The 57,289-nt window shown below is 71.6% G+C and carries 47 protein-coding genes, 3 pseudogenes and 1 riboswitch (2 of these 51 cut by a window edge); of the genes and pseudogenes, 33 read left to right on the forward strand and 17 right to left on the reverse strand.

From position 1 onward, the window contains the following. Window positions 1–121, forward strand: a riboswitch (cobalamin riboswitch); it begins 12 nt to the left of the window's first position. Between the two features lie 144 nt (window positions 122–265). The 13 genes from ACGF2V_RS05815 to cobC all read left to right on the forward strand — a co-directional run bounded on the left by ACGF2V_RS05815 (window position 266) and on the right by cobC (window position 18,380). Then, the gene (locus ACGF2V_RS05815; RefSeq protein WP_362703663.1) at window positions 266–1,345 is read left to right on the forward strand and encodes a cobalamin biosynthesis protein; all 1,080 of its coding nucleotides are present in this window, start codon (window positions 266–268) and stop codon (window positions 1,343–1,345) included. Then, window positions 1,342–2,883 carry a cobyric acid synthase gene (locus ACGF2V_RS05820; RefSeq protein ID WP_362703666.1) on the forward strand — a complete coding sequence of 514 codons (1,542 nt, stop codon included), beginning with the start codon at window positions 1,342–1,344 and terminating at the stop codon, window positions 2,881–2,883. Before ACGF2V_RS05815 ends, ACGF2V_RS05820 begins: the two co-directional genes overlap by 4 nt. Beyond that, the gene (gene cobN / locus ACGF2V_RS05825) at window positions 2,880–6,542 is read left to right on the forward strand and encodes a cobaltochelatase subunit CobN (protein ID WP_362703669.1); all 3,663 of its coding nucleotides are present in this window, start codon (window positions 2,880–2,882) and stop codon (window positions 6,540–6,542) included. Before ACGF2V_RS05820 ends, cobN begins: the two co-directional genes overlap by 4 nt. A gap of 133 nt (window positions 6,543–6,675) precedes the next feature. After that, window positions 6,676–8,691: a putative cobaltochelatase gene (locus tag ACGF2V_RS05830; RefSeq protein WP_362621350.1), complete on the forward strand. Its 2,016-nt coding sequence runs from the start codon at window positions 6,676–6,678 to the stop codon at window positions 8,689–8,691. Continuing rightward, on the forward strand, window positions 8,691–9,290 hold the full coding sequence (gene cobO / locus ACGF2V_RS05835) for a cob(I)yrinic acid a,c-diamide adenosyltransferase (RefSeq protein ID WP_362621352.1): 600 nt from the start codon (window positions 8,691–8,693) through the stop codon (window positions 9,288–9,290). The genes ACGF2V_RS05830 and cobO overlap by 1 nt, the downstream gene beginning before the upstream one ends. A 94-nt stretch (window positions 9,291–9,384) precedes the next feature. Beyond that, on the forward strand, window positions 9,385–10,737 hold the full coding sequence (locus tag ACGF2V_RS05840; RefSeq protein WP_362704121.1) for a cobyrinate a,c-diamide synthase: 1,353 nt from the start codon (window positions 9,385–9,387) through the stop codon (window positions 10,735–10,737). Continuing rightward, a complete protein-coding gene (cobI, locus tag ACGF2V_RS05845; RefSeq protein ID WP_362621354.1) occupies window positions 10,734–11,480 on the forward strand; it encodes a precorrin-2 C(20)-methyltransferase in 747 nt (248 codons plus the stop codon). The genes ACGF2V_RS05840 and cobI overlap by 4 nt, the downstream gene beginning before the upstream one ends. A gap of 231 nt (window positions 11,481–11,711) precedes the next feature. After that, window positions 11,712–12,587 carry a precorrin-4 C(11)-methyltransferase gene (gene cobM, locus ACGF2V_RS05850; RefSeq protein WP_362621356.1) on the forward strand — a complete coding sequence of 292 codons (876 nt, stop codon included), beginning with the start codon at window positions 11,712–11,714 and terminating at the stop codon, window positions 12,585–12,587. A gap of 65 nt (window positions 12,588–12,652) precedes the next feature. Continuing rightward, entirely contained in the window at window positions 12,653–13,960 is a 1,308-nt protein-coding gene (cbiE, locus tag ACGF2V_RS05855) for a precorrin-6y C5,15-methyltransferase (decarboxylating) subunit CbiE (protein WP_362704123.1), read from the forward strand. Next, complete coding sequence (gene cobJ, locus ACGF2V_RS05860) at window positions 13,957–15,738, forward strand: precorrin-3B C(17)-methyltransferase (RefSeq protein WP_362703716.1); 1,782 nt, start codon at window positions 13,957–13,959, stop codon at window positions 15,736–15,738. The genes cbiE and cobJ overlap by 4 nt, the downstream gene beginning before the upstream one ends. After that, window positions 15,735–16,388 carry a precorrin-8X methylmutase gene (locus tag ACGF2V_RS05865; protein WP_362621359.1) on the forward strand — a complete coding sequence of 218 codons (654 nt, stop codon included), beginning with the start codon at window positions 15,735–15,737 and terminating at the stop codon, window positions 16,386–16,388. Before cobJ ends, ACGF2V_RS05865 begins: the two co-directional genes overlap by 4 nt. Beyond that, window positions 16,385–17,305 (forward strand): sirohydrochlorin chelatase, encoded by a 921-nt coding sequence (locus ACGF2V_RS05870; protein ID WP_362621362.1) that lies wholly within the window; start codon window positions 16,385–16,387, stop codon window positions 17,303–17,305. Before ACGF2V_RS05865 ends, ACGF2V_RS05870 begins: the two co-directional genes overlap by 4 nt. After that, window positions 17,250–18,380, forward strand: coding sequence for an Rv2231c family pyridoxal phosphate-dependent protein CobC (cobC, locus tag ACGF2V_RS05875; protein ID WP_362703718.1), 1,131 nt, complete (start codon window positions 17,250–17,252; stop codon window positions 18,378–18,380). The genes ACGF2V_RS05870 and cobC overlap by 56 nt, the downstream gene beginning before the upstream one ends. A gap of 167 nt (window positions 18,381–18,547) precedes the next feature. Here the strand turns inward: cobC and ACGF2V_RS05880 are convergent, their stop codons facing one another. Next, window positions 18,548–19,669, reverse strand: coding sequence for an SCO1860 family LAETG-anchored protein (locus tag ACGF2V_RS05880; RefSeq protein ID WP_362621367.1), 1,122 nt, complete (start codon window positions 19,667–19,669; stop codon window positions 18,548–18,550). A gap of 327 nt (window positions 19,670–19,996) precedes the next feature. Next, a complete protein-coding gene (locus ACGF2V_RS05885; RefSeq protein ID WP_362621439.1) occupies window positions 19,997–21,073 on the reverse strand; it encodes an amidohydrolase family protein in 1,077 nt (358 codons plus the stop codon). 133 nt (window positions 21,074–21,206) lie between these two features. Here ACGF2V_RS05885 and ACGF2V_RS05890 point away from each other — a divergent pair, with 133 nt between their 5' ends. The 6 genes and pseudogenes from ACGF2V_RS05890 to ACGF2V_RS05915 all read left to right on the forward strand — a co-directional run. Continuing rightward, entirely contained in the window at window positions 21,207–22,313 is a 1,107-nt protein-coding gene (locus tag ACGF2V_RS05890; RefSeq protein ID WP_362621369.1) for an aminotransferase class V-fold PLP-dependent enzyme, read from the forward strand. Window positions 22,314–22,652: 339 nt separating this feature from the next. Continuing rightward, entirely contained in the window at window positions 22,653–23,183 is a 531-nt protein-coding gene (gene ectA, locus ACGF2V_RS05895) for a diaminobutyrate acetyltransferase (protein ID WP_362621371.1), read from the forward strand. A 193-nt stretch (window positions 23,184–23,376) separates the two neighbouring features. After that, window positions 23,377–24,645, forward strand: coding sequence for a diaminobutyrate--2-oxoglutarate transaminase (gene ectB, locus ACGF2V_RS05900; RefSeq protein WP_362621373.1), 1,269 nt, complete (start codon window positions 23,377–23,379; stop codon window positions 24,643–24,645). Window positions 24,646–24,744: 99 nt separating this feature from the next. Beyond that, window positions 24,745–25,143, forward strand: coding sequence for an ectoine synthase (locus ACGF2V_RS05905; RefSeq protein ID WP_362703722.1), 399 nt, complete (start codon window positions 24,745–24,747; stop codon window positions 25,141–25,143). Between the two features lie 5 nt (window positions 25,144–25,148). Continuing rightward, a complete protein-coding gene (thpD, locus tag ACGF2V_RS05910) occupies window positions 25,149–26,066 on the forward strand; it encodes an ectoine hydroxylase (RefSeq protein WP_362703725.1) in 918 nt (305 codons plus the stop codon). 90 nt (window positions 26,067–26,156) lie between these two features. Continuing rightward, a pseudogene (locus ACGF2V_RS05915) lies at window positions 26,157–26,327 on the forward strand (VOC family protein); the annotation flags it as partial. Window positions 26,328–26,386: 59 nt separating this feature from the next. Here ACGF2V_RS05915 and ACGF2V_RS05920 read toward each other — a convergent pair. Further along, on the reverse strand, window positions 26,387–29,200 hold the full coding sequence (locus ACGF2V_RS05920; protein ID WP_392910916.1) for a SpoIIE family protein phosphatase: 2,814 nt from the start codon (window positions 29,198–29,200) through the stop codon (window positions 26,387–26,389). A 105-nt stretch (window positions 29,201–29,305) separates the two neighbouring features. Next, window positions 29,306–29,716: pseudogene (locus ACGF2V_RS05925) on the reverse strand (DsbA family protein); the annotation flags it as partial. Window positions 29,717–29,863: 147 nt separating this feature from the next. On the opposite strand from ACGF2V_RS05925, the gene ACGF2V_RS05930 reads away from it, so the two are divergent. Together ACGF2V_RS05930 and ACGF2V_RS05935 are read left to right on the forward strand one after the other, a co-directional pair. Beyond that, window positions 29,864–30,055 (forward strand): hypothetical protein, encoded by a 192-nt coding sequence (locus tag ACGF2V_RS05930; RefSeq protein WP_362621381.1) that lies wholly within the window; start codon window positions 29,864–29,866, stop codon window positions 30,053–30,055. After that, the gene (locus tag ACGF2V_RS05935) at window positions 30,055–30,294 is read left to right on the forward strand and encodes a hypothetical protein (RefSeq protein WP_362703732.1); all 240 of its coding nucleotides are present in this window, start codon (window positions 30,055–30,057) and stop codon (window positions 30,292–30,294) included. The genes ACGF2V_RS05930 and ACGF2V_RS05935 overlap by 1 nt, the downstream gene beginning before the upstream one ends. A 93-nt stretch (window positions 30,295–30,387) precedes the next feature. Here ACGF2V_RS05935 and ACGF2V_RS05940 read toward each other — a convergent pair whose 3' ends face one another. Both ACGF2V_RS05940 and ACGF2V_RS05945 read right to left on the reverse strand, forming a co-directional pair. Further along, entirely contained in the window at window positions 30,388–30,636 is a 249-nt protein-coding gene (locus ACGF2V_RS05940; protein WP_362621383.1) for a hypothetical protein, read from the reverse strand. Between the two features lie 1,411 nt (window positions 30,637–32,047). Next, window positions 32,048–33,388: a tetratricopeptide repeat protein gene (locus tag ACGF2V_RS05945; protein ID WP_362703735.1), complete on the reverse strand. Its 1,341-nt coding sequence runs from the start codon at window positions 33,386–33,388 to the stop codon at window positions 32,048–32,050. Between the two features lie 131 nt (window positions 33,389–33,519). Here ACGF2V_RS05945 and ACGF2V_RS05950 point away from each other — a divergent pair, with 131 nt between their 5' ends. From ACGF2V_RS05950 to ACGF2V_RS05965, 4 genes are all read left to right on the forward strand, one after another. Continuing rightward, on the forward strand, window positions 33,520–33,771 hold the full coding sequence (locus tag ACGF2V_RS05950; RefSeq protein WP_362621387.1) for a hypothetical protein: 252 nt from the start codon (window positions 33,520–33,522) through the stop codon (window positions 33,769–33,771). 436 nt (window positions 33,772–34,207) lie between these two features. After that, window positions 34,208–35,107, forward strand: a complete 900-nt coding sequence (locus tag ACGF2V_RS05955; RefSeq protein ID WP_362621390.1) for a radical SAM protein — start codon at window positions 34,208–34,210, stop codon at window positions 35,105–35,107. 25 nt (window positions 35,108–35,132) lie between these two features. Beyond that, the gene (locus ACGF2V_RS05960; protein WP_362621392.1) at window positions 35,133–35,471 is read left to right on the forward strand and encodes a hypothetical protein; all 339 of its coding nucleotides are present in this window, start codon (window positions 35,133–35,135) and stop codon (window positions 35,469–35,471) included. 432 nt (window positions 35,472–35,903) lie between these two features. Next, entirely contained in the window at window positions 35,904–36,650 is a 747-nt protein-coding gene (locus ACGF2V_RS05965; protein ID WP_362621393.1) for a hypothetical protein, read from the forward strand. An 87-nt stretch (window positions 36,651–36,737) separates the two neighbouring features. Here ACGF2V_RS05965 and ACGF2V_RS05970 read toward each other — a convergent pair whose 3' ends face one another. Further along, complete coding sequence (locus ACGF2V_RS05970; protein ID WP_362621395.1) at window positions 36,738–37,199, reverse strand: ATP-binding protein; 462 nt, start codon at window positions 37,197–37,199, stop codon at window positions 36,738–36,740. A 163-nt stretch (window positions 37,200–37,362) separates the two neighbouring features. Between ACGF2V_RS05970 and ACGF2V_RS05975 the strand changes: the two genes are divergently transcribed. Both ACGF2V_RS05975 and ACGF2V_RS05980 read left to right on the forward strand, forming a co-directional pair. Then, window positions 37,363–38,220 (forward strand): helix-turn-helix transcriptional regulator, encoded by an 858-nt coding sequence (locus ACGF2V_RS05975; RefSeq protein ID WP_362621441.1) that lies wholly within the window; start codon window positions 37,363–37,365, stop codon window positions 38,218–38,220. Next, the gene (locus tag ACGF2V_RS05980; protein ID WP_362621396.1) at window positions 38,217–38,417 is read left to right on the forward strand and encodes a DUF397 domain-containing protein; all 201 of its coding nucleotides are present in this window, start codon (window positions 38,217–38,219) and stop codon (window positions 38,415–38,417) included. Before ACGF2V_RS05975 ends, ACGF2V_RS05980 begins: the two co-directional genes overlap by 4 nt. 346 nt (window positions 38,418–38,763) lie before the next feature. On the opposite strand, the gene ACGF2V_RS05985 is transcribed toward ACGF2V_RS05980, so the two are convergent. Further along, window positions 38,764–40,266, reverse strand: a complete 1,503-nt coding sequence (locus ACGF2V_RS05985; RefSeq protein WP_362621443.1) for an aldehyde dehydrogenase (NADP(+)) — start codon at window positions 40,264–40,266, stop codon at window positions 38,764–38,766. Between the two features lie 283 nt (window positions 40,267–40,549). Between ACGF2V_RS05985 and ACGF2V_RS05990 the strand changes: the two genes are divergently transcribed. Further along, entirely contained in the window at window positions 40,550–40,927 is a 378-nt protein-coding gene (locus ACGF2V_RS05990; protein WP_362621397.1) for a nuclear transport factor 2 family protein, read from the forward strand. Window positions 40,928–41,041: 114 nt separating this feature from the next. Here the strand turns inward: ACGF2V_RS05990 and ACGF2V_RS05995 are convergent. Both ACGF2V_RS05995 and ACGF2V_RS06000 read right to left on the reverse strand, forming a co-directional pair. Beyond that, window positions 41,042–41,449 (reverse strand): annotated as a pseudogene (locus ACGF2V_RS05995) (IS630 family transposase); the annotation flags it as partial. 60 nt (window positions 41,450–41,509) lie between these two features. After that, window positions 41,510–41,632, reverse strand: coding sequence for a hypothetical protein (locus ACGF2V_RS06000; protein WP_362703738.1), 123 nt, complete (start codon window positions 41,630–41,632; stop codon window positions 41,510–41,512). Between the two features lie 18 nt (window positions 41,633–41,650). Between ACGF2V_RS06000 and ACGF2V_RS06005 the strand changes: the two genes are divergently transcribed. Next, complete coding sequence (locus ACGF2V_RS06005; RefSeq protein WP_362703740.1) at window positions 41,651–43,102, forward strand: penicillin-binding transpeptidase domain-containing protein; 1,452 nt, start codon at window positions 41,651–41,653, stop codon at window positions 43,100–43,102. A 299-nt stretch (window positions 43,103–43,401) separates the two neighbouring features. Then, window positions 43,402–44,664 carry a TerD family protein gene (locus tag ACGF2V_RS06010; protein ID WP_362703743.1) on the forward strand — a complete coding sequence of 421 codons (1,263 nt, stop codon included), beginning with the start codon at window positions 43,402–43,404 and terminating at the stop codon, window positions 44,662–44,664. Window positions 44,665–44,754: 90 nt separating this feature from the next. Here the strand turns inward: ACGF2V_RS06010 and ACGF2V_RS06015 are convergent, their stop codons facing one another. The 3 genes from ACGF2V_RS06015 to ACGF2V_RS06025 all read right to left on the reverse strand — a co-directional run bounded on the left by ACGF2V_RS06015 (window position 44,755) and on the right by ACGF2V_RS06025 (window position 50,286). After that, on the reverse strand, window positions 44,755–46,383 hold the full coding sequence (locus tag ACGF2V_RS06015) for a TROVE domain-containing protein (protein WP_362703746.1): 1,629 nt from the start codon (window positions 46,381–46,383) through the stop codon (window positions 44,755–44,757). A gap of 575 nt (window positions 46,384–46,958) precedes the next feature. After that, window positions 46,959–48,422 (reverse strand): alkaline phosphatase PhoX, encoded by a 1,464-nt coding sequence (locus tag ACGF2V_RS06020; RefSeq protein WP_362703749.1) that lies wholly within the window; start codon window positions 48,420–48,422, stop codon window positions 46,959–46,961. Between the two features lie 397 nt (window positions 48,423–48,819). Continuing rightward, on the reverse strand, window positions 48,820–50,286 hold the full coding sequence (locus ACGF2V_RS06025; RefSeq protein WP_362703752.1) for a hypothetical protein: 1,467 nt from the start codon (window positions 50,284–50,286) through the stop codon (window positions 48,820–48,822). A 762-nt stretch (window positions 50,287–51,048) separates the two neighbouring features. Here ACGF2V_RS06025 and ACGF2V_RS06030 point away from each other — a divergent pair. Further along, a complete protein-coding gene (locus ACGF2V_RS06030) occupies window positions 51,049–52,944 on the forward strand; it encodes an endonuclease/exonuclease/phosphatase family protein (protein WP_362703755.1) in 1,896 nt (631 codons plus the stop codon). 264 nt (window positions 52,945–53,208) lie between these two features. Here ACGF2V_RS06030 and dapD read toward each other — a convergent pair whose 3' ends face one another. From dapD to ACGF2V_RS06045, 3 genes are all read right to left on the reverse strand, one after another. After that, the gene (gene dapD, locus ACGF2V_RS06035) at window positions 53,209–54,198 is read right to left on the reverse strand and encodes a 2,3,4,5-tetrahydropyridine-2,6-dicarboxylate N-succinyltransferase (RefSeq protein WP_362703757.1); all 990 of its coding nucleotides are present in this window, start codon (window positions 54,196–54,198) and stop codon (window positions 53,209–53,211) included. Between the two features lie 206 nt (window positions 54,199–54,404). Beyond that, window positions 54,405–54,941 (reverse strand): TetR family transcriptional regulator, encoded by a 537-nt coding sequence (locus ACGF2V_RS06040; protein WP_362621407.1) that lies wholly within the window; start codon window positions 54,939–54,941, stop codon window positions 54,405–54,407. Beyond that, the gene (locus tag ACGF2V_RS06045; protein ID WP_362621445.1) at window positions 54,941–55,261 is read right to left on the reverse strand and encodes a multidrug efflux SMR transporter; all 321 of its coding nucleotides are present in this window, start codon (window positions 55,259–55,261) and stop codon (window positions 54,941–54,943) included. Before ACGF2V_RS06045 ends, ACGF2V_RS06040 begins: the two co-directional genes overlap by 1 nt. A 249-nt stretch (window positions 55,262–55,510) precedes the next feature. Between ACGF2V_RS06045 and ACGF2V_RS06050 the strand changes: the two genes are divergently transcribed. Then, window positions 55,511–56,512 carry a hypothetical protein gene (locus ACGF2V_RS06050; RefSeq protein WP_362703760.1) on the forward strand — a complete coding sequence of 334 codons (1,002 nt, stop codon included), beginning with the start codon at window positions 55,511–55,513 and terminating at the stop codon, window positions 56,510–56,512. A gap of 93 nt (window positions 56,513–56,605) precedes the next feature. On the opposite strand, the gene ACGF2V_RS06055 is transcribed toward ACGF2V_RS06050, so the two are convergent. Further along, window positions 56,606–56,812 (reverse strand): hypothetical protein, encoded by a 207-nt coding sequence (locus ACGF2V_RS06055; RefSeq protein WP_362621409.1) that lies wholly within the window; start codon window positions 56,810–56,812, stop codon window positions 56,606–56,608. Window positions 56,813–57,043: 231 nt separating this feature from the next. On the opposite strand from ACGF2V_RS06055, the gene ACGF2V_RS06060 reads away from it, so the two are divergent. Then, a protein-coding gene (locus ACGF2V_RS06060; RefSeq protein WP_362621410.1) for a cation diffusion facilitator family transporter crosses the window boundary here: on the forward strand, window positions 57,044–57,289 show its 5' end (the start). Its footprint extends 927 nt past the window's final position; the window shows 246 of its 1,173 coding nt (coding positions 1–246); the start codon lies at window positions 57,044–57,046; the stop codon falls past the right edge of the window.

A 57,289-nucleotide genomic window follows, 5' to 3' on the forward strand; every position in this document is an offset into this window, starting at 1 on the left:
TGCGAATCCGGCGCGGTCCCGCCACTGTCACCGGGGAGCGGTCCCCCACACCGGGAAGTCACGGCACGCGCGAGCGGGCTGGAAGGCCGGGGGAATCGCGGATCCGGGAGCCAGGAGACTCTCGTCGCCGGTCACGTCGAACCAGGGCGCGGACCCTGAGTGAGGACATATCTCCATGCCTGGCAGCCGTGCGTCCATTCCTGTGCCGCTCTCGCCGAGAGCCGCCCGTACGAAGGTCCTCCGAGGCGCGACGGCCGGCTGAGCCATGCGTGCCGATCGCGTATTCGCGTACGGCGCCACAGTCGGCCTGATCGGCGATCTGCTGCTCGGTGACCCCCGCAGGAGGCACCCGGTCGCCGCCTTCGGGCGGGCCGCGGCGGGCGTCGAGCGCCGTCTGTGGCGCGACCACCGCGGGTGGGGCGCGCTGCACACCCTCGTCTGCGCCGGCGGCGCCGTGGGCGGTGCGGCGCTGCTCGCCCGTGCTGTACGCCGTCACCCCGCCGCCTCCGTCGCGCTGACCGCGGCCGCCACCTGGTCCGTGGTCGGCGGCACCTCGCTGGGGCGGGAGGCGCGGGCCATCGGCGGTGCCCTGGCCGCCGGGGACGTCGAGGTGGCCCGGGAACGCCTGCCGCATCTGTGCGGGCGCGACCCTCACTCCCTCGACGGGCCGCAGATCGCCCGCGCCGTGGTGGAGTCCGTCGCCGAGAACACCTCGGACGCCGTGGTCGGCGCCCTCGTGTGGGGGGCGCTGGCCGGTGTTCCCGGCCTCGTCGGCTTCCGCGCGGTCAACACCCTGGACGCGATGGTCGGCCACACGTCGCCCCGTCACCGGCGCTACGGCTGGGCCTCGGCCCGACTCGACGACCTCGCCGGCTGGCCCGGCGCCCGGCTGACCGCCCTGCTCGCCGTGGTCGCGGGCGGACGGCCGCGCGAGGCGGTACGGGCCTGGCGGGCCGACGCGGCGAAGCACCCGAGCCCCAACGCGGGCCCGGTGGAGGCGTCGTTCGCGGGCGCGCTGGGTGTGCGGCTGGGCGGGACGCTGGCGTACGGAGGCCGGGTCGAGCACCGCCCCGTGCTGAACGGGGCCACCGGGCGGGCGGTGGAGACCGCGGACATCGAGCGCGCGGTGCGGCTGTCGCGCCGGGTGGGCGTGCTGGCCCTCGGCGCGTGCGTGGCCGCACGGCTGGGCGCGGGCCTCGCCGCGCGACGGCTCGCGGACGTACGGGGCACGGGACGGCGAGGGATCGCGGGGGCGCGGCTCGCGGGCATGAGCGGCGCACGGACCGCACGAACCGCGCCCCTCACGGTCGCGGAACGCCTGATCGCAGGACGGAGACGGACATGAGCGGCGGACTCCTGGTCGCCGGGACCACCTCGGACGCGGGCAAGAGCGTCGTCACGGCGGGCATCTGCCGCTGGCTCGCGCGCCGGGGCGTGAAAGTGGCGCCCTTCAAGGCGCAGAACATGTCGCTGAACTCCTACGTCACCCGGGAGGGCGCCGAGATCGGTCGCGCCCAGGCCATGCAGGCCGCGGCCGCCCGGGTGGAGCCGTCCGCGCTGATGAACCCGGTGCTGCTCAAGCCCGGCGGGGACCGCTCCAGCCAGGTCGTCCTGATGGGCAGGCCGGTGGGCGAGATGAGCGCCCGCGGCTACCACGGCGGCAGGCAGGAGGCCCTGCTCGGCACGGTCGTGGACTGCCTGGAGCGGCTGCGGAGCACGTACGACGCGGTGATCTGCGAGGGCGCGGGCAGCCCGGCCGAGATCAATCTGCGGCACACGGACATCGTGAACATGGGCATCGCCCGGGCGGCACGCTTCCCGGTGGTGGTGGTCGGGGACATCGATCGCGGCGGCGTCTTCGCGTCGTTCTTCGGCACGACGGCGCTGCTCTGCGCCGAGGACCAGGCGCTGGTCGCGGGCTATCTCGTGAACAAGTTCCGCGGCGACGTGTCGCTGCTGGAGCCCGGCCTGGACATGCTGCGCGAGGTCACGGGCCGCCCGACGTACGGGGTGCTGCCCTTCGCGCACGGGCTCGGCATCGACGAGGAGGACGGACTGCGGGTCTCGTTGCGCGGTGCCGTGCGCGAGTCCGTGATCGCGCCGCCGCACGGCGAGGACGTGCTGCGCGTCGCGGTGTGCGCCGTGCCCCTGATGTCCAACTTCACCGACGTGGACGCGCTGGCCGCCGAACCGGGCGTCGTCGTCCGTTTCGTGGACCGCGCCGAGGAACTGGCCGACGCCGACCTGGTCGTCGTGCCGGGCACCCGGGGCACCGTCAAGGCGCTGGCCTGGCTGCGCGAGCGCCGGCTCGCCGACGCCCTGGCCCGGCGCGCCGCCGAGGGCCGGCCCGTCCTCGGGATCTGCGGCGGCTACCAGGTCCTCGGCGAGCACATCGAGGACGAGGTCGAGTCGCGGGCCGGTCACGTCGACGGGCTCGGTCTGCTGCCGCTGCGCGTCCGCTTCGACCGCGAGAAGACGCTGGCCCGGCCCGTCGGGGAGGCGCTCGGCGCACCGGTCGAGGGCTACGAGATCCACCACGGCGTCGCCGACGTGCGCGGCGGCGAGCCGTTCTTCACCGACGGCCGGGGGCGCGCCCTGGACGGCTGCCGGGCCGGAGCCGTGTGGGGCACCCACTGGCACGGCTCGCTGGAGAGCGACGCGTTCCGCCGCCGTTTCCTGGCCGAGGTGGCACGCGCCGCCGGCCGGCGTTTCGTCCCCGCCCCCGACACCCGTTTCGCCGAGCTGCGCGAGGAACAGCTCGACCGTCTCGGCGACCTGGTCGAAGAACACGCGGACACCGACGCGCTGCTCCGGCTCATCGAGTCGGGCGCACCGTCCGGACTTCCCTTCATCGCCCCCGGAGCACCTGGAGCACGCGTATGAACGCCCCCACGAGCACCGTGCTGTTGCTGTCGACCGCCGACACGGACCTGCTCGCCGCCCGCGCCTCCGGCGCGCCGTACCGGATCGGCAACCCCACCCGGATCGATGTCCACGAGGATCTGCCCACGCTGATCGAGGGCTCCTCGGTCGCCGTCGTCCGTCTCCTCGGCGGCAGGCGCGCCTGGGAGGACGGACTGGCCGTGCTGCGCGCGTCCGGCATCCCGACCGTGCTGCTGGGTGGCGAGACCGTGCCGGACGCGGAGCTGATGGCCGAGTCGTCCGTACCCGCCGGGGTCGTCTCGGAAGCGCTGCGCTACCTCGTGGAGGGCGGGCCCGGCAACCTGGTGGAGCTGGCCCGCTTCCTCTCCGACACGGTGCTGCTGACCGGTCACGGCTTCGCCGGGCCGCAGCGGATGCCGGAGTGGGGCGTGCGCGGCGACCGGGAGTTCGTCGAGGGCCGCCCGACGGTCGGGGTGCTGTTCTACCGGGCGCACGAGCTGTCCGGGAACACCTCGTTCGTGGACGTGCTGTGCGACGCGGTCGAGGCGCGCGGTGCCAACGCCCTGCCCGTGTACTGCGGTTCGCTGCGCGGCGCGGACGCCGGTCTGTACGAGCTGCTGGGCCGGGCGGACGCCCTGGTCGCCACGGTCCTGGCGGCGGGCGGCACGCGCGCCTCGGACGCCTCGGCCGGGGGCGAGGAGGAGGCGTGGGACATCGGCGCGCTCGCGGAGCTGGACGTCCCGGTGCTCCAGGGCCTGTGCCTGACCTCCACCCGCGCCGCGTGGGAGGCGTCGGACGCCGCGCTGTCCCCGATGGACGCGGCGATGCAGGTGGCGATCCCCGAGTTCGACGGCCGGCTGATCACCGTGCCGTTCTCCTTCAAGGAGCAGGGCCCCGACGACGTGCCGGTGTACCGGGCCGACCCGGAACGGGCCGCGCGGGTCGCCGGGATCGCGGTGCGGCACGCCGCGCTGCGGCACAAGCCGAATGCCGAGAAGCGGATCGCCCTGGTCTTCACCGCCTACCCGACCAAGCACTCCCGGGTCGGCAACGCGGTCGGCCTGGACACGCCCGCGTCGGCGGTGCGGGTCCTGGACGCCCTGCGCGGCGCCGGTTACGGGGTCGACGGGTATCCGGACAACGGCGACGAGCTGATCCACCGGCTCATCGAGGCCGGTGGCCACGACGTGGAGTGGCTGACCGAGGAACAGCTCGCCGCCGCGCCCGCCCGGGTACCGCTGGCCGACTACCGGTCCTGGTTCGAGACGCTGGACCCGCGGCTGCGGGACTCGATGCTGGAGCACTGGGGCGAGCCGCCGGGCTCGCTGTACGTGGACGGCGACGAGATCGTCCTGGCCTCGCTCCGGTTCAGGAACGTGGTGGTGCTGATCCAGCCGCCGCGCGGTTTCGGGGAGAACCCGATCGCGATCTACCACGACCCGGACATGCCGCCGTCGCACCACTACATGGCGACGTACCGCTGGCTGGAGAACGCGTTCGGCGCGGACGCCGTCGTGCACATGGGCAAGCACGGCACGATGGAGTGGCTGCCGGGCAAGGGCCTGGGCCTGTCCGCGGGCTGCGGCCCGGACGCGGTGCTGGGCGAACTGCCGCTGGTCTACCCGTTCATCGTCAACGACCCGGGCGAGGGCACCCAGGCCAAGCGGCGCGGGCACGCCACGGTCGTGGACCACCTGGTGCCGCCGATGGCGCGTGCCGACACCTACGGCGACCTGGCCAAGCTGGAGCAACTGCTCGACGAGTACGCGCTGGTCAGCGATCTGGACCCGGCGAAGGCCCCGGCGGTGCGGGCGCAGATCTGGACGCTGGTGAAGGCCGCCGAGCTGCACCACGACCTGCATGTCGACGAGCAGCCGGACGAGGACGAGTTCGACTCGTTCGTCATGCACATCGACGGCTACCTGTGTGAGATCAAGGACGTCCAGATCCGCGACGGCCTGCACGTCCTGGGCGGCGGTCCGGTCGGCGAGGCACGGGTCAACCTGGTGCTGGCGGTGCTGCGCGCGTCCCAGGTATGGGGCGGCACGGTGAACGCGCTGCCGGGTCTGCGGGCCTCGATCGCCGCTCATTTCGGGCTGAGCGAACGGGAGTTGCTGGCCGAGCCGGGCGCCCGGGTGAAGGTGCCGGCGGAGCTGACCGGGCTGGTCGACGGCCCGGCGCGCACCGGCGCGGACGCGATCGATCTGCTGGAGCAGCTGTGCCGGCGGCTCGCGGAGGGCATGGAGGAGCGCGGCTGGGACGTGGCGGGTGCGGCGAGGCTGGTGCGGGAGGTACTGGGCTCCGAACTCCCGGACGCGGTCGCGGTGCTGGGCTTCGCGTGCGAGGAGGTCGTGCCGCGGCTGGCGCGGACGACGGACGAGATCGGTCACATCCTGCGGGCGCTGCGCGGCGGTTTCGTCCCGGCGGGTCCGTCCGGCTCGCCGACGCGCGGGCTGGTCAACGTGCTGCCGACGGGCCGGAACTTCTACTCGGTGGACCCGAAGGCGATCCCGTCCCGGCTGAGCTGGGAGGTCGGGCAGTCGTTGGCGGACTCGCTGATCGCCCGCTATCTCGCGGACACGGGCGGGTACCCGAAGTCGGTGGGCCTGACCGTGTGGGGCACGTCCGCGATGCGTACGCAGGGCGACGACATCGCCGAGATCCTGGCGCTGCTGGGCTGCCGTCCGGTGTGGGACGACGCCTCGCGCCGGGTGACCGGGTTCGAGGTGGTGCCCCTGAGCGAGCTGGGGCGTCCGCGCATCGATGTGACGGTGCGGATCTCCGGGTTCTTCCGGGACGCGTTCCCGCACGTGGTGGGCCTGATCGACGACGCGGTACGCGCGGTGGCGGAGCTGGACGAGCCGGCCGGGTCCAACTACGTGCGAGCGCATGCCGACGAGGACACGGCGGTCCATGGCGACCGGCGCCGGGCCACGGCCCGGGTCTTCGGTTCGAAGCCGGGGGCGTACGGGGCGGGGCTGCTGCCGCTGATCGACGCCCGGAACTGGCGGTCGGACGCGGACCTGGCCGAGGTGTACGCGGTGTGGGGCGGTTACGCGTACGGGCGCGGGCTCGACGGGCGGGCGGCGCGCGGGGACATGGAGACGGCGTTCCGGCGGATCGCGGTGGCGGCGAAGAACGTCGACACGCGCGAGCACGACCTGGTCGACGCGGACGACTACTTCCAGTACCACGGCGGCATGGTCGCCATGGTGCGGCATCTGACCGGCGGGTCTCCCGAGGCGTACGTCGGTGACAGCGCCGTGCCGGACCAGGTCAGGACCCGGACGCTGGGCGAGGAGACGCACCGGGTGTTCCGGGCGCGGGTGGTGAACCCGCGGTGGATGGCGGCGATGCGGCGCCACGGGTACAAGGGCGCCTTCGAGATGGCCGCGACCGTGGACTACCTCTTCGGGTACGACGCCACGGCCGGGGTCGTCGACGACTGGATGTACGAGAAGCTGTCGGCCGAGTACGTCTTCGACGACACCAATCGCGACTTCATGAAGAAGTCCAACCCCTGGGCGCTGCGCGGGATCTCGGAGCGGCTGCTGGAAGCGGCCGAGCGCGGGCTGTGGGCGGAGCCGGACGCACAGACCCTGGAGCGGCTGCGGGCCACGTACCTGGAGCTCGAAGGCGATCTGGAGGGCGACGAGTGAGCGCGCGGACACACCCCGGAGGGCGATGGGCGGGCGCCCGCAGGCGGCCCGACGGGCGACGGGCGGGCGCCGGGGGGCTCCCCTCCCCCGCGCCGGGGGCAGCGACATCACGCCGTTCATCCAAGGAGGCATCGTGAGCACGCCGTACCCCTTCACCGCCCTCGTCGGGCAGCACGATCTACGGCTCGGGCTGCTGCTGAACGCGGTCTCGCCCGCGGTCGGCGGCGTGCTGGTGCGGGGCGAGAAGGGCACCGCCAAGTCCACCGCCGTACGGGCGCTCGCCGCGCTCATGCCGCGGGTCGCCGTCGTCCCGGGGTGCCGGTTCTCGTGCGACCCCGCGTCGCCCGATCCGGCGTGCCCGGACGGCCCGCACGCGGCCGGGTCCGGTACGGAGCGGGATGCCCGGACGGTGGAGCTGCCCGTCGGCGCGTCCGAGGACCGGCTGGTCGGCGCGCTCGACATCGAGCGGGCGCTGTCCGAGGGCGTGAAGGCGTTCGAGCCGGGGCTGCTGGCCGACGCCCATCGCGGGATCCTGTACGTCGACGAGGTCAACCTGCTCCACGACCATCTCGTTGACCTGCTGCTGGACGCGGCGGCCATGGGCGCCTCGTACGTGGAGCGCGAGGGCGTCTCCGTACGGCATGCCGCGCGGTTCCTGCTCGTCGGCACGATGAACCCCGAAGAGGGCGAACTGCGGCCGCAGTTGCTGGACCGGTTCGGGCTGACCGTCGAGGTCGCCGCGTCCCGGGACACCGACCAGCGCGTCGAGGTCGTGCGCCGGCGCCTCGCGTACGACGCCGATCCCGCCGCCTTCGCCGCCGAGTGGGCCGAGGAGGAGGCGGCGTTGCGGGCGCGGATCGCCGCCGCGCGGGCGCTGCTTCCCGGTGTGCGGCTCGGGGACGGGGCGTTGCGGCAGATCGCGGCGACCTGCGCGGCGTTCGAGGTGGACGGGATGCGCGCGGACATCGTGATGGCGCGGACCGCCACCGCGCTGGCCGCCTGGGCGGGGCGTACGGACGTGCTGGCCGAGGACGTGCGGCAGGCCGCCCTGCTCGCACTCCCCCACCGCCGCAGGCGCAACCCGTTCGACGCTCCGGGCCTGGACGAGGACAGGCTCGACGAGGCGCTGGAACAGCACGGCGGCGAGGACGACGAACCGGACCCGGACGGCCCCGACGGCGGCGGCCGGCCCCCGCGGGGCGACGGCCCGGACACTCCGCCGCGGCCCGACGCAAAGGCCGGTGACGCGCCCGACCCCGCCGTTCCCGAGCAGGGCGGCGAGCAGGGGCGGGGGCGCTCGTCCGGCGGCGAGCAGCGGCCCGTGCCGGCCGCCGAACCGTTCCGCGCGAAGACGCTGAGCGTGCCCGGTCTGGGTGAGGGCGCGGCGGGACGGCGCTCCCGGGCGCGTACCGAGCACGGGCGCACCACCGGCGCGCGGCGTCCGCGCGGCGCCCTGACCGCGCTGCACCTGGCGGCGACCGTTCGGGCCGCGGCCCCGCACCAGCGGGCGCGCGGCCGGTCGGGGCCGGGGCTGGTGGTGCGGCGGGACGATCTGCGGCAGGCGACCCGGGAGGGGCGCGAGGGCAACCTGGTGCTGTTCGTGGTGGACGCCTCCGGGTCGATGGCCGCCCGGCAGCGGATGGGCGCCGTGAAGGGCGCGGTCCTGTCGCTGCTGCTGGACGCGTACCAGCGGCGGGACAAGGTCGGGCTGATCACCTTCCGGGGCCGGGACGCCGAGGTGGCGCTGCCGCCGACGTCGTCGGTGGACGCGGCGGCGGCCCGGCTGGAGAAGCTGCCGACGGGCGGGCGCACCCCCGTCGCGGCCGGGCTGTTGAAGGCCCATGAGGTGCTGCGGGTGGAGCGGTTGCGCGATCCGTCGCGGCGTCCGCTGCTGGTCGTGGTGACCGACGGCCGGGCGACCGGCGGGCCGGAGCCGGTGGCGCTGGCGTCGCGGGCGGCGCGGCTGCACGCGGCGCAGGGCACCGCCTCCGTCGTCGTGGACTGCGAGTCGGGCCCGGTGCGGCTCGGGCTCGCGGCGGGCCTCGCCCGCGATCTGGGATCGGTCGCCGTCACGCTCGACGAGCTGCGGGCCGACTCGATCGCGGGTCTGGTCAAGGACGTCCGGGGAACCGACAGGAGGGCGGCGTAATGCCGAAGGGACAGCCGGTGACGGTGCCGGACGACGGGCTCACCACCCGTCAGCGCCGCAACCGTCCGCTGCTGGTGGTGCACACCGGCATCGGGAAGGGGAAGTCGACGGCGGCCTTCGGGCTCGCCCTGCGCGCCTGGAATCAGGGCTGGCCGATCGGGGTCTTCCAGTTCGTCAAGTCGGCGAAGTGGAAGGTCGGTGAGGAGAACGCGCTGAAGGTCCTCGGCGCCAGTGGCGAGGGCGGCACCGTCGCCTGGCACAAGATGGGCGAGGGCTGGTCGTGGGTGCAGCGCGACCGGCAGCTGAACAACGAGGAGGCGGCCCGGGAGGGCTGGGAGCAGGTCAGGCGCGACCTGGCCGCCGAGACGTACCGGCTGTACGTCCTCGACGAGTTCGCGTACCCGATGCACTGGGGCTGGGTCGACACGGCCGAGGTGGTCGAGGTGCTGCGGAGCCGTCCCGGTACGCAGCACGTCGTCATCACCGGCCGCAACGCGCCGCAGGAGCTGGTGGACGCCGCCGATCTGGTGACCGACATGTCGAAGGTCAAGCACCCGATGGACGCCGGTCAGAAGGGTCAGCGGGGCATCGAATGGTGACGGCCTCGCCCACGATCGGCCGTGGGAGAAGGAGCGGGCACCGGGCGCGCGCCGGGCGAACCGGGAGTGGTGTCCGGTGAACGTTCCACGTCTGATGATCGCCGCGCCCGCGTCGGGCAGCGGCAAGACGACCGTGGCCACGGGGCTGATGGCGGCCTTCGCGGGGCGAGGTCTGGCCGTGTCCCCGCACAAGGTGGGGCCCGACTACATCGACCCCGGCTACCACGCCCTGGCCACGGGCCGGCCGGGCCGCAACCTCGACGCGTACCTGTGCGGCCCCGAGCTGGTCGCGCCGCTGTTCGCGCACGGGGCGCGCGGCTGCGGCCTCGCGGTCGTCGAGGGCGTGATGGGCCTGTACGACGGCGCCGCCGGGAACGGCGAGCTGGCGTCGACCGCGCAGGTGGCGAAGCTGCTGCGAGCGCCGGTGGTGCTGGTCGTCGACGCCTCGTCGCAGTCGCGCTCGGTGGCCGCGCTGGTGCACGGCTTCGCCTCGTGGGATCCGGAGGTACGGATCGGCGGGGTGATCCTCAACAAGGTCGGCTCGCCGAGGCACGAGGCGCTGCTGCGGGAGGCGCTGGACGAGTCCGGTGTGCCGGTGCTGGGGGTGCTGCGGCGGACGGAGAGGGTGGCGGTGCCGTCGCGGCATCTGGGTCTGGTGCCGGTGGCCGAGCGGCGGCGCGACGCGCTGGACGCGGTCGCGGCGATGGCGGACCGGGTGCGGGCGGGCTGCGACCTGGACGCGCTGTGGGCGCTGGCCCGGTCCGCGCCCGGGCTGCCCGGCGAGCCGTGGGACCCGGCGGCGGCGGTGGACGCGTGCGGCGGGCCCGTCGCCCGGCGCGCCCCGGGTGGGCGAAGGGTCGCCGTCGCGGCCGGGGCCGCGTTCACGTTCTCGTACGCCGAGCACAGCGAACTGCTCGCCGCCGCCGGCGCCGAGGTGGTCCCGTTCGACCCGTTGCGGGACGAGGCGCTGCCCGAGGGCACGCGGGGTCTGGTCGTCGGCGGGGGCTTCCCCGAGGTGTACGCGTCGGAGCTGTCCGCCAACGCGTCGCTGCGCGGAGCCGTCGCCGCGCTGGCGGAGTCCGGGGCTCCGGTGGCCGCCGAGTGCGCGGGGCTGCTGTATCTGACGCGTTCGCTCGACGGGCTGCCGATGTGCGGGGTGCTGGACGCCGAGGCGCGGATGTCGGAGCGGCTGACGCTGGGCTACCGGGAGGCCGTGGCGGTCTGCGACAGCGTGCTCGCGGCGTCCGGGACGCGCACGCGCGGGCACGAGTTCCATCGCACGGTCCTGGAGCCGGGCGCCGGGGCGCGACCGGCGTGGGGACTGCACCAGCCGGAGCGGCGCGTGGAGGGATTCGTACGGCGGGGCGTGCACGCGAGCTATCTGCATACGCACTGGGCCGCCACGCCCGCTGCGGCCCGGCGATTCGTCGAGAGGTGCGAGGGATGAACCACGGTCATGTCAGGAGCAGGCTGATCGGCGTCGGGGTCGGACCCGGTGACCCGGAGCTGGTGACGGTCAAGGGCGTGAACGCGCTGCGGGACGCCGCGGTCGTCGTCGTTCCGGTGATGGACACCGGGGAGCGGGGGCGGGCCGAGGCGACCGTGCTGCGCTACGTACCGGCACAGAAGGTCGTGCGCGTGGTGTTCGCGCTCAACGAGCGGACGGACCGGGCACGCCGGGAGGCGGCGTGGGACGCGGCCGGTGAGCGGGTCGCGGAGCTGCTGCGCGCGCACGGCTCCGTGGCGTTCGCGACGATCGGCGACCCCCATGTGTACTCGACGTTCACCTACCTCGCCCAGACGATCGGCACGTCGCTGCCGGGGACGGCCGTGGAGACGGTGCCCGGGATCACGGCCATGCAGGACCTGGCAGCCCGCAGCGGAGCGGTGCTGACGGAGGGCACGGAACCGTTGACGCTGGTGCCGGTGACGGCGGGCGCGGCGGTGCTGAGGCGGGCGCTCGAAGGCCCGGGGACGGTCGTCGCGTACAAGTTCGGCCGACTGGCGGCGGAGGTGGCCGCGGCGCTGCGGGAGACCGGCCGCACCGAGGACGCGGTGTGGGGTTCGGCGCTCGGGCTGCCCGAGGAGTCGATCCGGCCGGCGGCGGACCTGGACGAGGGGCCGTTGCCCTATCTGTCGACGCTCATCGCGCCCGCGCCGCGTGACGGCGGGCGCGGCGGGAAGTTGTGAGGCGCGCGGGAGCGGTGCCGTGGTGGCGGGCCGGCGGTCGTCGAGCGCCGCGGACACCGCCGTGCGCTTCCGTCGGCCGGTGTCGTGGGGCGCGTCCCGGCGGCCCCGCCCCGGCCTCTTCCTCCCTCCGCCCCTGAATTCCTCCGCCATACCCCATGCCTCGTGGGCCCGGTGAGCCCCCGCAGGTCGTGCAGTGCCTGAACATTTCCCTTCCGGAAAGGACCCCGCCCCATGTCCGAAGCAGCCGACGCGTCCGCAGCCGTCGACACGGCCGACACGTCCGCAGCGGCCGACGCGCCCGCCCGGGGCCGAGTGACGTTCGTCGGTGCCGGCCCCGGCGCCGCCGATCTGCTGACCTTCCGGGCGGCGCGGGCCATCGCGGACGCCGATGTCGTCATCTGGGCGGCGAGCCTGGTGCAGGAGGAGGTCCTGGAGCACGCCCGGGAGGGCGCGGAGATCCTCGACTCGGCGCGGATGTCGCTGGAGCAGGTCGTCGCCGTGTACGAACGCGCCGCAGCCGAGGGGCTGAAGGTGGCCCGCATCCACTCCGGCGACCCGGCGCTGTGGGGCGGCACCCAGGAGCAGATCGACCGGTGCGCCGAGCTGGGCGTGGCGGTCGAGGTCGTGCCGGGGGTGTCGTCGTTCTCGGCGGTCGCGGCGATCGCGCAGCGGGAGCTGACGATCCCGGAGGTCGCGCAGTCGGTGATCCTGACCCGGCTCGGCGGCGGCAAGACGCCGATGCCCCCGGGCGAGGAGGTGCGGGAGTTCGCGCGCCACGGCACCACGATGGCGCTGTTCCTGTCGGCGGCCCGGTCCGGCCGGCTCACCCAGGAGCTGCTGGAGGGCGGCTACCCGACATCGACACCGGTCGTGATCGCGTACCAGGCGACCTGGCCGCAGGAGCTGATCCTGCGCTGCACGGTCGGGACCCTGGAGGAGACGGTCAAGGAGCACAAGCTCTGGAAGCACACCCTCTTCCTCGTCGGCCCGGCGCTGTCGGCCTCGGGGACGCGCTCGCACCTCTACCACCCGGGGCACTTCCACGGCTTCCGCAAGGCCGACAGGACGGCACGGGGCGAGCTGCGCGCCCAGCGGTCCGGCTCGTGAGCGGCGCTCACGCCGTGGGGCCCGGCGCGTCGGTTCACGCCCCCGGCGCCCGGACGGCCGCGCCGATCCGGGTCTTCGGCACGGGAACGGGCGAGCCGCTCGGCGCCGAGGCCCGGGAGGCACTGGAGGCGGCCACGCTGGTGATCGGCGCCCGGCGCCACCTGGAGGCCGCGTACCCGGACGCGGACGCCCAAGGCACCGGACACGTCGAGCGGATCGTGCTCGGCCGGCTCGCGCCCGCGCTCGACGGGGTCGCGGAGCACCTGGCCCGTGGCGCGGCGCGGGTGGTCGTGCTGGCTTCGGGCGACCCGGGGTTCTTCGGGATCGTACGGGCGCTCGCCGAGCGGTTCGGGGCGGACGCGCTCGATGTGCGGCCGGGTGCGCCGTCCGTCGCGGTCGCGTTCGCCCGGCTCGGGCTGACGTGGGACGACGCGGTCGTGGTCAGCGCGCACGGACGGGAACCGCGCACTGCGGTCAACGCTTGTCTGGCACACCCGAAGGTGGCCGTGCTGACCGGGCCCGGCGCCGGGCCCGGTCGGCTGGCGGCCGGGCTGGTCCACGGCGCCGGGGGGCGCACGCTCGTCGTGGCGACGGCGCTCGGCGATCCGCGACGGGAGCACGTCGAACGGCTCACCCCCGCCGAGGCGGTGGCCCGCGACTGGCCGGATCCGGTGAGCGTGGTGCTGTGCCTGGACGAGTCCCGGGCGCTGTCCCCGGCTCGGACCCTCGCGGGCGCGTCCGTGGGGCCGGGCCGATGGGCGCTGGAGGAGGCGGAGTTCGAGCACCGCGACTCGATGATCACCAAGTTCGAGGTGCGGGCCCTGGCGCTGGCCCGGCTGGGCCCGCGCACCGGTGACCTGGTGTGGGACATCGGCGCCGGATCGGGTTCGGTGGCGGTGGAGTGCGCACGGCTCGGCGCCGCGGCCGTCGCGGTGGAGAAGGCCGCGGACGGGGTCGGGCGGATCCGGGCGAACGCGTCCGCGCACGGGGTGTACGTCGACGTGGTGCACGGTTCGGCCCCGGCCGTGCTCGACGGGCTGGCCGATCCGGACGCCGTGTTCGTCGGCGGCGGCGGGCGCGAACTGCCCGCCGTCGTGACGGCGTGCGCCCGGCGTGCGCGGCGCGCGGTGGTGGTGGCGCTGGCCTCCCTGGACCGGGTGCCGCAGGTGCGTGCGGCGCTGGCCGGTGCCGGGCTGGAGCCCGAGGGCGTGCTGCTGCAGTCCTCCCGGCTGGCGCCGCTGCCCGGCGGGGTGACCCGGCTCGCGGCGACGAACCCGGTGTTTCTGCTGTGGGGCAGCCGCCCCTCGGCGCAGGCAAGCGAGCGTGCGCGGGTGGCCGCACGCGTGGGCGCAAGTGAAGGAGCGATCCAGTGATCGGCCTGATTTCCGCGACGGCGGCGGGCGCCGCCGCCCGAGACCGGCTGGCCGCGGCCTGGCCCGGCCGTGCCGTGGTCTACGAGGGACCGGTGCGCGAGGCCGTGCACCGGGCGTTCGCCGAGTGCGAGCAGTTGGTCTGCTTCCTGGCGACGGGGGCCGTGGTGCGGCTGCTCGCGCCGCTGCTGTCGGACAAGTCCGCGGACCCGGGCGTGGTCTGTGTCGACGAGGCGGGCCGCCACGCGGTGGCCCTGCTCGGCGGTCACGCCGGCGGGGCGAACGCGCTGGCCGAGGCGGTCGGCGAGGTCCTGGGCGCGGCCCCGGTCGTGACGACCGCGACGGACGCGGCCGGGTTGCCGGGACTGGACATGCTGGGCCTCCCGGTGGAGGGCGATGTGGCCGGGGTGTCGCGGGCGATGCTCGACGGGACTCCGGTGGAGCTGCGGGCGGACGCGGTGTGGCCGCTGCCCGCGCTGCCGCCGAACGTGGTCCCCGGTGCCGCGCTCCCGGGCGCTCAGGACACGGCGGGCACGGCAGGCGGGGCAGGCACGGCAGGCGCGGCGGTGCTGCACGTCACCGACCGGGTCGTGGAGTCCGGGGCACGGCAGGCCGTGCTGCGGCCCGCGTCGCTCGCGGTCGGCGTCGGCGCGTCCACGGGGGCGCCCGTGGACGAGGTCGTCGGCCTGATCCACGGCGCCCTGCGCGAGGCCGGGCTCTCGCCGCTGAGCGTCGCCGAGCTGGTGACGGTCGACGCGAAGGCGCAGGAGCCGGGCATCGTCCACGCCGCCGCGCGCCTCGGTGTCCCGCTGCGGACGTACGCGGCCGACGTGCTGGCCCGCGTCGAGGTGCCCAACCCGTCCGGCGCGCCGCTCGCCGCCGTCGGGACGCCGTCGGTCGCGGAGGCCGCCGCGCTCGCGGAAGGGGGCGAACTCCTCGTGCCGAAGCGGAAGTCGACGCCGCCCTCCGGTTCCGAGGGGCGGGCGGCGATGGCGACGTGCGCGGTGGTGCGCCGTGCCCCGCGCGGGCGGCTGGCCGTCGTCGGTCTCGGGCCGGGCGCGCGCGACCTGCTGACGCCCCGGGCCCGGGAGGAGCTGCGGCGGGCCTCGGTGCTGGTCGGGCTCGACCAGTACGTGGACCAGATCAGGGACCTGCTGCGGCCGGGCACCACGGTCCTGGAGTCGGGGCTGGGCGCCGAGGAGGAGCGGGCGCGCACCGCGGTCGCCGAGGCGCGCGAGGGCCGTGCGGTGGCGTTGATCGGCAGCGGTGACGCGGGCGTGTACGCGATGGCGTCTCCCGCGCTCGCCGAGGCCGGCGGCGACATCGACGTGGTCGGTGTGCCGGGGGTGACGGCCGCGCTGGCCGCCGCCGCGATCCTGGGCGCCCCGCTGGGCCACGACCATGTGTCGATCAGCCTCTCCGACCTGCACACGCCCTGGGAGGTCATCGAGCGCCGGGTGCGGGCCGCGGCCGAGGCCGACATCGTCGTGACGTTCTACAACCCGCGCAGTCGGGGCCGCGACTGGCAGCTCCCCAAGGCGCTGTCGATCCTGGCGGAGCACCGGGATCCGGCCACGCCGGTCGGTGTGGTGCGCAATGCCTCCCGCCCGGACGGGAGCGGCCGGGTGACCTCTCTCGCCGCCCTGGACCCGGCGACGGTGGACATGATGACGGTCGTGACGGTCGGCAACACGGCGACCCGGGAGATCGCGGGCCGCATGGTGACCCCGCGCGGCTATCGCTGGCAGTCGGCCGCCGGGCCCGGGGAGGGCGGGCGATGAACCCCTGGGAGAGGGCCGTCCACCCCATCGAGCAGGAGTCGTACCGGCGGCTGCGCGCCCGCCTGGACACCTCGCACTTCCCTCCGCTGACCCGTGCGGTCGTGGAGCGGGTCATCCACTCCGCGGCGGACCTCGGCTACGCGACGGACCTGGTCTGCGACGAGACGTCGCTGGTCACCGCACACGCGGCCCTGCACGCCGGGACGCCGGTCGTCACCGACGTGGAGATGGTCGCGGCGGGCATCACCCGGCGCGAGACCGTGTGCCGTCTGAGGGAGGCCGGCTCCGGCCCCGGCCTGACGCGTTCGGCCCACGCGATCCGGCTCGCGTACGAGGAGGTCGGGCCCGGCGCGATCTGGGTGATCGGCAACGCGCCCACCGCGCTGGAGGAACTGCTCGTCCTCGATGCCGCGCCCGCGCTCGTCATCGGGCTGCCGGTCGGGTTCGTCGGCGCCACCGAGTCGAAGGCGGCGCTGCGCGAAAGCGGTCTGCCCGCCGTGAGCAACGTGTCCGAGAAGGGCGGTTCGGCCGTCGCGTCGGCCGCGCTCAACGCCCTGCTGTACCACCCACCGTCCGCCGTCGGCGCCGGGAACGTGTCCGCCACGAACGACGTGTCCGCCCCGGACGCCGAGAAGAAGGAGAACCAGTGACCACCCCCGCCACCCCGCCCGACCGGCCCGCCCTGCTCGTCGCCGGTCACGGAACCAGGGACGACGGCGGCGCCGCCGCGTTCCGCGAGTTCGTCACGGAACTGGGCCGCCGTCACCCCGGGCTGCCCGTCGCGGGCGGTTTCATCGAGCTGTCACCGCCGCCGCTCGGCGAGGCCGTGACCGAACTGGTGGAGCGGGGTGTCCGGCGCTTCGCCGCCGTGCCGCTGATGCTGGTGTCGGCCGGTCACGCCAAGGGGGACATCCCGGCGGCGCTGGCCCGCGAGAAGGAACGCCACCCCGGCATCGCGTACACCTACGGCCGCCCGCTCGGCCCGCACCCGGAACTGCTGAAGGTGCTGGAGCGCCGGGTGGACGAGGCGCTCGGCGACACCGACCGGTCGGAGGCGACCGTGCTGCTGGTCGGGCGCGGTTCCACCGACCCGGACGCCAACGCCGAGGTGTTCAAGGCGGCGCGGCTGTTCTGGGAGGGCCGCGGCTACGCGGGCGTGGAGACGGCGTTCGTGTCGCTCGCGGCGCCGGACGTGTCGTCGGGTCTCGACCGTTGCGTGAAGCTGGGTGCCCGGCGCATAGTCGTTCTGCCGTACTTCCTCTTCACCGGGATCCTGCCGGACCGGGTCCGTCATCAGGCCGAGGAGTGGGCCGCCGCCCACCCGGAGCTCGATGTCCGCTGCGCCGAGGTCATCGGTGCGGCCGAGGAGTTGTACGACCTGGTCATGGAGCGCTACGGGGAGGCGGTCAAGGGCGATCTGCGGATGAACTGCGACTCATGCGTCTACCGAATCGCGCTGCCGGGCTTCGAGGACAAGGTGGGACTGCCGCAGCAGCCGCACTTCCACCCCGATGACGACGGCCACCACCATCATCACCACCACGGCGGTCATGCACACTCCCACTGAAAGTCCCGACGCGACAGGCGCGGGCACGTACGATCTGCGGCACCACGGTGACGCGGAGATACGGGGGCGGGGCCGGGATCTGACCGATCTCGCCGTCAACGTACGGGCGGACACTCCCCCGGCCTGGCTGAGGGAGCGGATCGCCCATGCGCTGGGTTCGCTCGCCGCCTACCCGGACGGGCGTCCGGCGCGGGCGGCGGTCGCGGCCCGGCACGGGCTGCAGGTCGAGCAGGTCCTGCTGACGGCGGGCGCGGCGGAGGCGTTCGTGCTGATCGCGCGGGCGTTGCCGGCCCGCCGCCCGGTCGTGATCCATCCGCAGTTCACGGAGCCGGAGGCGGCGCTCTGCGCGGCCGGGCACGAGGTGCGGCGGGTGCTGCTGCGGGCCGAGGACGGTTTCCGGCTGGACCCGGCGGCCGTGCCCGAGGACGCGGACCTGGTGGTGGTCGGCAATCCGACCAATCCCACGTCGGTCCTGCACCCGGCGGCCGTGCTGGAGGAACTGGCGCGTCCCGGGCGGACGTTGGTGGTCGACGAGGCGTTCATGGACGCGGTGCCGGGCGAACGCGAGGCGCTGTGCGGGCGGACGGACGTGCCCGGCCTGGTGGTGCTGCGCAGCCTCACCAAGACGTGGGGCCTCGCGGGGCTCAGGATCGGTTATGTGCTGGCCGCCCCGGAGACGGTGGCCGCGCTGGAAGCGGCGCAGCCGCTGTGGCCGGTGTCGTCCCCGGCACTGGCCGCGGCCGAGGCGTGCATGGAGCCGCGGGCCCTGGCCGAGGCCGCCGCCGCGGCGGAGCGGATCGCGGTGGACCGGGCCCATCTGGTCGCGGGGCTGCGGGAGTTCACCGAGGTGGAGGTGTCGGAGCCGGCCGAGGGCCCGTTCGTGCTGATGCGGCTGGAACGGGCCGCGGAGGTGCGCGAACGCCTGCGGGTGCTGGGGTTTGCGGTGCGTCGCGGGGACACGTTCCCGGGGCTCGGGCCGCAGTGGCTGCGGCTGGCGGTGCGCGGGCGCGCGACGACCAACCGCTTCCTCCAGTCGCTCGACCAGGCGTTGCAGTCGCTGACGCCCGTCCGCTGACCACCGCCGCGCGCGGACGCCCCGACCACCGCCGCGCGTGAGCAGCACCGACCACCGCCGCGCGTGAGCAAGACCGTTCCGGCGGATCCCGGGGCCGGGTGGACCGACCGGCCCCGGGATCGCTCCCGAACGCGCTCACCCACGGGCGCGTTCGGCTACGGGCACGTTCAGCTCCGCGCGCGGCGCCTGGCCAGGACCGTCGCTCCGGCGCCCACCGCCAGCAGCGCGGCGGCGCCGCCCGCGATGTACGGCGTCGCGGAACTGCCTCCGGTCTCCGCGAGGTTGGAGCCGTCCGGGGCGTGGCCGGTACCGGTCTGGGGCTTCACGTCGCCGCCGGTGGAACCCTTGCTGCCGCCCCCGTTCCCGGAGGTCCCGCCGTCGCTCGAACCGCCGTCGGCGCCGCCGTTGCTCGAACCGCCGTTGCTCGAACCGCCCGAGTTCGAACCGCCCGAGTTCGAACCACCGCCGTCCGTACCGCCGTTGCCCGAACCGCCGCTGTTGGAACCACCGCCGCTGCTCCCCCCGTTGCCGGAACCGCCGTCGCTCGCGCCACCGTCGCTGCCACCCGTCCCGGTGCCCTTAGGGGTCTCGCAGGTCGCCTGGACGAGGGTGACCTCGCCCTGCACATCGGCGACGTTCAGCTTGAGCGGATTGACGGAGACCTTGAGTTGCAGCGCGGTCGCCGCGGCCGTGCGCGAGGTGGTGCTCTTCTTCGACAGGTCGAGAGTCACCTCGCCCACCGCCGGCACCTTGATGCGCGTGCTCCCGCTCGCGGAGAGATCGATCCGCTGACCGAGGAGCGTGAGGTGACCCAGCACGTTCGACTCGGCGACCGGCTTCCTGCCCACCTCGCAGACCGCCTTGGACGTGACCTTCTCGACCTCGACCAGCGGCAGCGCCGGCAGGCCCGGCACATGGACCCGGGCCTTCACCACGTTGCTGTAGCCCTCGGCCCGGCGCTTGTCGACGGTCGCCTTCGAGGTGGCCACGTCGGCGCTGAGCACATTGACCGGACGACCGCCGTCCACTCCGTCGAGCCGCACGCTGAGCGCGGTCTGCTTGGCGTCGGCCGGTGCGTGCACCTCGTTGAGCGAGGCCCTGAGCGGCACTTCGATCGCCTTGTTCAGGAGCGAGACGTCGAGCGCGGTACGGAGCACGACCGCGCTCGCCTTCCCGTCGCCGTCGGTCGTGGTGGTCGCGGCGGCGGCCTGCGCCGGGAAAGCGGCCAGCAGGGCGACCGGAGCGGCGGCGACCGCCAGGGCCGCGAGGCGGAAGGTGTTGCTGTTCAAGATGGTGAAACCCCCACAAGAGACATGGAGCCACCGGCACCGCCCAATGGGGGACATCGCGGGCACCGGTGGCCTCGACCCCGACAGCTTTACGCACGGAGGGTGAACTGGCAGACACCTGACGTGAGTTCACTCTAAAGGGAGGTTTCCGTGCCTCTATTCGAATTTCTCGGAACGTGTACCTCCACGTGCGCCCCTCCGGCCCGCCCGTTCCACCGAGCACGGACGGCACGGAGGCCGACCGCGACGGGACGCACGCATCGGTGCTTCCGCGAGACGGCACACGTTCGGTGACCGCCCGTCGACGCGGTGCGTCCCCGACGGCGGTCAGCCGATCACACGCCCGTTCAGCACGACGCGTCGCGGCGCCGCCAGCACCCGCACGTCCGCCCGCGGGTCCTCGTCGTACACCACCAGGTCCGCGGGGGCCCCCTCCTCCAGCGCCGGCCGCCCGAGCCAGGCACGGGCGCCCCAGGTGGTCGCGGACAGCGCGTCCAGGGGCGGGATGCCCGCCTTCACCAGTTCGGCGACCTCGTCCGCCACCAGCCCATGGGCCAGCACGCCACCCGCGTCGGTGCCGACGAAGACCGGGATCCCGGCGTCGTACGCGGCACGCACCGTGTCGTAGCGCCGCTCGTGCAGTCGCCGCATGTGGGACGCCCAACGCGGGAACTTGGCGTCGCCGCCCGCCGCGAGCGAGGGGAACGTGGCGATGTTGACCAGGGTGGGGACGATCGCGACACCGCGTTCGGCGAAGAGCGGGATCGTCTCCTCGGTCAGCCCCGTGGCGTGCTCGACGCAGTCGATCCCGGCCTCGACGAGATCGCGCAACGAGTCCTCGGCGAAGCAGTGCGCCGTGACCCGGGCGCCGAGCCGGTGCGCCTCGGCGATGGCCGCCCGGGCCGCCCCGCGGGGCCAGCAGGCGGCCAGGTCGCCCACCTCACGATCGATCCAGTCGCCGACCAGCTTGACCCAGCCGTCGCCCCGCCGCGCCTCCTGCGCGACGTACGCGACGAGGTCCTCCGGCTCGATCTCGTGGGCGTAGTTCCGGGTGTACCGGCGCGGCCTGGCGATGTGCCGCCCGGCCCTGATGATCTTCGGCAGGTCCTCGCGGTCGTCGATCCACCGGGTGTCGGCGGGCGAACCCGCGTCCCGCAGCAGCAGTGCCCCCGCCTCCCGGTCGTCGACCGCCTGCTTCTCGCTGGTCACGGCGTCGACGGCCCCGTGCAGGTCGAGCCCGACGTGGCAATGGGCGTCGACCAGCCCCGGCAGCGCCCAGCCGGTGACGGTCAGCGCCTCGTCGGCACCGGCCGGCCGCTCGTACGAGATCCGCCCATCGACAGCCCAGAGTTCGTCCCGGACCTCGTCGGGACCGACGAGCACCCGCCCCTTCACGTGCAGCACCCTCGCTGCTCTGCGATCACTCATGGACAGCACTGTACGAGCCCCCTTCCGGGCCCCTCGGTACGCTTCGACGGTAGCCCCGTCCGTTCACGGCACCGCCGCGCACGGCCCCCGATCCGAAGAGAGCACCACCGTGACGCACCCGTTCCTCGACCTCGCCCCGCTCACCGCCGCGCGCTTCGCGGCCATCGAACAGCGGGTGGCCGGCCTCCTGACCACCGAGCAGGACGTCGTCATCATGCAGGGCGAGGCGCTGCTCCCGCTCGAAGGCTGCATCCGGGGCGGCGCCCGGCCCGGTTCGACCGCGCTGAACGTCGTCACCGGGCCGTACGGGCAGACCTTCGGGAACTGGCTGCGGGACTGCGGCGCCGAGGTCGTCGACCTGGCGGTCCCGTTCCACACCGCGGTCACCGCCGACCAGGTCGCGCGGGCGCTGGAGGAGCACCCGGAGATCGACTTCGTCTCCCTGGTCCACGCGGAGGCGGCGACGGGCAACACCAATCCGGTCGCGGAGATCGGCGAGGTGGTCCGCGCGCACGGGGCGCTGTTCATGCTGGACGCCGTCGCCTCGGTGGGCGCCGAGCCGCTGCTGCCCGACGCGTGGGGCGTCGACCTCTGCGTGATCGGCGCGCAGAAGGCCATGGGCGGCCCTGCCGGGGTGTCGGCGGTGTCGGTGAGCGAGCGCGCCTGGGAACGGATCGCGGCCAACCCGAGGGCCCCGCGCCGCTCGTACCTCTCGCTCCTGGACTGGAAGGAGCGCTGGATCGACGGCGGCCGCAAGGCGCTGCTGCACGCCCCCGCCCAGCTGGAGATGCTGGCCCTGGAGGCGTGCGTGGACCGGATCGAGGGCGAGGGCCTGGACGCGCTGATGGCCCGGCACGCCTCGGCCGCCGCGGCGACGCGGGCGGGCGCGCTGGCGCTCGGCGGCGGGCTGTCGCCGTACGTCCACGAGGCGAGGGACGCGGCGCCGGTCGCCACCACCCTGCGCGCGCCCGAGGGCACGGACGCGGCGGAGCTGGTCGCACGGGCGCTCGCGGCCGATCCTTCGTTGCCGCTGATCGCGGGCGGGGGTGCGTTGTCCAAGGAGATGATCCGGGTCAATCACTACGGGGTGGACGCGACGCGGGGCGCGGTGCAGTCCTCGCTCGCGGCTCTGGGTGCGGCGCTGGCCGACACGGGCCGGCAGGTCGACTTCGAAACTGCCCGCAAGGCCGTTTCGGAAACCTGGCCGAGCGCATGAAAACGCGCCGTTCACGCGCTATTCAATAAATGCGGGGAGCTGCTTTATCCAGGGCAGCTCCCCGCATTCTTCTGCCCGCTTTCCCAGACCCTAAACACCCGACTTCCAAGGAATCCCTTCCGGGCCCGGTCCACACAATTCCGTTGCGTGATCCGAGAGTTATGACCTTGTGACCGACTCCACAGCGCGACCGTTATGCCGGATAAAATGGCCCCAAAACGATGGAAAGCGCAGCCGGGTCGCGCCGGTGCACACGCCCGCGTGATAACAGAGGGAATCTCCCTGCCCAACCCCTCGCGTCGATGCGATTTGGAAATTTGCTGGGTAAATTCAATTTGCATGACCGCCGCACCAGCAGATTGCGCACGTGCCCGAAGCGAATTCCTCACCATCGACACCCCACGAGTGGAGGACGGGGCCGCGATCTGGCGCATCGCCCGCGACTCCGAGGTCCTGGACCTCAACTCCTCGTACAGCTACCTGCTGTGGTGCCGTGACTTCGCGGCCACCTCCGTGGTCGCCCGCGACGATTCCGGCGAGCCCGTCGCCTTCGTGACGGGCTACCTCCGGCCGGACCGCCCCGGAACGCTCGTCGTCTGGCAGGTGGCCGTCGACCGGGCCCACCGCGGGTCCGGGCTGGCGGGAAGGCTGCTGGACGCGCTGACCTCGCACGTGGCCGAAGCGCGCAGCCTGTCCTGCCTCGAGACGACCGTCACCCCGGACAACACCGCGTCGGACCGGCTGTTCACCTCGTACGCGCGACGCCACGCGGCCGCTCTGGAGCGCGAGGTGCTCTTCGACGGCGAGTTGTTCCCCGAGGGAACGCATCTGCCCGAAGTCCTGTACCGCATAGGCCCGTTCCCGTCCTGAACGCCCGAAAACGACCTCCGGAGCGGCCTCGGAACCATCTCCCGGACGGCCTCCTGAACGACTTCTTCGACCGGCTGCCCGCAACGGCCTGACGAACGGCGGCTTCGAAGCGTCGCTCCGGCCGCCCTTCCGAGACACCCTCCTGAACGCATGACGTCACCCGTCACACCCCCCTCGAGCAGGAGAACCCCCTGTGACCATCACCCCGCCCGCGCTGAGCGTCTTCGAGACCCTGGAGTCGGAGGTACGGAGTTACTGCCGCGGCTGGCCCGCGGTGTTCGACCGTGCGCAGGGCTCCCGTCTGACCGACGAGGACGGCCACGACTACCTCGACTTCTTCGCCGGCGCGGGATCCCTCAACTACGGCCACAACAACCCCGTGCTGAAACGCGCGTTGATCGACTACGTCGAGCGCGACGGGATCACCCACGGCCTCGACATGGCCACCACCGCGAAGCGCGCCTTCCTGGAGTCCTTCCAGCACCACGTGCTGCGCCCGCGCGACCTCCCGTACAAGGTGATGTTCCCCGGCCCGACCGGCACCAACGCGGTCGAGGCGGCGCTGAAGCTGGCCCGCAAGGTGAAGGGGCGCGAGTCGATCGTCTCGTTCACCAACGCGTTCCACGGCATGTCGCTGGGCTCGCTGGCCGTCACCGGCAACGCGTTCAAGCGGGCCGGGGCCGGTATCCCGCTGGTGCACGGGACCCCGATGCCGTTCGACAACTACCTCGACGGCCGGGTGCCCGACTTCCTCTGGTTCGAGCGACTGCTGGAGGACCAGGGGTCGGGTCTCGACCAGCCCGCCGCCGTGATCGTCGAGACGGTGCAGGGCGAGGGCGGCATCAATGTGGCGCGCGCCGAGTGGCTGCGGGCGCTCGCCGCCCTGTGCCGTCGCCGTGACATGCTGCTGATCGTCGACGACATCCAGATGGGATGCGGGCGCACGGGGGCGTTCTTCTCGTTCGAGGAGGCCGGCATCACCCCCGACATCGTCACCCTGTCGAAGTCCATCAGCGGGTACGGACTGCCCATGTCGCTCTGCCTGTTCAGGCCGGAGCTGGACATCTGGGGGCCGGGCGAGCACAACGGCACCTTCCGCGGCAACAACCCGGCGTTCGTCACGGCCGCCGCCGCGCTGGACGCCTACTGGACGGACGGCCAGACGGAGAAGCAGACCCTGACCCGGGGCGAGCAGGTCGAACAGGCGCTTCTCGCGATCTGCGACGAACACGCCCGGCTCGGGGCGCGGTTCCGGGGCCGCGGTCTGGTCTGGGGCGTGGAGTTCGCCGACACCTCGCGCGCCGCCGCGGTCTGCGCCCGCGCGTTCGATCTGGGCCTCCTGGTCGAGACCTCCGGTCCGCAGAGCGAGGTCGTCAAGCTGCTGCCACCGCTGACCGTCACCCCCGAGGAACTGGACGAGGGGCTGCGCACACTGGCCCGCGCGATCCGCGAGACGGCCTGACCCCTGCCCCTGGCCGACCCGTGCCGGCCCGTCGGGACCGGCCCCGAGGAGAAGCCCCGCAGAGGGCGACACCGAACAGAGAAAGGCGACCCACCCACCGTGATCGTCCGATCCTTCAGCGACATCGAGAACACCGACCGGCATGTGAAGGCCGCTTCCGGCACCTGGGAGAGCAAGCGCATCGTGCTCGCGCGGGAGAACGTCGGCTTCTCGCTCCACGAGACCACCATGTACGCGGGCACCGAGACGTCGATGTGGTACGCGAACCACATCGAGGCCGTCCTGTGTGTCGAGGGCGAGGCCGAACTCACCGACGACGAGACCGGCGAGAAGCACTGGATCACCCCCGGCACGATGTACCTGCTGGACGGCCACGAGCGCCACACCATGCGGCCGAAGACCGACTTCCGCTCCGTCTGCGTCTTCAACCCGCCGGTCACCGGACGGGAGGAACACGACAAGAACGGCGTCTACCCCCTCCTGACCGAGGAGGGCTGAACCCCATGACCACCGACGCACACACGGCCGTACCCACCGGCGCACGCCCCGACCTCTACCCCACGCGCGGCACGGCCGAGATGGTCACCCCCCGGCAGGACCCGGTCGTCTGGTCCGCGCCAGGCACCCCGGGGCCGATCGCCGCGAAGGACCTCCAAAACTTCGAGCGCGACGGCTTCCTCACGATGGACCGGCTGCTCGCCCCGGACGAGGTCGCCGCCTGCGGCGCCGAACTGGACCGCCTGATCGCCGACCCCTCGGTGCGCGCCGACGAGCGCTCGGTCGTCGAGCCGAAGTCGCGAAAGGTCCGGTCGGTCTTCGAGGTCCACAAGATCAGCGAGGTCTTCGCCCGGCTGGTCACCGACGAGCGCGTGGTGGGCCGGGCCCGTCAGATCCTCGGCTCGGACGTGTACGTCCACCAGTCCCGGATCAACGTCAAGCCGGGGTTCGGTGCCTCGGGGTTCTACTGGCACTCGGACTTCGAGACCTGGCACGCCGAGGACGGTCTGCCGCGCATGCGGGCGGTGTCCGTGTCGATCGCGCTCACCGAGAACCACGACACCAACGGCGGGCTGATGATCATGCCCGGTTCGCACACGTCGTTCCTCGGCTGCGCGGGCGCGACCCCGAAGGACAACTACAAGCAGTCCCTGCGCATGCAGGACGTCGGCACCCCGTCCGACGAGGCGCTGACCAGGATGGCCGGCCGGCACGGCATCAAGCTCTTCACGGGCCCGCCGGGCTCGGCGACCTGGTTCGACTGCAACTGCATGCACGGCTCGGGCGACAACATCACCCCGTTTCCGCGCAGCAACGTGTTCATCGTCTTCAACAGCGTGGAGAACACCGCCGAGGAGCCGTTCGCGGCACCGGCGCGGCGTCCGGAGTTCATCGGGGCACGGGACTTCACACCAGTGAGGTGACGTCCCCCGCGGGCCGGGCGGGGCGGAAAGGCTTCCCGCCCGGCCTCGAATCGGTGGACCGTGACGGCCGTCGGCGATGGAGGAGGACCCATGACCTCACTCGTCCGTCACATCACGATCGACTACGCCGACGCCTACGGGCCGGCCCGCTTCTGGTCCGAGGTGCTCGGCGCCCCGCTCCTTGACGACGACGCCCCCCATGGTCCCGAGGCCCTCGTCGAGGCGCGGGGCACCGCGCTGCTGTTCACCCGGGTGCCCGAGGGGCGGTACGGGGACGGTGGCCGGGAGGTGCGCCCCCTCGGGGCTCGCCGGTCCGGCGGTCAGAGTTCCGCGTCGAAGATGTCCAACCATGCCGTGCCGTCCGCGTCCCCGCCGGTCCGGGGCAGCGCCAGTTCCGCCCAGATGACCTTTCCCTGCGGGGTGTACCGGGTGCCCCAGCGTTCGGTCAGCCGGGCGACGAGGAAGAGGCCGCGGCCTCCCTCGTCCAGGGCGGCGGCGTACCGCAGGTGGGGCGAGGTGCTGCTGCCGTCGGCCACCTCGCAGGTCAGGGTGCGGTCGTGGAGCAGTCGTACGGTGACCGGTGCGGAGCCGTAGCGGATGGCGTTGGTGGTCAGCTCGCTGAGTACCAGTTCTGTGGCGAATGCGAGTTGGGGCATGTCCCAGTCGTCGAGCTTCTGGGCCACGGCGGCGCGCGTCCGGGCCACCGCGGCGGGATCGAACGGCACGTCCCAGTCGGCGACGCGGTCGGGAGGGACGGCTCGTGTGCGGGCGATGAGCAGTGCCACGTCGTCCTTCGGCCGGCTGGGCAGGAGTTCGTCGAGCACCGCCTGGCAGCTTTCCTCCGGCGGCCGGTCGGGGTGGCCCGCCAGGGCCTGGCGCAGCAGTTCCATCCCCACGTCGATGTCGCGGGTGCGGTCCTCGATGAGCCCGTCGGTGTAGAGGACGAGCTGTGTGCCTTCCGCCACGGTCAGTTCCGCGGTCTCGAACGGCATGCCGCCCAGCCCGAGGGGCGGTCCGGCCGGCAGATCGGGGAACCACACGCTGCCGTCGGGCCTGACCAGGGCGGGCGGGGGATGTCCGGCCCGTGCCATGGCGCAGTGGCGGGAGACGGGGTCGTAGATCGTGTAGAGGCAGGTGGCTCCCATGACCCCCGCGCCGGCGGCTGTCTCCGCTTCTTCCTGGTCAATGCGTCCGACCAGGTCGTCGAGGTGGCCGAGGATCTCGTCGGGCGGCAGGTCGAGGGTGGAGAAGTTGTGCACGGCCGTACGCAGCCGTCCCATCGTGGCGGCCGCGTGCAGGCCGTGGCCGACGACGTCCCCGACGACCAGCGCCACCCGGCTGCCCGGGAGCGGGATCACGTCGAACCAGTCGCCGCTCACGCCGGAGGAGGCGGGCAGGTAGCGGTGGGCGACCTCGAGTGCGCTCTGTTCGGGCAGGGCCCGCGGGAGCAGGCTGCGCTGCAGGGTCACGGCCAGGGCGTGCTCGCGGGTGTAGCGGCGGGCGTTGTCGATGCTGACGGCTGCCCGGGCGGCCAGTTCCTCGGCCAGGGTCAGGTCGTCCTCCTCGAACGGCTGGGGTTTCTCCGAGCGCCAGAATTCGGCCATGCCCAGAATGACGCCGCGCGCCCGGAGGGGCACTGTGATGAGGGAATGGATGCCGTGATCGAGGATCTGCCGGGCCCGTTCCGGGTCCTGGGCGAGCCAGCCCGGCGCGGCGGACAGGACGGGCACCAGTTGCGACCGGCCGGTGGCGAGGGCCCGTGCCTGCGGTGTGGAGGGGACGAAGTCGATCAGGGTGTCGCGCGGATAGAGGAGATGGTCGTCCCGGATGCTCGCGATGGCGGTGCGGCGCATCTCCGCGCCCGTACCGGTCGGCTCGTCCCCTCGCAGGACCGGGTCGGCCAGGTCGACGGTGACGAAGTCCGCGAGGCGGGGGACCGCGATCTTCGCCAGTTCTTCGGCCGTGCTCACCACGTCGAGGGTGGTACCGATGCCGAGACTGGCGTCGTACAGCAGCCGCAGCCGCCCGCGAGCGATCTCGGCCCTGCCCGACAGCGCCCGCAGTTCCGTGGAGTCACGCAGCGTCGTCACCGTCCCCTTGGGGCCACCGTGGCGGTCCGTGGGCCGCTGGTTCACCGCGAGCAGCCGGTCCCCGGCGAGGTGCACCTCGTCCGTGGCCGCACGCCCCGAGGTCAGCAGCTCCACCGTGCCGGGCTCGAGGCCGGGCAGGTCCGAGACGTGCTGCCCCTCGGCGTCGAGCGGCAGGTCCAGCAGCCGTCGGGCCTCGTCGTTCGCCAACAGCAGCCGGCCGTCCTTGCTGACGATGAGCACGCCCTCGCGCACGGAGTGCAGGACCGCGTCGTGATGCTCGTACATCCGAGTCATCTCGGCGGGGCCCAGACGGTGGGTCTGCCGCTGCAGCCGTCTGGCCACCAGCGCCGTCCCGCCTGTGGCCATGGTGAGCGCGACCGCTCCCGCGCCGAGGATGATCGGAATCTGCCGTGCCACCGCGCCGGTCACGTTCGCGACCTTCATCCCGGCGGCCACCAGGCCCGCGACCTTGCGCGCGTGATCGTGGACGGGGACGATCGCCTGCACCTCGCGGCCGAGCGGGCCATAAACGGTCTCCGTGTACACCTGCCCGGCCAGCGGTGGCCCGATGTTGCCGATGGCCCTCTTCCCGATCAGCTCCGGCCGGGGGTGCGTGTAGCGGATCCCTTTCGTGTCCGTCACCACGATGAAGTCGACGTCGGCCGCCTTCCGTGCCTCCTCGGTGAGCGGCTGGAGCACCCTGGACGGATCAGGGCTCTTCAGCGCGGCCACGACTCCCGGTGAGTGCGCGAACGTCTGCGCGACGGCGATGCAACGGCGTCGCGCCTCCGTGTCGCTGTCGTGCCGGGACTGCACGACGAGCGCCAGCACGGCCGCGGCCACGAGAAGCACCACCACGGCCACCTGCAGGGCGAAGACCTGGCCTGCGAGGCTCCGAGGATACTTGCCCGCGAGTGACCGAAGCTGTGCGCTCCGGAACCGGCCGCGACGACTGACCACACTGCCCTTTGTAACACCGCTGGGGCCGGGGCGCGTGCGGCAAGAGCCGGTCAGGGCCACTCGGGCACGGTCCGGCCGCCGCATGGGCTCAGCGGGCGAGCAAGTCCGGGCCCGGTCCGCTTCGTCGGCTCGGCCGCTCGCTCGACCTTCCGCACGGACGTGGCCCGGGCCCGCCGCGCGCGCCGGGGCTCAGGAGGCGCCGCCGTCGTTCCGCGGGACCTCGCAGGCCCCGTCGGCGTCGCAGGCCGCGGCGTCCGCGCCGATCGCGGTCAGCGGCCGGTCCCTCCATGCTTGTTCGAGCGCCTGCGCGAAGACCTCGGCGGGCTGGCCGCCCGAGATCCCGTACCGCCGGTCGAGCACGAAGAACGGCACCGCGTTGGCCCCCAGCTCGGACGCCTCCCGCTCGTCCGCCCGCACCTCGTCGGCGTACGCCTCCGGATCGGCGAGCACGGCCCGCGCCTCATGCGCGTCGAGCCCGGCCTCGACGGCCAGCTCGGCCAGCACATCGGCGTCGTAGACGGAACGCTCCTCGGCGAAGTTCGCCCGGTAGGCGAGGGTCAGCAGCTCGTCCTGGCGACCGCGGGCCTTGGCCAGGTGGAGTTCTCCGAAACGTGGCGCTCCCGAGCCGACGAAGCAGCACACTCCGGTGACGATGCACTCAAGCGATTCACGGAGGCTCTTTCCGCTGAACCGTGGTTCGCCGCATACGTCGAATACCGCGCGGCCCGCTACCGGCGCGGACACGTGATGACCGAAGCGCAGAGGGCACAGCGGTCCATCGGGGAGGAAGTCACAGTTCCCGAACAGCGCTGGTACGCCGCGATGATTCTTGACGACGTACAGAGCGAAGTCGAGAAGCGTTCCGCTGAACTCGGCGCGGTGTTTGCCGAGGAACTGGCGCAGGCGCGCAAGGAATATCTTTCCGGGAAGGAAAGGTAATGGCAGTTGACGCACTCGACCCCGGGCCGAACGGCGATTACCCGCACTTCCCCCGTGATGCGCACGAGCGGCCCGCGTGGGCCGATGCGGCGATGAGTGCAGAGACCGTGATGCCGAGGGAAGTTCAGCGAATGCGGCACGCTGACCGGCTCGTGGTTCTCGACCTCACGCCCCGCCACCCGGACGGAACCCTGATTGATCCCCCGGTGATTCCGCCGAATGGCCCCCATGCCGCGTAAGCCTCGCACCCCCTGCCCGATACCAGGATGCCCCGAGTTGACGGCAGGGGCAGGCAACCTCGGGCGAAGTTACTGGGAAGGATTAAGGGCAACCTAATCCTGTTCTGTCGCGCCCCCAAGCGGATACTTGTGCTTTATCGTGGTTACGATTGCCGCCTTCAAGTGCTCTAGATGAGTGACGGTCTGAACGGACTCCGAGAGGATAATGGTTAGCTCGGGCGGCATTTCGCCTGTTTTGAGGCTCGCTTTGATCAGCTTGCGATTATTTCGCACCCAGGCTCCTCGACTAATCACTGCGGCATCGAAGTCCTCCAGAAGTTCCGGGCAGTAGATTTTCATCATGCTGCGCAAGTTTCTTCGTCTGCCTGCCCTGCGCCTGGTTCGACTCCACCGGTGCAGTGCAGGAGTTTTCGGGTTTACGACGTTCGCGAGATCCTTTTCTATCTGCTCCAAGTATCCGGGACTAAAAAAAGATGGAACAGTGGCCTAGAAATGTTCGCGTGATTGTACAGCTCCCTTATCTGCGTGTGATCCATACCTCTACCGTTCAACGCTAGCTCGGTAGTCGATTTGCAGGCATTAAGCCATTCGTCCACAATTTCGTGGAGTTCCATTAGTGCGGCGTGCATATTCGGCCACTCCGGTGAGCTAAAGGCGCGACCGGCAAGCCCGCTCACAACGGCGGTTCCAGCTCGTGCTACTGCCGCGATTTCGGAGCCTGTCATGTAGATTACCCTTTTGGTTATGGGATCACGGAGATTGGACACTTTGGCGGGAATCGCCAGGGGGGTACTCCGCGTCGCCTTCCTTCCAGATCGGCAGTGAGGCAAAAAACTCGCATGGCTCATTAGGCCGTTCCTGCGGTCCGTTCCAATTACTAGCATCTGAACCGACGCCGCGACCCGTCATCACCCAATGCCCTCTGAGGCATCCACAAACAGGGCAAGGCGTAGACGGCTTTCTCGATGCGCGTCATTCACCGGTGCCCTAGAGGCTGCGGAAGTCTTTTTCGGCTCTCTCTTGCACCGCTACTCGAAAGGCTGTGCACGCTTGGTACGCCGACACGTTCCGCGCCGAGGAATGAGGCGTCCGCTATGGCTCACTACGCAGAGGAATGGGCGACTGCCGGTGTGGTGGGGGCTGGGATTGTCCGGGCACGAGCGATCCGGCGTGGGTTGCAGTTTCAGCGAGCAAGGGGGCGCAGTGGTTCTCTTGCTATTCCTCGCGTGGCTCGTGCCTATGTGCTGTCGCCGAGGAGTGCAACCGACCCCCCGATGACCGGCCCCGCTGTGGGTTCGGCTGTCGGGGGTCTCTTGCGTTTCCAGGGCACCTTCCAAAGAAGGGCAGGTATCGGCCCCTTACTCGCCCGCTATTCCCCCCGACCAGTGAACCAACCCGCGAAGTACGCGGTTGCCATGTCCAGCGAAGGGAGGGGGTATCCGGGATTCTCCCCAGGGCCCGGCTGTACCCAGTAATTCTGGGTTTCTCCGTCCCGAGTCGGGACCTCCGTGATCCAAAGCCGCTCGGTTCCGTTCGGCTCGTCCTCCGGGTCATCCCGGAAGAACCACCCGCAAAGTGCCCCGTTGTCCCGCCGTCGGTCGGACCACTCGAACCGGAAACCTTGTGCGTACTCAATATCGCCCAACGTGCGCGCCATGACGTCTTATCCTTATTTCGATCGATTGTACCAGTTGCGACTCAGGAAAGTTCCCAGGCTGGCCAGACATACCACGGGTTTCGGGCCCTTCGATTCTTAGGCCGGGAGCAGGTTCGGGGGCGTTACCAGTCGTGCCCGCTCGTACAACTCCCGCGCCGTGTGGTTCTTCAAGTAGGGGCGAATTCGGCTGTACATGGCGGTCATGCTGCGGTCGCACTGCCCGGACTGGACGAGTGGGTATATCTCCAGAACGCGCCCCCACGTCTTGCACGCTTCTTCCAAGTGGCCGACCTGTAGTTGCCGTTCGGCCAGCATGGACAGGTAACGAATGCTCGTCCGCCGGAACGCGCTCGGGCGGAGTCGGTCCGACTCGTTGAGTGAATCGATCGAGCCTGTGAAGTCCCCGAGTTCGTAACGGACTTGTCCCACATGGTAGGCCAGCGAGGAAGGGTTGTAGGACCCGAAAGTCTTGGACTGCGACTCTGCCTTTTCCATCGCTGTCTCAGCTTCCCGGATGTGCTGTAGAGCCATGCGCCTGTTGCCCTCTTGTGCGGCTGCGTGCGCCTGCTGTCCGGCGAGGAATGCGCGCATCCTGGGACCGGCCTGCGGGGAAGCGGCGGCGGCAGCGTCGGCGAGGCGCAATGCTTCGGCCCCATGCCCGAGGTCCACGGCCTGAACGCTCATCCCCCGAAGAGTAGTGCAGAACGTGAGGTGATCCTCAGACGCCCCGGCAAGTTCGAGGGCTTTTAGGTAATAGCGCTGCGCCATTCCGTGTACGCCCTCGTCCACTGCCATATATCCCGTGAGATATGAGAGATCCGACGCGGCGGCCATCATTGCCTTGCGGACGTCGTCCGGGGCGTCAGCGCGCAGATATGGCGCAACGGTGTTCACCAAATAGGCGGCAGCCATGGGCCGAGCTGTCCGCCCTCCGAACTGGTCGTCAATGTCTGAAAGCCGTTCAGTCATGGCAATGACCGATTGAACATCGGACATTCCTATGCGCTGCATGTCGCCCTTTTGGGCAGATTCCATTCTGCCGACCACGTCCGGCCAATTAGGCACGGTAAGGGCGACGGAGAAAAGACCTACTCCAAGCACGCTTCGGCGTGCCGGGTCCATATCTTGTCTCCCCAGGTCTAGCAGCCCTTCCACCGTACTGGGGAACGCGCTGGACTCTTCGACGGAAGAGGGCGGGAATCCTGCCTCGCTGTGGGTAATGGGGCGGCCGAGCCTGCGGGCCAGCGCTTCCAAGATCAGCGGGCGAACGGACTCTTTCGGCATGTGCCCGTTGAGCCACTGATGCACCGAGGGTTCACGGTACTTGAGGGGCGTTCCCTGCTTGGTCCCCAGCTTGTTGACCTCTTGGGCGAACTGGCGGAGCGTCCAGCCGGTTTCCCGGTGAAGCCGGGCAAGCGATTCGTTGGGGCTGGCCACTGGTCATCAACTCCCCGTGTCTTCAAGCCGCTTAAAGCTCTTAAGTCCTGGTGCTGTTGCAACGGTACCTCTCCGCCGTGGTTACGCGGTTGCCTTCTGTGAGCAGCCGAACGACCACGAGAGGTGCAGCCATGAGCAGTCCTGAAGGCGGACGTGAGCACCCCCAGGACTGGGAGGCCGGGGAAACCGCCCTGGACGTCTCCACGAGCCGCGTGGGGTACGTCATGGGTCACGTCGGGCCCCGCTACCAGCTCCGCCCGTTGAACGGTGGGCGGGAATGGGAGGCGGACCCGGAGAACCTGCGGACCGCCTACCAGTCCGACGCGCTCAGCGCCGCTGTGGTCACCGCGAACACGAGCCAGCGGATAAGGGAGCGGATGTGAGGCGGGCCCCGTGGTGAAGCCGCAGAAGCGCCGTACGCGGCCTCTCCCGCCCCCGGAGCTAGTTAGCCTCATGGACGCCCCCGGAAGCCCGTACGCGGACTCTCCGGCCGGTTGGTGGAATCAGTACGGCGGGGCGCTGGACGTGGCCTCGGGTGTGGTCTACCTCCCCGGCCCGCTGCACCCCCCGAACCCCCGTCATGACGACTGCCCCAACTGCGTCCCACTCCGGGGGAGCCCGTGAGGTATGTACGCCGGTTCGGGTGGTCCGTATTCGTCTTCACCGTCGCCGCACTGTCCACGGCGATTCCCACGCTGGCCGCTCCCGGCCGCCTCTGAGACTCCCCGCCCCTGCCGGACTATCCGAATCTCCAACCCCACGGAAATTCATCTGAGGCAGGGGCGGGGTTCCAATCACCAAGAGTTAAAGGGAGGCACGATGCACGCTGCCAAAAACCGACTCTTATTCGCGTGGCTTGAGATCACGGGACTCTGCAACGAGTTCTGTGATCACTGCTACGCGGACAGTGGCCCCAAGGGCACGCACGGCACCATGACCGTGCAGGACTGGCTGAACGTAATTGACCAGCTTGCCGACATGGGCACCCTGGACGTTCAGTTCATCGGGGGTGAGCCGACGCTCCACCCGAGCCTCCCCGCGCTGATCAAGCACGCCCACGGCCGAGGCCTTGGGATCGAAGTGTTCTCGAACATGACCCACATCCGTCCGGAACTGTGGGACACGTTCGCGGAGTACGGCGTGAAGCTGGCTACGTCGTACTACTCGGACACCGCCGAGGAACACGACCAGGTGACGCAACTGCGCGGATCGCACAGGAAGACTCGCGCCAATGTCCAGAAGGCGCTGGAACTCGGCATCCCGCTGCGCGGCGGAGTCGTCGCCGTGCAGGCCGGCCAGCGGGTACAGGAAGCCGCACAGGACCTTACGGCGCTCGGTGTCGGAACGGTTGGCGGTGATCGGACGCGTGCATTCGGCCGTGCGAGCAATGGCGCAGCGCCGACCATCGCCGATCTGTGCGGGCACTGCGCCCAAGAAAAATGCGCCATCGGCCCGACCGGCGACGTGTGGCCGTGCGTCCTCGGTCGATTCCTGACCATCGGGAACGTGCTGGATGAGTCGATCTCCGATATCTGGGGCGGCGCTCAGATGGCCGACGTCACGGCCGAGATCGCAGCGGTTCACGGGGATGGTGTCCAGTCGTGCACTCCTCCGCAGTTCCTACCCATGTGCGGCCCCTGTGGTCCGTGCGTTCCCTCGGTCGGGCACTGCGACCCCAAGGAAGCGGGCACCGCCGCTACGATCGCCACACCTGCCTAGCCCGCTGAATGCGAGGAGTGCACAGATGGACGATCACGGAGACGACTTCGGTCCATGGGGGTGGGAGGAGGACGGCAACGCCATTCGTCGGACCGAGGAGGAATGGCTCACCATCGCTCGATACGTCCGGCACGCAGCCAACAAGCTCGGGCCGGAACTCCCGCTCTGCCTCCCTGGTGAACCGCAGGAATGCGGGCGGACGGCCCAACAGCACGTGATCGCTTGGGCCGCTCATCTCAAGGCCGTGTCCCATCACCTCATCGAGCAAGCCACCCCGAGCGAGGCCAGAGGCGCGCACGCCATCGGCCCGATGTATCAGCGCCGCCTGTCAGACCTGCGCGCAACCGCCTTCGCGCCGCACTGACCGACCGAATAGCCCAACCAGCCCCGTCCATACGTCTCCCCCCGGCGTATGGACGGGGCTTCCTGCTGTCCAACTTCCGTTGCATAGACGCTGGTCAGAGCCTCGCGCGCCGCCCCGCGATGTCGCTCCAGATCTCGACGCGCATGTCTCTTCTCTCCGGGGGTCGGGGCTGAGGTCCGGACCCTGGAATCAGGGGTCCGATGCCGGGCGCCGGGGCCGGGCAGCGCGGAGCACTCCTCCGCACACGCGGTCGAACACCTCCACGGCTCCGCGCATTCCCGGAACACGAACCGGACTGCGCCTACGCGGGCACGCCATGCGCAGCGCCTGAGCCGTCGCGATCCGGGCGGAGGACGCCAAACATCTGCGCGAACACAGAGGCGCATGATGTGATCCCATGGGCGACGAAGGTCACGATCGAGGGGGAGCCCGATGATTTCCGAGCCGGAGATGACGGGGGACTTCGGCCCCACCGACTCCCGTGAGGTGATGGGCGGTTTCGGGAGTGAACCCGCCGGAAGCCCCAGGGAGCGCAGACCGTGGCTGTGGGCGCTGGGCGGGGCCGTCATGGCCACCGCTCTCTGGGCCGCGGCGTTCTTCCTGTACGGACTCGGCGACCGGAAACCGGACATGCACGGGTACCGGCTGGACAAGGACCCCTGCCCGTCCCTGCGGCTGAAGTCGATCGGCGCGGCGATCGGGCCGAGGGAGCACGTCGATGCCGGACCACGGCTCTTGAGCCATGCCGCCCTCGACCAGGTGCGGTGTTCCATCTCCCTCCAGCCGGCGGACGCGGCCGACCAGCCCGACAAGGGCTGGTCGATCGAATACAGCGTCGGAGTCACGGTGTCGCTGCACAAGGAGTCGGACCCCCGGGCCGAGTTCGAGGCTCTGCGACGGGTGACCGATGGGAGCGTCGACCCCGAGGCGAAGCTGGAAACGGTGCCGAACCTCGGTGACCGGGCCTACCTGCTGACCGGTGACGACGGGACCTCGGAGCTCCGGGTGCTGGAGGGCGGCGCGGTCCTCTCCCTGAGCCTCTCCGTCTTCACCGTGTACATGAACAACGGCTCGCACGAGCACCCCACGGGCGACGAACCGGACGTCCCCGAGGTGTCCGCCTACCACTCGGCTTTGATCAGTGACATGCGTGACCTCATGGCGAGCCTCAAGCACTGAGGACCGACAGGAGCGGCAGTGCCCACCAGCACGGACCTTTGCGCAGGAGGCGGAGGGCAACGCGCGGAACACTTCCGACCGACGGACTCATCGACGAACACGGGGACACGCCGGGGAGATCTCGGCCCAGACCGTCTTCCCCGACGGTCGGTGCGGGCGCACACCCCAGTTCGCGGCGAGCGCGTCGACGATGACCAGCCCCCGGCCGCCTTCCTCCGCTTCCCGGCACGCGCCGGAGACGGGGCGTTCGCCACGCGGGTCGGTGACCTCGATGCGCAGCCGTCCGTCCGGCAGGAGCCCGAGCCCGAGACGGAAGCCCCGCCCCTCCCGTCTCCCGTGCACGGCCGCGTTCGCCGCCAGTTCGGCGACGACGAGCGCGGCGGCGTCGGTGCGCTCCCCGTCGCGCGGCCATCCCCACGCCGCCAACTGCTCCACCGCGAGCAACCGGGCCAGGCGGGCGCCTCGGCGGGTGGCGCTGAACAGCTGCGTGAACTGCTGTGCGGGTACTGCCGGTTGCGGGGCATCGATCTGTACGGATTCACTCGTCACGCCGCCCAGCGTGGTCGAGCGGCCGTACGCTGACCAGCAATGACGACGGTACGCAGCGTGCATGTACCGGTACGCACGGCGACCGGTACCGGCCGTCCCCGTAACGGAGGGGCGGGCGGCGACAGGCACGGTGGACCGACGAGGAACGAAGGTGGGCAGCACCATGGAGTTGGACGGCGCGATCGACGGCAACGACGACTCGGAGGAAGCGGCGGACCTGTTCCGTGTGATCGGCCGTCAAGTCCGGCTGCTGCGCGAACGGACCGGCCTCACCCAGCGGGAACTCGGTGAACGCCTCGGCTACAGCGAGGAGCTGATCCGCTCTCTGGAACGCGGACGCAGAACACCGCAGCCCGAATTCCTGGACGCGGCGGACGACTTGCTGAGTGCGGGCGGACTGCTCCGGTCCACGATGGAGGACGTGAAACGCGCGAAGGCACGAGCCCGCGTGAAGCATCCGGCGTGGTTCAAGGACTACGCGAAGCTGGAGCGGCAGGCGGTCGAACTGCACGACTACAGCACACTTGCCATGCCTGGACTGCTCCAGACCGAAGACCACGCCCGCGCGGTCTTCACCAGCCGTCAGCCACTCCTTCCTGATGACATCGTCGAACAGCGCGTACTGGCGCGAATGGAACGCCAGGAAATCCTGACGAGTTGGCCGCCGCCACTGACAACGTTCATCATCGAGGAGTCCGTCCTCCGACGCCCCATCGGCGGGCGTGATGTCCACTGCCGCCAGCTTGAAAAGTTGGTCGAGTTCGCGGGGCTGCGCAGCGTGGAGCTTCAGGTCATGCCGACGTATGTTGATGAACATCCGAGCCTCGGTGGCCCGTTCATCCTGCTCACTCCAAAAGGGCGGGCTCAGGTGGGTTATCTGGAGGTCCAGAACATCAGCAAGCTGATCACCGACCTGGAGGAAGTACGTATCCTGTCGGCGCGATACGGCAGCATCCGAGGTCAGGCACTCAGTCCCCGCGAGTCCCTGGTACTGATCGAGAAGGTCTTGGGAGAACAATGAGCGGTCGTCAGCCCATCGACAGGGCCAACCTTTCCTGGTCCAAGAGTAGATACAGCAGCGGGGAAGGCGGGGCATGCGTGGAGTTCGCCACCGTCGATCAAACCGTCCTCGTCCGCGACTCGAAGGACACCGCCCTCTCCCCCATCACCCTCACCCCGGCCGCCTGGACGCACTTCGTGCGATACGCGGCACAGTGAGCCCGCGCCGGAGTCCCACCGGAAAACCGTCACCCTCGCGCCACCACTGAGGTGAGCCGGGCGTTCGAGAACGCCCGTACAGGGCGTGGCAGGCTCGTCGGCCGACGGGGCCAGGCGGCCGGGTCACTCGGCCGGCCTGGCGCGGTCGCCACGCGGTGGTCGCGGGTTCACGCTGGCGCGGAAGCGGAAACGCCGCCGGTTTCCGCTTCCGCTCCGCGGGTGCGGCGACGACCACGCCGACGACGCAAGGTGACAGCCATGGCGGGCGTGCCCGGTGGTGCGCGTCAGGACACGACAGGATCCCTCGACGGCGGACGGCCGGCCACACCGGGCGGGGCGGCGACGGTCACACGCGGCGGCCGTCGACGCTGCGGGGCAGGTTCAGCGGGTTGCCCTCGCGGAGTTCCGGCGGGAGAAGGGCGTCGGGGGTCGACTGGTAGGTGAGCGGGCGCAGCCAGCGTTCGATCGCGGTGGCGCCGACCGAGGTGGAGGTGGACGTGGTGGCCGGGTAGGGGCCGCCGTGGTGCTGGGCGGGGGCGACGGCGACGCCGGTGGGCCAACCGTTGACGAGGACGCGTCCGGCCAGAGGGGTGAGGGCGGCGAGAAGGGCGGGGGCGTCGGTGTCGGGTCCGTCGACGGCGATGTGGAGGGTGGCGGTGAGGTTGCCGGGGAGGCGGGAGAGGACGGCGTCGATCTCGTCGCCGGAGGTGTAGCGGGCGACGACCGTGACCGGCCCGAAGCACTCCTCCAGGAGCGCGTCGTGCGGGCCGTCGGCGGTGAGGAGGTGCGCCGGTACGGTGAGGAAGCCGGGAGCGACGGTGTGGTCGCCGCCCGCGCCCGGGGTGACCGGGGCCTCGACGCCGGGGAGCCCGGCCCGTTCGCGTACCCCTGAGACAAAGGCGTCGCGCATCCGGTGGTCGAGCAGGACTCCCGCCTCTGTGTCGCCGACCGCGTCGGTGAGCGACTTCAGCAGTTGGTCGCCGCTCTCTCCGGCCGGGGCCAGGACGAGTCCGGGTTTGGTGCAGAACTGCCCCAGGCCGAGGGTCATCGAGCCCGCGAGATCGGCGCCGATCCGCTCGCCGCGCTCGGCGGCGGCTGCCTCCGTGACGACCACGGGGTTCAGGGAGCCCAGTTCGCCGTGGAAGGGGATGGGGACCGGGCGGGCGGCTGCCGCGTCGTGCAGGGCGCGTCCGCCGCGCACCGAGCCGGTGAACCCGGCGGCGGCGACCAGCGGGTGCCTGATCAGTTCGATGCCCGCGTCGAAGCCGTGCACCAGGATCAGTACGTCTTCGGGCAGGCCGACCCGTGCCGCCGCCCGGCGCAGTACGGAGGCGCAGAGTTCGGAGGTGGCGGGGTGGTCGGGGTGCGCCTTGACCACGACGGGGCACCCGGCGGCCAGCGCGCTCGCGGTGTCACCGCCGGGGACGGAGAAGGCGAGCGGGAAGTTGCTCGCCGCGTACACGGCGACGACCCCGAGCGGAACCTTGTAGCGGCGCAGGTCGGGCCACGGCGGGGTCTGGGTGGCGTCCTCGTGGTCGATGCGGATGTCGAGGAAGGAGCCCTCGTCGACGACCTCCGCGAACGCCCTCAACTGAGCGGCGGTCCGGGCGAGTTCACCGGTGAGCCGGGTCCGGCCGAGTGCGGTCTCCGCGTCGGCGGCCTCGATGACGTGCTCCCCGGCCTCGGTGAGCAGATCGGCTGCGGTACGCAGGAAGGCGGCGCGTACGACACGGTCGGCGAGGGCGCCGCGTACGGCATGGGCGGCCCGGACGGCGCGGTCGACCTCCTCCGGCGTGGCCTCCACCGCAACCTGCTCGCGCGGGTTGCCGGTGCGAGGGTCGACACTCAGGACGGGTGCTGCGGCCACCGTGAATCCTTCCGCTCCGCTGTTACATGTGGGAATTCGTTCGGTATTTTGAACACGATTCCCGATCATGAATACGGCGCGACTCTATTTCCGGATGCCCGGAGTTGGCAAGGAGTCGGAGGGGCCGTGCATCCCCGGGTTCCGGAGGGTCACAAAAGCGTTGCGGGGAGGGGCACTGGCTAGTGCTGTGACCGGGATGGTTCACCGTGATCGGAAGGCGGCTCACGGGACGAGCGCACGCGAAACGGTCTGGTATTACTGGGGCATGCAGGAAGAGACCGCGCGCTCCGCAATCGACACGTTCATCTCCGCGTTCAACGCCTCGGACGACCGCTATGTGACTGTCCTGCTCTCCCGGGCCCTGACCTCAGACGTGGTCTTCTGGGGGCCATTGGGTCGCAGCGAAGGGATCGAGGCGGTCGAGCGGTTCGTGCTGGACATCAGGCGCCACCCGGCAGGGACCGGTACGATGGTGCGCTGCTCAGCGGTGGACATGCCTAACGAGTGGGCCCGGTACCAGTGGGTCTTCACCACGCCGGATGGAGGCCCCCGCCTGGCGGGAACGGACGTCGTCCATCTGCGGCGGAGCCTCATCGACCAGGTCATCGTCTTCGCGGGGGAGATCGAGCCGTCCGCCTCCTGAGTCATCCTTCTCCGGCGCCGTCTTTCTCCTGAACTTGCCCCGTTCGGCGCTCCGGGGCTGCGGTTCGCGGTTGATCAGGCTGCGGTGTAGAGGGGGCGTCCGCCCCAGCGGATGGATCACGTAGATCGGTGCGCCGTCCGGACGGGCGGCGCGGATCGACTTCAGTGCGGCCAGCGTGTTCGCGGCGCCCTTTGTGCGGCGGTTGACGCCCCACAGACGGTCGTCGCCGACCGAGTAGCAGCCGTGGAAGTAGCACACCCCGTGGGTGCGGTGGTAAGTGGCCGGCAGCCGGCCGGGGCGCTTCTTCGTAGCCCAGCCGGAGCCGGCGGTGGGCCGGATCCCGAGCGAGCCAAACTCGTCGAATGCAAAGACCCGGTCCGGGAACCGGTCCACCACTGCCTCGATCCGGTCCAGCTTCGCCTCGCGCTCGGGGTCCGGGGACTGCTTCCACGTCTTGGTGCGCTGGAAGGTGACGCCGCGCCGGGCGAGCAGGCAGCGTAACGCCTCGCGGCCGATCCGGCCGCCTTGCGATCGCACGCACCGGACGCCGCTCCTTCCGGGCAAACCTTGCCGGTCACGGCACTAGCTGTTGAGCCGAGCCGCGCCCGCGCCCGGTCCGGCCCCGTACGGCGCGGCGGGTCTGCCGATGACGAGAGATGAGGAATCGGTGAGAATCCGCGCGGCCAGGAACAGCGCTCGGCGCACCGCTCGTTCCCTCCCGGGATGAACAAGGCGATCAGGCGGACCTCGGTCTTCTGCCTGCTGATGGTCCTCGCGCTGTTGGTGCGGGCGACCTGGTTGCAGGCGTATCAGGCACAGGCTCTCGCAGACAACGAACACAACCGGCGGAAGACCATCGCACAGTACGCGCAGCCGCTCGGTGACATCATCGTGGCCGGGAAACCGGTCACCGGCTCGAAGAGGACGGTGGACAGCGACCTCGCGTACAAGCGCACCTACACCGAGGGCGCGCTCTATTCGGCCGTCACCGGCTACAGCTCGCAGGCGTTCGGCACCACGCAGCTCGAAGGGATCTACAGCCATGTGCTCGACGGCACCGACGACCGGCTGAAGAACCCGATGGACGCGTTGACCAACAAGCAGGCGTCCCCGGGCGACGTCCTGACCACGATCGACCCCGATGTGCAGAAGGCCGCGTACGAGGCGCTCGGCGACGACAAGGGCGCGGCGGTCGCGATCGACCCGGCCACCGGGCAGATCCTGGGCATGGTCTCCACCCCGTCCTACGACCCGTCGACGATCAGCGGCACGACGGACGGCGACGCCTGGCAGGCGCTGCTGAACGACAAGGACAAGCCACTGGTCAACCGGGCGCTGCGGCAGCCGCTGGCGCCTGGTTCGACGTTCAAGCTGGTGGTGGCCGCCGCGGCGTTGGAGGACGGGCTGTACGACTCCGTCGACGTGCGCACGGACAGTCCGAATCCGTACCGCCTGCCCGGTACCACCAGGGACCTGGAGAACGAGAACCCCTCCGCCCCCTGCGAGAACGCCACGCTGCGCACCGCGCTCCAGTACTCCTGCAACAACGTCTTCGGCAAGATCGCCGTCGATCTCGGCCAGGACAAGGTCAAGGCGATGGCGGAGAAGTTCGGCTTCAACGACGAGAAGCTCGATGTGCCGGTGCGTGCCTACGAGAGCGTCTACCCGTCCGGCATGGACGAGGCACAGACGGCGCTGTCGGGCATCGGGCAGTTCGAGGTGACCGCGACGCCGTTGCAGATCGCCATGGTGTCGGCCACCCTCGCCAACGGTGGTGAACTGGCCGCGCCGCACATGGTCGCGAAGGTGACCGACGCCGAGGGCGACACCTTGCAGGACTTCGCGGACGGGGACACGAAGCGGGTGGTCTCGAAGTCCACCGCCGAGCAGCTGCGCAGCGCGATGGTGACGGTCGTCGAGGAGGGCACGGGCACCAACGCCCGGATCGCCGGGGCCGAGGTCGGCGGCAAGACGGGAACCGCGCAGAACGGTGTAGGCAACAGTAAATCGCCGTACGCCTGGTTCACGTCGTACGCGAAGGACCGGTCCAGCGACAAGGAGGTCGCGGTCGCGGTGATCGTCGAGGACTCGGGCGCGGCCCGCTCGGAGGTCAGCGGCAACGGCCTGGCCGCGCCGATCGCCCAGAAGATGATGAAGGCGGCCCTGGCGCGCTGAGGGGCGGGGCCGGGGCGCGGCAGGCCGGGGCCGTACGCCGCGGTCCCGGCGCGGCGTTGCCCGCACGCCGGTGATGCCACCTCGCCTGGTCCCGGCGCGGTTCCCGGCGCGGTTCCCGGCGGGGTGGTTTCCTTCATCGCCTTCGTGATCCTCGTCCCCCGAGGCGTGCCAGCGCCCGGCGGACGACGGCGCGGGGGCGGGGCGCCTCGCCCAGCACCGGAACGCGGAAGCCGCGTCACGGATACGTCAAGGCGGGGAAGGTAAGGGAACGGCAAAGCCGGGTCGTTCGTTACCGGTGCATGACCGCTATGACCCCTGGCTCGAACATTCCGCTGTCCATCGCCCGCGTGGCAGTGGACGTCTCCGCACCGGTGCGGCTCGACGTTTCGGGCCTGCTTCTCACCGCCTCCGGCAAGGTGCGCTCCGACGACGACTTCATCTTCTACAACCAGCCCGTCGGCCCCGGCGTGACGTACCGCTCCGGCGGCGGTACGTCACCGGACGCGATCCTGGTGGACACCGCCGCGGTCCCGACCGGCATCGAGAAGATCGTCGTCACGGCGAGTCCGGACGCGGCGGGGCAGACCTTCCAGGGCATCGAGCCCACGGCGACCGTGCGCAACGCCGACGACGACAGCGTGCTGGCCACGTTCACCCCGCCCCGGCTGACGGCGGAAACGGCACTGGTGGTCATGGAGATCTATCTCCGCAACGGCGCCTGGAAGGTCCGGGCGGTCGGCCAGGGCTATGCGAACGGCCTGGCCGGCATCGCGACGGACTTCGGCGTCTCGGTGGAGGACGAGCCCACCCCCGTGACCACCGCCACGCCCACGTCGGCGGCCGTGCCCAGCGCGCCGCCAGCTCCGGCCGCAGCGCCCGCGCCCTCGGCGCCCCCCATGCCGGCCGCGCCCCCCGTGGACCCGCGGATCGCCGCTTCCCCGGCCCCCGCCGCCCCGCCGGCCGCACCCGCGCCCGCCTCCTCCGGCCGGATCAACCTGGACAAGGGCCGGGTCAACCTCCAGAAGAACCAGACGGTGTCCCTGGTCAAGGGCGGCCGCCCGCTGCTCTCCCAGGTCAAGATGGGCCTCGGCTGGGAGCCCGCGTTCCGCGGCAAGGACATCGACCTGGACGCCTCGGTGATCGCCTATGGCCCCAACCGCAACCACCTGGACAGCTGTTACTTCGGCAAGCTCTCCATCCTCAACGGGTCGGTCAAGCACTCCGGCGACAACCTCACGGGCGAGGGCGCCGGGGACGACGAGGTGATCGTCGTCGACCTGGGCCGGATCCCGGCGGAGGCCACCGGACTGGTCTTCACGGTCAATTCGTTCACCGGCCAGAAGTTCACCGAGGTCGCCAAGGCGTACTGCCGGCTGCTCGACGCGGCCACCGGCGAGGAACTGGTCCGCTTCGACCTGACCGGCGCGCAGCCGCAGACCGGTGTGATGATGGCGAAGCTGATCAGGCAGTTCTCCGGCGAATGGGAGATGACGGCCATGGGTGACTTCGTGAAGGCACGCACCGTCCGCGCCATGGTGAAGCCCGCCGCCCAGGCGCTGTAGCGCGCCGGGCGGCGGCCCCCGGCCCACCGGCGGTCCGCCGGACGGCCGGGGCCATCGGCCGGCGCGGGTGACCACGCCCCTCGGACGCGCTCAGGCGCTGTCCGTCTCCGGACGGCTCCAGGGCCAGTGCGCGTCCCGGCCCGCCTCCAGCAGCGGCACCATGCGGAACGCCGCATCGGACAGCCCGCCGAAGGTGTGCCGGTTCGCGCCGCCCGACGGGGCGTGCCCGGTCCGGTACCCGGCCAGGTTCCACGTGTAGACGGGCACGGTGGACGGCACGGCCGCCGTCGTGTCCGCCGCGTACGAGAACGACGCCTGCTCGTCGGTCACGATCAGCACCCGGTCGTGCTTCCGGTAGTGGCGACGCACCGCCTCCGCGGTGTTGGTGCCGCCGAGGTCCCCGAAGCGCTCCAGCACCTTCAGCACGGATTCGGCGCGCCGGAACCTCACCCGAGCACTGCTCGTGCCGAACTGCACCAGGTCCGCCTCCTCGGCCCGCAGCGCCAGCGCCGTGCCGAAGATCGCGGCGGCATCGGCCCGGTTGAGCTGCGAACGGTCCGACAGCGGCGACCACATCGAGCCCGAGCGGTCCACCAGGATCAACGTCCGCCCCGGCAGTGCGGGCACATTCGCCAGGGAGTGCCCGAGCGCCATCTCCAGCGCGTGTGCCCAGCGCAGCGAGGGCGCGTGCCGGTACGCCGCGAGGTAGCGGAACGGGAACTGCCGGGACGCGGCGACCGCCTCCGGGTCGCTGATCCTCGCCGCCACCCGCGCGGCCACCTCGTCCGAGACACCCGCCTCGTCGAAGTTCCGCAGATTGCGGACGAGCGCCATCGCGCCCATGGACGGAATCATCGCTTCCCAGGCCGCGGCGTCCATCGGCCCCTGCAACCAGCCGGCCAGGGCCTCCCAGGTCATGCCCGCGGCGGCCAGCCGGTCCGCTCCGTCCGCGGCGGTGACCACGGCCCGCCGCTCCTCGACCGGGAGTTCCCTCAGCGCCCGGTGGGCCGTGAGGATGCGATCGGCGGCGGGCACCGCGGCCGTCTCCGGGTGGTGGCGGCGGTCGAGGGCGTACCGGAACAGCTCGCCCTGCCGCGGCTTGGCCGGGTCGGGCGAGGCGTGCACCAGGTTCAGGACGTCGCCGAAGCGGTAGCCCTTGGACGCCGTGTCGTACTTCAGCAGCGATCTGCCGTCGTAGAGACGGCGCACGGCGTCGGCGATGCCGCGCTTGACCGGCTTGGGCACGGCACGGCCGTGGCGCGAGGTCCAGTACCCGAGGAATTCGCCGGGCTCGTCGGCGCGCAGCAGGACGGAGTCGACGACGCGCCGGTTGGAAGGGCCGCCCTCGGCACCGGCGTCGAGGCGCGCCTTGACGTACTCGGCGGCGCCGACGAGCGAAGCGGTACGCATCTGCCCGTCACGGCGCAGCCAGTGGAGCAGACCGGCGGTCCATTCCGGGTCGTCGACGGCGAGTGTCCGCACCAGCTCGGCGAAGCGGTCGTCGCGCTGCTCGCCGTCCTCGTAAAAGGTCTGCTGCGAGACGAAGTTGGTGATCGCGAGCAGGAAGAGCTCGGAGCGCTCGTCGCGGAGAAAGCCCCGGCCGCCCTGGTGGTTGGACGCGGTGCAGCCGGTCGACCGCACGGGCGAGGCGGCCCGGCGGCTGTCCGAACGAGGCTTTTCCGTACGGGACTTGGTGATGCGGATGTTGAAGCGTGCCATGCGAATTCCCCCGAATTCGTTGGGAGAAGGCACAGCGAGGGGAGGGCGCCCGAGATCAGGGTCGACGACGGAATTGTCCGATGCTCTTCCAGGTTGAGCTACCGGCCTGAACCGGGCGGGACTCGAACCCGCAACCGTCGGATCCGGGAAGTATCCGTCGTCTTCGCACCGGGCACCCTCCCGGCTCTGTGCCTCCCGAGATCAGAGTCGGCGGCGGCGTGTTCGATTCATGAAGTAGCCGCAGCCTGCGCACCGGGAGGTGCATGCAGTCATTGCTGATGCAGTTGTGGTGCCCAGAGATCCAGGTCGGCGGAACCGACGATGGCACCACACCGGACCGAAATCCGGTGGCGGGAGTCAAACCCCGCGGCCTTCCCCACCATGAAGAAGTAGGTCCTGCCTGCGCACCTGGGCACGAACAGGACTCTAAAGGGGAAGCCGCGTCGGAGGCGAGGGATTTACGCACGCGCGTACGAGCACACACCGCGTGCGGCTCCGCACGGAGTGGCCCGTACGGTCCGGGAGATCCGTACGTGGCCGGGGATCCGCAGGGGCCCGGCCACGCGGACGGGTCGTCAGTGACGGTGCGGCTGCCGCTTCCAGGGGCCGGTGATGGCGAGCATGATGCCCGGGTCCTGGATGCTGGCGTACAGCGTGCTGCCGTCGGGCGAGAACGTCACTCCGGTGAACTCGCTGTACTCCGGCTCCTGTTCGCTGCCGATGTTCAGCTCGTTGCGGGCGATCGGGTACGTGCGGCCGCTCTCCGTCGCCCCGAACAGGTGCTGGAGGCCGTCGCCGTCCTCGGCGACGACCAGGCCGCCGTACGGCGAGACGGTGATGTTGTCCGGGCCGTCGTAGGCGCCTTCCCTCGACGGGTCCGCGTTCACGCCCAGGAGCACCTTCAGCGTCAGCGTGCGGCGCTTCGGCTCGTAGAACCAGACCTGGCCGTCGTGCCGGCCGGGGCTCTCCGCGCGGGCGAAGGAGGAAACGATGTACGCGCCGCCGTCACCCCACCACATGCCCTCCAGCTTGCGCGCGCGGGTGACCTCGCCGTCGGCGAACTGCTTGCGCACCGACACGGTCCTCGCGTCGCGGTCGGGGACGTCGACCCAGTCCACCCCGTAGACCGTGCCGGTCTTCGTGGCCCGGGACAGGTCGTCGACGAACCCCCCGTTGCGGTCGAAGCACTTGAACGCCTGGAGCGCACCGGCGTCGTCGGCGAGCGCGCGCAGCCTGCCGCGGCCGTGGCGGAAGCCGTGCGGCGGCACCCAGCGGTAGAGCAGCCCGTTGGGGCCGGAGGCGTCCTCGGTCAGGTAGGCGTGACCGCGCTTGGGGTCGATGACGACGGCCTCGTGGGCGTACCGGCCGAATGCCTTGATCGGGCGGGGGTCGCGGTTGGCGTGCCGGTCGTAGGGGTCGACCTCGAAGACGTAGCCGTGGTCCTTGAGCAGGCCGTTCCTTCCCGCCTTGTCCTCGGTCTCCTCGCAGGTGAGCCAGGTGCCCCACGGGGTGGCGCCGCCCGCGCAGTTGGTGGACGTACCGGCGATGCCGACCCACTCGGCGGTACGGCCGTCGCGGCGGGTCTCCACGACGGTGCAGCCACCGGCCGCGACCGGGTCGTAGACCAGGCCCTCGGTGAGCGGCACGGGGTGCTCCCAGCCGGCGCGGGTGCCGCTCAGCTCGTGGTTGTTGACGAGCAGGGTGACACCGCGGGGACCCTCGAAGGCAGCCGTGCCGTCGTGGTTGGACGGGGTGTACTCACCGGTCTCCAGCTTGGTGACACCGCAGTGGGTGATGACCTTGTAGGAGAATCCGGCGGGCAGCGCGAGGATGCCCCGGGGGTCGGGAACCAGAGGTCCGTAGCCGGGCTCGTCGTGGTGGCCGTTGCCGTGCCCGTCCCCGTGGCCCTGACCGTGCTTCGGCTCCCCGGCGGCCAGTGCGCCGGGAGCGGTGGCCAGCGCGGCGACCGTACCGGTCAGCGCGATGCCGGCACCGGTGAGGGCGGACTGTCTGGTGAATTCCCTGCGGGTGAAGGACATCACGTCACTCCTGGAACGACTGGCGGGTTGTTGGCGCGCCCACAGTGACGTTCCTGCCCCAACTCCAGCTGAACTGCGGGCGACGCCCCGGGGCATCCTTCCTGTGCAGTTGATCGAATGCGGTCCGAAGGATCACGAACGGCCGAAAGCCCTTGGCCGATCGCCGCGTCGGGGCAACCGGACGGCCGTTCCACGGCCGAGCGGGTCCGGCCACCGTGTCCGGCCGGACCCGCTCGTCACACCGCGTTCCCCTCACACCGCTCGGACGGACACCGTCCCGTACACCGGTATGCCTGCATCCCGGGCGCGTCGGCACATCGGCACGGCACCAGGCGCCCGGAAACCCTGAGGTCGCGTCAGGCGTACGGTCGCCGTCGCCCGCCGTCGGCGGGCACCCTCAGGCGCCCGCGCGCGAGCGGGCCTTGAACGCCGCCTTGCGGGCCGCCTTGGCCTTCTTCTTGTCGCTGTGCAGCTGGCCCATCGCGTCGAGGACGTCCGCCGTCGCGGGGTGCTCCACCCGCCACACCTCGTCGAAGAAGCCGCTGTGCCGGTCCGCCAGGCTCTCGACGAGGCCCTGGAGCTCATCCAGGCCGCCCTCGGCCTGCAACTGGGCCGCGATGGTGTCGACGGCGAGCCAGAAGATCATCGACTCCGGCGGCGCGGGCACGTCCTGCGCGCCGAGCTCCACGAGCCAGACCCGGGCGAGGCCGCCGAGTTCGGGGTCGTCCAGCACCGCGCGCACCGCGGGCTCCGCCTCCGCGCCGACCAGGGAAAGCGCCTGCTGGCAGTGGAGCCGGCGCAGCGGAGCCTCCTGGTCCGTGCCCCGTGCCGCCGCGAGGAGTTCGGCCGCGGCACCGTCCGCGCCGCGGCGGGCGAGCCACAGTTCGGACTCGGCGCGGGCCGCCGCCTCGGGATAGTGAGCGATGCCGCCGAGGAGCGCGTCGGCCCCCTTGGCCACGAGGTCACCGATCGCCGGGGCGTCCACGCCCGCCTCCAGCATCCGCGCCCGGATGCCGTACAGGCCGAGGGGGGTCAGCTTCACCATGCCGTACCGGGTGACGTCCTCGTCGTCGGCCTGCGGGTCGGCGTCCTCGCCCTCCTCCACCAGCAACGCCTCGTCCACCGGCTGGTACTCGACGATCCCGATGGGTTCGAGGACCCGGAACTGGTCGTCGAGCCGCATCATCGCCTCGGACACCTGTTCAAGGATGTCGTCGGTGGGTTCGCCCATGTCGTCCGGCACGATCACGGAGGCGGCGAGCGCGGGCAGCGGCACCGGGGGCGTCTTCGCACCGCCGTCGCCGGCACCGTCGCCGACGGTGAGGAGGTACAGGTTGCCGAGGACCCCGTCGAGGAATTCCGCCTCGGCCTCCGGATCCCAGTCCAGGGCGTCGAAATCGACTGAACCGTCCTCGGCGAAGAGGTCGGCGAAGTCGTCGAAGACCGGCGCGGTGGCGTCGGCGTAGGCGGCCTCCAGGCCGTCGAGCCAGATCGCGAGGACGTCCTGCGGCGAACCTCCGGTGATCAGCGCCAGGTTCTCGCCCGCGGTGGCGGTCCCCTCCGCCTCCGGCCCGGCGTCCTCGTCCGGGTCCTCGACGTCGACGAGCCCCGTGTCGACCGCGAGCCGCCACGCCTCGCTCGCCTCCGCCGCGCCCTCCTCGTCCGCCGCGAGGCCGAGGTGCTCGGCCGCCGCGGGCAGCTGCGCCTCGACGAGCTCACCACCGGCGCCGACCCTGGTATCCGGGCCGGCCCAGCGCGCGAGCCGGATGGCGCGGCCCAGCAACGGTGTGGCGAGGGCGTCCCGCGCCAGCTCGGCCTCGGTGTGCAGCCGTACGGGCGGCAGGGTGGGGCGCTCTGCGGACATCTGGTGATTCTCCTCGGGCGTACGGGGCGTACCGGGTCCTTGGCGTGTTTCGAAAGTCCCGTCCGGTCCGCGACGCCGGGCCCGGCGCCTCGCCACGTTGTCGGGATCGTCCACGTACGCCCAGTACGAGGACGACCCTCCGCCTTGCGATGCACCGCACCGGACGCCGCGGCCCCCGCCCCTCGGGCGGACGACGCCACTTTCGAAACACGCCCCAGTGCTGCGACCGGAAAGGTTCACCGGCTCGCGGCGCCCGGCGCGGCGCTTCGCCGTGTTGTCGCATCACCCGAGTACGTCCCGTACACGAGTGATGCTCCGCCTTGCGCCGCACCGCACCAGACGCTGCGAGCTTCCTGGCAAACCTTTCCGGTCACAGCACCAGCGGCCCAGCGTAGACGCATTTCGCCCCATGCCGCCCGGTTCAGACGAAGGAGGAAGGCGGCATCTGCGGGGGCCTTGACAACTACCAGGCGCACACACGAGATTGACGCGCGTAGATCCACTTGGAGGCCATCGACTCCTCTCGCGGACCGTCGATCCTTCCCGCAGAGCACCGACCGCGCGGACTCCCGGCCCGGACGGCTCCCGCCACGGGGGCGGCCCGGCCCGGAGACCACCTCGTCCGGGCGCACTCCCCGAACCACGCGGAGTCCCGGCCGCCCGCGCGGTCCCGTTCCTCCGAGCCCCGACCGCGCCCGACAGCCCCGACAACACCGACAGCCCAGACATCTCTCGCCAACCCTCGACACCCCGGAGCCCGTGATGCCCGCCGCATCGTCCAGAACGACCGCCGTCACCGCCGTAGTCGCCGCCGCGCTCGCGGCGGGCCTGCTCACCGGCGCTGCCACCACCTCCGCCTCCGCCGCCTCCGCCACTTCTCCGCACTCCTCCGATTCCTCCACCCCAGCTTCCGGCTCCCCCGCCGACGGCCCGGTCAGCATCCACGACGTCCAGGGCTCCACCCGCATATCCCCGCTCGTCGGGCGACAGGTGAGCGGTGTCACCGGCATCGTCACCGGGGTGCGGACGTACGGCTCCAAGGGCTTCTGGTTCCAGGAGCCGCGCCCGGACGCCGATCCGGCCACCAGCGAGGGCGTCTTCGTCTTCACCTCGTCCGCGCCGACCGTCGCGGTCGGCGACGCGGTCACGGTCTCCGGCACCGTCACCGAGTACGTCCCGGGCGGCGCCGCATCGGGCAACCAGTCGCTCACCCAGATCAGCAGGCCCACCATCGAGGTCGTGTCCTCCGGCAATCCGCTGCCCTCGCCCGTGACGATCTCCGGGCGCTCGGTCCCCTCCCGGTACGCGCCGGCCGGCGACCCGGCGGCGGGCGGCTCCATCAACGCGCTCCCCCTCGCTCCCTCCCGCTACGCCCTGGACCACTACGAGTCCCTGGAGGGCATGAATGTCCGGATCGGTTCCTCGCGGGTGGTCGGCGCCACCGACCCGTACTCCGAACTGTGGGTGACGGTGAAGCCGTACGAGCACGCCAACCGGCGCGGCGGCACGGTCTACGGCTCGTACGACGCGCAGAACACCGGCCGGCTCCAGGTCCAGTCGCTGGTGCCGCTCGCCGAGCGCCCCTTCCCGGCCGCCGATGTCGGTGACGTGCTGTCCGGCACGACCGAGGGGCCGCTCGACTTCAACCAGTACGGCGGCTACACGCTGACCGCCCGCACCCTGGGAGAGGTCACCGGCAAGGGCCTGCGCCGGGAGACCACCCGCAAGCAGCGCCGCGGCGAACTGGCTGTGGCGACGTACAACGTCGAGAACCTCGACCCGGCCGATCCGCAGGAGAAGTTCGACGCGCTCGCCGCCGCGGTGGTGAACAACCTCGCCTCGCCCGACATCGTCGCGCTGGAGGAGATCCAGGACGACAACGGCCCGAAGGACGACGGCACGGTCTCCGCGGACCGCACCGTCACGAAGTTCGTCGACGCGATCGTGGCCGCGGGCGGTCCGGCGTACCAGTGGCGTTCCGTCGACCCGCAGGACAAGAAGGACGGCGGGCAGCCCGGCGGCAACATCCGCCAGGTGTTCCTCTTCAACCCGGAGCGGGTGTCGTTCACCGACCGCGCGGGCGGCGACGCCACGACGGCGACCGACGTCGTGCGGGAGCGGGGCCGGGCCGCGCTGACCCACTCCCCCGGCCGGATCGACCCGGCGGACGCGGCGTGGGAGAACAGCCGCAAGCCGCTCGTCGGGGAGTTCGTCTTCCGCGGCCGCACGGTCTTCGTCGTCGCCAACCACTTCGCGTCCAAGGGCGGCGACGAGTCCCTGGTCTCCCACCACCAGCCGCCGACCCGTTCGTCCGAGGTGCAGCGGCACGCACAGGCCGCAGCCGTCAACGCCTTCGTCAAGAAGCTGCTGAGCGTCCAGAGGAACGCGGACGTACTGGTCGTCGGTGACATCAACGACTTCGAGTTCTCCGGTACGACCAAGGCGCTCACGGCCGGTGGCGTGCTCTCCCCGGCCATCGAGTCGCTGCCGCGCGCGGAGCGCTACTCCTACGTCTACCAGGGCAACAGCCAGGTCCTCGACCAGATCCTGACGAGCCCGTCGGTCGGCCACTTCGAGTACGACAGCGTGCACATCAACGCCGAGTTCGCCGCGCAGAACAGCGACCACGACCCGCAAGTGCTCCGCTTCCGTCCGTGAGCCGGGGCGGGACCGCGCCGACGCGTGCCCGATCGCGCGCTTCCGCCCGCGCGCCCGCCCCACACGCTGTGCGCCCGTCCTCGGCGCGATGCCGAGCGCGGGCGCGTAGGGGCGTCGTCCGCCCGAAGGGCGGGGCCCGCGGCGTCCGGTGCGGCGCATCGCCAGGCGGAGGGCCGTCCCCGTACGGGGCGTACGCGGACGATCCCGACAACGTGGCGAGCCGCGTCAGGCGTCGCGGGCCGGACGGGACTTTCGAAACACGCCCTAGTTGTGGCTGTGCAGGATGTCGTTGAGACCGTCCCACACCGCGTTGTTCGGGCGGGCCTCGACGGTGCCGGTGACCGAGTTGCGGCGGAAGAGGATGTTCGAGGCGCCGGAGAGCTCACGGGCCTTGACGATCTGGCCGTCCGGCATCGTGATGCGGGTGCCCGCCGTGATGTACAGCCCGGCCTCGACGACGCACTCGTCGCCGAGCGCGATCCCGACCCCGGCCTCGGCGCCGATCAGGCAGCGCTCACCGATGACGATGCGCTCCTTGCCACCTCCGGAGAGGGTGCCCATGGTGGAGGCGCCGCCGCCGATGTCGGAGCCGTCACCGACCACGACGCCCGCGGAGATCCGGCCCTCGACCATCGACGTGCCGAGGGTGCCCGCGTTGAAGTTGACGAAGCCCTCGTGCATGACGGTGGTGCCGGGGGCCAGGTGCGCGCCGAGCCTGACCCGGTCGGCGTCGGCGATACGGACGCCCTTCGGAGCGACGTAGTCCGTCATCCGGGGGAACTTGTCGACGGAGGTGACCTGGAGGTGCAGGCCGTCGGCGCGGGCGTTCAGCCGCACCTTCTCCACGTCGTCCACGGCGACCGGGCCGAGCGAGGTCCAGGCGACGTTGGAGAGCAGCCCGAAGAGGCCGTCCAGGTTCTGGCCGTGCGGCCGGACGAAGCGGTGCGAGAGGAGGTGCAGACGCAGGTACGCGTCGTGGGCGTCGAGCGGCTTGTCGTCGAGCGAGGCGATGACCGTGCGCACGGCGACGATCTCGACACCGCGGCGGGCGTCCACACCGATGGCCTTGGCAGCACCCGCGCCGAGGAGGTCGACGGCCTGGTCCGGGGTGAGCCGCTCGGTTCCGGCCGGGCCGGGGGCGTCGGCGAGTTCGGGGGCGGGGAACCAGGTGTCGAGAACGGAACCGTCGCCTGCGACGGTGGCGAGGCCGGCGGCGACGGCGCCGGTGGTGCGGGGAGAAGTCGTATCGCTCATGCACGAAACCTAACCGCGCATGCGTGATCGGGGCCAACCGGCCTCGGCCGGTGGTCGGGGCATCCCCCGGAAAGCCGCGCCCGCTCCTCTGCCGGGGCCTCCGAAGGCCCGGATCCCCACCGAGTCTCCTGCGGGGAACCGACCAGGACATCACGGTTCCCCGCAGTCGATCCGGGCGACGGACCGGGCGGCTGCCGACGGGCCGGTCAGCCGACGACGCGCCCCAGCATCTCCCGCGCGTACGCCTCGTCGTACTCCCCACCGGTCAGCAGCACCTGCAGACAGATCCCGTCCATCAGCGCGATCAGCGCACGCGCCGTGGCCGGATCCGTGCGCCGGGACAGCAGCTCGGCCGTGCCGTCGGTCCACTCGGCGGCGACGGGCCGCAGCGCGGGCCTGCGGAGCGCGGCGAGGTACAGCTCGTACTCCAGCTCCGCGCGCCCCCGCCCGCCACGGAAATACTCCCCCAGCAGCCGGGCCAGCTCCTCGGCTACGTCGGCCGCGGGATCGGCGAGCGCCCGGCTCTCCCGCATGACCTTCGCGAAGTTCTCGTTCGACCGGCGCAGCGCGGCGATCAACAGCTCGTCCAGCGAGGCGAAGTGATAGGTCGTCGAGCCCAGCGGCACATCGGCCTCGGCGGCGACGGAGCGGTGGCTGAGGCCCGCGATGCCCTTGGCGCCGACCACGCGGATCGCGGCGTCGATGATGCGGTCACGCCGCTCGGGGTCGTAACGACGGGCCATCAGTGAGCCCCGCCCAGATTCAGCACCACCACTCCGGCGATGACGAGCGCTATGCCCGCGAGCTTGACCGGGCCGCCGGACTCCCCCATGAAGAGGATGCCGATGGCGGCGACCGCGGCGGTGCCGATGCCGGCCCAGATCGCGTAGGCGGTCCCCACCGAGAGCGTCTTCAGCGCCCGGGCGAGCAGCGTGAAGGCGGTGAGGTAGCCCACGAGGGTGATCAGCGAAGGCCAGAGCCGGGTGAAGCCCTGGCTGTACTTCATCGCCGTCGTGCCGGCGACCTCGGCCACGATCGCCGCGGCAAGCAGTCCGTAACCCATGTGTACGAGTGTACGCATCGGCGTCCTTCCCACGGTACGACGACTTCTCGCCGACCGGGAGGCTACGGTGTCCCGACCGGGGCGCGGACGGCGACGACGGACACGACACATGACGGAGCAGCGGTGACGCAGGACGCAGGGTGGGGTGGCGGGGCGCCGTACGGCGGAGCACCCTACGGGGGACCGCAGGGGTGGGGTGGCTGGATGCCGCCCCCGAAGCCAGGGGTGATACCCCTGGCGCCCCTGAGGATGGGGGACATACTCGGGGGCGCCTTCAGCACGACGGGCCGCTGCTGGAAGCAACTGCTCGGGGTCGGCGGGGCCGCGTACGGCGGGACGCTGGCCGCCGTGGCGGTGACGGCCCTGATCGCGTACGCGGCGGCCGGTGAGCACCTGCGCCGACTCCTCTCGCTCAGCGCCGACGAGGACCCGGCGCCGGGCGATCTCGTGCCGGTTCTGACCGGCCTGGGCGCCGTCTGGATGATCGGCGTGGTCACGTTCGTGCTGGCGACGGCCGTGGTCTACGCGGCGGTGCCCGCCGTCCTCCAGGAAGCGGTACTGGGCAGGCCGACGACCTTCTCCGCCGTCTGGCGCCGGGCCTGGTCCCGCGTACCGGCGGTGATCGGGACGGTGATCCTCATGTCCCTGGTCGTGATGGTGCCCGTCGTGCTCGCGGTGGTCGGCTTCTTCGGCCTCGTGGTCGGTCTCATGGCCAGTGCGATCGCTCCGGCGGACAGTGCCGGCGGCGCCGTGCTGTGGAGCGCCTTCGGTCTCCTGGGCGCCCTCGCCACCGCTCCGCCGGCCGCCTGGCTCTGGGTGAGGTTCAGCCTGGCCCCCGCGGCGGTGGTCTTCGAGGGGCTGCGCCCGGTGGCGGCCCTGCGCCGCTCCGCCCAGCTCGTGCGCGGCGACTGGTGGCGGATCTTCGGGATCAGCCTGCTGGCCTTCGCCATGGCCGCGGTGACGAGCTACATGGTCCAGATGCCGTTCTCGTTCCTCGGCATGTTCTCGGGCGTCATCGGCGGTGCGACCCTCGACGAGGACCCGAACCCCGCCTCGGTGGTCCTCGCCATGAGCGGCTACATGGTGCTCATGATGCTGGGGCAGATGGTCGGCCAGTTCATCTCGGCGACGTTCCCCCAGCTCGTGATCGGGCTCCTCTATGTCGACCGGCGCATGCGTACGGAGCACCTGGGCCCGGCCCTGGCCGAGGCAGCGGCCGCGCCGATGCCGTACGGCTCGTACGGCCCGTAGCGCTCGAGGTGGCCCGGGGCCGGTGTTCCTCGCGCGTCTGACCGGCCCCCCGGCCCGGCTCGCCCCGGGCCGCCGCCGGGGCCTGTCGTCCTGTCAGCCGCCGACGGTGAACCGGACGGCGCGGGACTTCATCCATGCGGCGTGGTGGAGGTCCCCCGCCTCCGTCCCGTCCCCGTACAGGTCGGCCGATCCGAAGTCCGTGACCAGTTGGACGCGGGCGCCCGGCACCATCAGGTCCGGGGCGTCGACGACGGCCTCCCAGCCGCCCGGGTCGCCGGTGGGCAGGTCCGGCCGCTCCACGGGGGCGCGGGCGGCGCCCCCGTCCCAGCCGGTGGAGGGCGTACGGGTCGGAGTCGTCGTCGCCCAGGAAGGGCCACGCTCTGGTACTGGTCGGCGGAGTCTTCCGGACGTCGCGGATACCGAGCCCCGGGACCGGGCGCCACGACAGTGCTGTTGCGAGCGCATCGCACCTGGTCACAGGGCGTATGACGGCCGTAGCCGCAATCGAATCCGTGTGCCACCGTGAACTGCATGAAGGGGCATCGGCACACTCACGCGCATGACCACCACGCGCACGGGCAGGGCCCCGGGCAAGGGCACCACGGCCCCGGCCACACACACGCGCACAGCGGGTCCGAAGACCGGCCCGGTCACGACGTCTCCCCTACGGCGCGTCTGCGGTCTCGGCTCGCGCATCTCGTCACGCCGCACGGCCACGAGGCCGCCGACAAGGTCGACACGGCGATGGAAGCCTCCCGCGAGGGCATGCGCACGCTG

The sequence above is a fragment of the Streptomyces sp. NPDC047982 genome, assembly GCF_043204165.1.
Classification (GTDB): Bacteria; Actinomycetota; Actinomycetes; order Streptomycetales; family Streptomycetaceae; genus Streptomyces.

Coding starts and splice junctions, on each gene's coding strand:
- ACGF2V_RS05815 (WP_362703663.1), top strand. CDS start 266: ATGCGTGCCGATCGCGTATTCGCGTACGGCGCCACAGTCGGCCTGATC.
- ACGF2V_RS05820 (WP_362703666.1), top strand. CDS start 1,342: ATGAGCGGCGGACTCCTGGTCGCCGGGACCACCTCGGACGCGGGCAAG.
- cobN (WP_362703669.1), top strand. CDS start 2,880: ATGAACGCCCCCACGAGCACCGTGCTGTTGCTGTCGACCGCCGACACG.
- cobO (WP_362621352.1), top strand. CDS start 8,691: ATGCCGAAGGGACAGCCGGTGACGGTGCCGGACGACGGGCTCACCACC.
- ACGF2V_RS05840 (WP_362704121.1), top strand. CDS start 9,385: ATGATCGCCGCGCCCGCGTCGGGCAGCGGCAAGACGACCGTGGCCACG.
- cobI (WP_362621354.1), top strand. CDS start 10,734: ATGAACCACGGTCATGTCAGGAGCAGGCTGATCGGCGTCGGGGTCGGA.
- cobM (WP_362621356.1), top strand. CDS start 11,712: ATGTCCGAAGCAGCCGACGCGTCCGCAGCCGTCGACACGGCCGACACG.
- ACGF2V_RS05865 (WP_362621359.1), top strand. CDS start 15,735: ATGAACCCCTGGGAGAGGGCCGTCCACCCCATCGAGCAGGAGTCGTAC.
- cobC (WP_362703718.1), top strand. CDS start 17,250: ATGACGACGGCCACCACCATCATCACCACCACGGCGGTCATGCACACT.
- ectA (WP_362621371.1), top strand. CDS start 22,653: ATGACCGCCGCACCAGCAGATTGCGCACGTGCCCGAAGCGAATTCCTC.
- thpD (WP_362703725.1), top strand. CDS start 25,149: ATGACCACCGACGCACACACGGCCGTACCCACCGGCGCACGCCCCGAC.
- ACGF2V_RS05920 (WP_392910916.1), bottom strand. CDS start 29,200: ATGCGGCGGCCGGACCGTGCCCGAGTGGCCCTGACCGGCTCTTGCCGC.
- ACGF2V_RS05930 (WP_362621381.1), top strand. CDS start 29,864: ATGACCGAAGCGCAGAGGGCACAGCGGTCCATCGGGGAGGAAGTCACA.
- ACGF2V_RS05935 (WP_362703732.1), top strand. CDS start 30,055: ATGGCAGTTGACGCACTCGACCCCGGGCCGAACGGCGATTACCCGCAC.
- ACGF2V_RS05940 (WP_362621383.1), bottom strand. CDS start 30,636: ATGATGAAAATCTACTGCCCGGAACTTCTGGAGGACTTCGATGCCGCA.
- ACGF2V_RS05950 (WP_362621387.1), top strand. CDS start 33,520: ATGAGCAGTCCTGAAGGCGGACGTGAGCACCCCCAGGACTGGGAGGCC.
- ACGF2V_RS05955 (WP_362621390.1), top strand. CDS start 34,208: ATGCACGCTGCCAAAAACCGACTCTTATTCGCGTGGCTTGAGATCACG.
- ACGF2V_RS05960 (WP_362621392.1), top strand. CDS start 35,133: ATGGACGATCACGGAGACGACTTCGGTCCATGGGGGTGGGAGGAGGAC.
- ACGF2V_RS05965 (WP_362621393.1), top strand. CDS start 35,904: ATGATTTCCGAGCCGGAGATGACGGGGGACTTCGGCCCCACCGACTCC.
- ACGF2V_RS05975 (WP_362621441.1), top strand. CDS start 37,363: ATGGAGTTGGACGGCGCGATCGACGGCAACGACGACTCGGAGGAAGCG.
- ACGF2V_RS05980 (WP_362621396.1), top strand. CDS start 38,217: ATGAGCGGTCGTCAGCCCATCGACAGGGCCAACCTTTCCTGGTCCAAG.
- ACGF2V_RS05990 (WP_362621397.1), top strand. CDS start 40,550: ATGCAGGAAGAGACCGCGCGCTCCGCAATCGACACGTTCATCTCCGCG.
- ACGF2V_RS06005 (WP_362703740.1), top strand. CDS start 41,651: ATGAACAAGGCGATCAGGCGGACCTCGGTCTTCTGCCTGCTGATGGTC.
- ACGF2V_RS06010 (WP_362703743.1), top strand. CDS start 43,402: ATGACCGCTATGACCCCTGGCTCGAACATTCCGCTGTCCATCGCCCGC.
- ACGF2V_RS06015 (WP_362703746.1), bottom strand. CDS start 46,383: ATGGCACGCTTCAACATCCGCATCACCAAGTCCCGTACGGAAAAGCCT.
- ACGF2V_RS06020 (WP_362703749.1), bottom strand. CDS start 48,422: ATGTCCTTCACCCGCAGGGAATTCACCAGACAGTCCGCCCTCACCGGT.
- ACGF2V_RS06025 (WP_362703752.1), bottom strand. CDS start 50,286: ATGTCCGCAGAGCGCCCCACCCTGCCGCCCGTACGGCTGCACACCGAG.
- ACGF2V_RS06030 (WP_362703755.1), top strand. CDS start 51,049: ATGCCCGCCGCATCGTCCAGAACGACCGCCGTCACCGCCGTAGTCGCC.
- dapD (WP_362703757.1), bottom strand. CDS start 54,198: ATGAGCGATACGACTTCTCCCCGCACCACCGGCGCCGTCGCCGCCGGC.
- ACGF2V_RS06040 (WP_362621407.1), bottom strand. CDS start 54,941: ATGGCCCGTCGTTACGACCCCGAGCGGCGTGACCGCATCATCGACGCC.
- ACGF2V_RS06045 (WP_362621445.1), bottom strand. CDS start 55,261: ATGGGTTACGGACTGCTTGCCGCGGCGATCGTGGCCGAGGTCGCCGGC.
- ACGF2V_RS06050 (WP_362703760.1), top strand. CDS start 55,511: ATGGGGGACATACTCGGGGGCGCCTTCAGCACGACGGGCCGCTGCTGG.